This window comes from Crossiella sp. S99.2, from assembly GCF_023094165.1.
In the GTDB taxonomy this organism is placed as follows: domain Bacteria; phylum Actinomycetota; class Actinomycetes; order Mycobacteriales; family Pseudonocardiaceae; genus Crossiella.
Map to the genome: position 1 here is coordinate 115,344 of NZ_JALMDK010000012.1, position 56,103 is coordinate 171,446.

At 71.2% G+C, this 56,103-nt stretch carries 57 protein-coding genes (2 of these 57 running past the window's edge); 36 read left to right on the plus strand and 21 right to left on the minus strand.

Translation table 11 applies throughout. The features are described from left to right. Nucleotides 1-264, minus strand: the 5' end (the start) of a protein-coding gene (locus MZC64_RS35895; RefSeq protein WP_247760346.1) for a carbon-nitrogen hydrolase family protein. It extends 531 nt beyond the left edge of the window; 264 of the gene's 795 nt are visible here — the first part of the coding sequence; the start codon lies at nt 262-264; its stop codon lies off the left edge, out of view. An 84-nt stretch (nt 265-348) separates the two neighbouring features. Here MZC64_RS35895 and MZC64_RS35900 point away from each other — a divergent pair, with 84 nt between their 5' ends. Then, nucleotides 349-975: a GntR family transcriptional regulator gene (locus MZC64_RS35900; RefSeq protein ID WP_247760345.1), complete on the plus strand. Its 627-nt coding sequence runs from the start codon at nt 349-351 to the stop codon at nt 973-975. Here the strand turns inward: MZC64_RS35900 and MZC64_RS35905 are convergent. Continuing rightward, nucleotides 929-2,248 (minus strand): MFS transporter, encoded by a 1,320-nt coding sequence (locus MZC64_RS35905; protein ID WP_247760344.1) that lies wholly within the window; start codon nt 2,246-2,248, stop codon nt 929-931. The two genes, MZC64_RS35900 and MZC64_RS35905, sit on opposite strands and share 47 nt — an antisense overlap. 50 nt (nt 2,249-2,298) lie before the next feature. On the opposite strand from MZC64_RS35905, the gene MZC64_RS35910 reads away from it, so the two are divergent. The 7 genes from MZC64_RS35910 to MZC64_RS35940 are packed head-to-tail and all read left to right on the plus strand — an operon-like array spanning nt 2,299 to nt 9,290. Continuing rightward, a complete protein-coding gene (locus MZC64_RS35910; protein WP_247760343.1) occupies nt 2,299-2,985 on the plus strand; it encodes a DUF2848 domain-containing protein in 687 nt (228 codons plus the stop codon). Between the two features lie 44 nt (nt 2,986-3,029). After that, nucleotides 3,030-4,628 (plus strand): ABC transporter substrate-binding protein, encoded by a 1,599-nt coding sequence (locus MZC64_RS35915; protein ID WP_247760342.1) that lies wholly within the window; start codon nt 3,030-3,032, stop codon nt 4,626-4,628. Then, nucleotides 4,625-5,620, plus strand: a complete 996-nt coding sequence (locus tag MZC64_RS35920; protein WP_247760341.1) for an ABC transporter permease — start codon at nt 4,625-4,627, stop codon at nt 5,618-5,620. Before MZC64_RS35915 ends, MZC64_RS35920 begins: the two co-directional genes overlap by 4 nt. Next, nucleotides 5,613-6,521, plus strand: a complete 909-nt coding sequence (locus MZC64_RS35925) for an ABC transporter permease (RefSeq protein WP_247760340.1) — start codon at nt 5,613-5,615, stop codon at nt 6,519-6,521. Before MZC64_RS35920 ends, MZC64_RS35925 begins: the two co-directional genes overlap by 8 nt. Continuing rightward, entirely contained in the window at nt 6,518-7,465 is a 948-nt protein-coding gene (locus MZC64_RS35930) for an ABC transporter ATP-binding protein (RefSeq protein WP_247760339.1), read from the plus strand. The genes MZC64_RS35925 and MZC64_RS35930 overlap by 4 nt, the downstream gene beginning before the upstream one ends. Further along, the gene (locus tag MZC64_RS35935; RefSeq protein ID WP_247760338.1) at nt 7,447-8,118 is read left to right on the plus strand and encodes an ABC transporter ATP-binding protein; all 672 of its coding nucleotides are present in this window, start codon (nt 7,447-7,449) and stop codon (nt 8,116-8,118) included. The genes MZC64_RS35930 and MZC64_RS35935 overlap by 19 nt, the downstream gene beginning before the upstream one ends. After that, a complete protein-coding gene (locus MZC64_RS35940; protein ID WP_247760337.1) occupies nt 8,115-9,290 on the plus strand; it encodes an aminotransferase class V-fold PLP-dependent enzyme in 1,176 nt (391 codons plus the stop codon). The genes MZC64_RS35935 and MZC64_RS35940 overlap by 4 nt, the downstream gene beginning before the upstream one ends. Before the next feature lie 60 nt (nt 9,291-9,350). On the opposite strand, the gene MZC64_RS35945 is transcribed toward MZC64_RS35940, so the two are convergent. From MZC64_RS35945 to MZC64_RS35960, 4 genes are all read right to left on the minus strand, one after another. Beyond that, nucleotides 9,351-10,457 (minus strand): S1 family peptidase, encoded by a 1,107-nt coding sequence (locus MZC64_RS35945; RefSeq protein ID WP_247797772.1) that lies wholly within the window; start codon nt 10,455-10,457, stop codon nt 9,351-9,353. 266 nt (nt 10,458-10,723) lie between these two features. Beyond that, nucleotides 10,724-12,019 carry a M14 family metallopeptidase gene (locus MZC64_RS35950; protein ID WP_374205826.1) on the minus strand — a complete coding sequence of 432 codons (1,296 nt, stop codon included), beginning with the start codon at nt 12,017-12,019 and terminating at the stop codon, nt 10,724-10,726. A gap of 123 nt (nt 12,020-12,142) precedes the next feature. Then, the gene (locus tag MZC64_RS35955) at nt 12,143-13,156 is read right to left on the minus strand and encodes a M14 family metallopeptidase (protein WP_308301110.1); all 1,014 of its coding nucleotides are present in this window, start codon (nt 13,154-13,156) and stop codon (nt 12,143-12,145) included. Nucleotides 13,157-13,323: 167 nt separating this feature from the next. Next, the gene (locus MZC64_RS35960) at nt 13,324-14,637 is read right to left on the minus strand and encodes a M14 family zinc carboxypeptidase (protein WP_247760334.1); all 1,314 of its coding nucleotides are present in this window, start codon (nt 14,635-14,637) and stop codon (nt 13,324-13,326) included. A 294-nt stretch (nt 14,638-14,931) separates the two neighbouring features. On the opposite strand from MZC64_RS35960, the gene hisD reads away from it, so the two are divergent. From hisD to MZC64_RS35980, 4 genes are all read left to right on the plus strand, one after another. Continuing rightward, nucleotides 14,932-16,254: a histidinol dehydrogenase gene (gene hisD, locus MZC64_RS35965; protein WP_247760333.1), complete on the plus strand. Its 1,323-nt coding sequence runs from the start codon at nt 14,932-14,934 to the stop codon at nt 16,252-16,254. Continuing rightward, a complete protein-coding gene (locus MZC64_RS35970; RefSeq protein ID WP_247760332.1) occupies nt 16,251-17,369 on the plus strand; it encodes a histidinol-phosphate transaminase in 1,119 nt (372 codons plus the stop codon). Before hisD ends, MZC64_RS35970 begins: the two co-directional genes overlap by 4 nt. Further along, nucleotides 17,366-17,965, plus strand: coding sequence for an imidazoleglycerol-phosphate dehydratase HisB (gene hisB / locus MZC64_RS35975; RefSeq protein WP_185008500.1), 600 nt, complete (start codon nt 17,366-17,368; stop codon nt 17,963-17,965). The genes MZC64_RS35970 and hisB overlap by 4 nt, the downstream gene beginning before the upstream one ends. Before the next feature lie 72 nt (nt 17,966-18,037). Beyond that, on the plus strand, nt 18,038-18,196 hold the full coding sequence (locus MZC64_RS35980; protein WP_247760331.1) for a hypothetical protein: 159 nt from the start codon (nt 18,038-18,040) through the stop codon (nt 18,194-18,196). 90 nt (nt 18,197-18,286) lie between these two features. Here the strand turns inward: MZC64_RS35980 and MZC64_RS35985 are convergent, their stop codons facing one another. Together MZC64_RS35985 and soxR are read right to left on the minus strand one after the other, a co-directional pair. Next, entirely contained in the window at nt 18,287-19,117 is an 831-nt protein-coding gene (locus MZC64_RS35985; protein WP_247760330.1) for a MerR family transcriptional regulator, read from the minus strand. Between the two features lie 37 nt (nt 19,118-19,154). Next, complete coding sequence (gene soxR, locus MZC64_RS35990; protein WP_247760329.1) at nt 19,155-19,616, minus strand: redox-sensitive transcriptional activator SoxR; 462 nt, start codon at nt 19,614-19,616, stop codon at nt 19,155-19,157. Between the two features lie 44 nt (nt 19,617-19,660). On the opposite strand from soxR, the gene MZC64_RS35995 reads away from it, so the two are divergent. Genes MZC64_RS35995 through priA form a run of 4 tightly spaced genes read left to right on the plus strand, consistent with a single transcriptional unit; the run spans nt 19,661 to nt 22,659 of the window. Next, the gene (locus MZC64_RS35995) at nt 19,661-20,368 is read left to right on the plus strand and encodes a transketolase (protein WP_247760328.1); all 708 of its coding nucleotides are present in this window, start codon (nt 19,661-19,663) and stop codon (nt 20,366-20,368) included. Further along, entirely contained in the window at nt 20,365-21,276 is a 912-nt protein-coding gene (locus MZC64_RS36000; RefSeq protein WP_247760327.1) for a transketolase family protein, read from the plus strand. The genes MZC64_RS35995 and MZC64_RS36000 overlap by 4 nt, the downstream gene beginning before the upstream one ends. 9 nt (nt 21,277-21,285) lie before the next feature. Beyond that, nucleotides 21,286-21,918: an imidazole glycerol phosphate synthase subunit HisH gene (gene hisH, locus MZC64_RS36005; protein WP_247760326.1), complete on the plus strand. Its 633-nt coding sequence runs from the start codon at nt 21,286-21,288 to the stop codon at nt 21,916-21,918. A gap of 9 nt (nt 21,919-21,927) precedes the next feature. After that, the gene (priA, locus tag MZC64_RS36010; RefSeq protein WP_247760325.1) at nt 21,928-22,659 is read left to right on the plus strand and encodes a bifunctional 1-(5-phosphoribosyl)-5-((5-phosphoribosylamino)methylideneamino)imidazole-4-carboxamide isomerase/phosphoribosylanthranilate isomerase PriA; all 732 of its coding nucleotides are present in this window, start codon (nt 21,928-21,930) and stop codon (nt 22,657-22,659) included. Here the strand turns inward: priA and MZC64_RS36015 are convergent. Continuing rightward, nucleotides 22,656-23,048, minus strand: coding sequence for a PPOX class F420-dependent oxidoreductase (locus tag MZC64_RS36015; protein WP_247760324.1), 393 nt, complete (start codon nt 23,046-23,048; stop codon nt 22,656-22,658). The genes priA and MZC64_RS36015 overlap by 4 nt on opposite strands. 254 nt (nt 23,049-23,302) lie before the next feature. Between MZC64_RS36015 and hisF the strand changes: the two genes are divergently transcribed. The 5 genes from hisF to MZC64_RS36040 all read left to right on the plus strand — a co-directional run bounded on the left by hisF (nt 23,303) and on the right by MZC64_RS36040 (nt 26,969). Further along, a complete protein-coding gene (gene hisF / locus MZC64_RS36020; protein WP_247760323.1) occupies nt 23,303-24,076 on the plus strand; it encodes an imidazole glycerol phosphate synthase subunit HisF in 774 nt (257 codons plus the stop codon). Continuing rightward, on the plus strand, nt 24,073-24,426 hold the full coding sequence (gene hisI, locus MZC64_RS36025) for a phosphoribosyl-AMP cyclohydrolase (RefSeq protein WP_247760322.1): 354 nt from the start codon (nt 24,073-24,075) through the stop codon (nt 24,424-24,426). The genes hisF and hisI overlap by 4 nt, the downstream gene beginning before the upstream one ends. Nucleotides 24,427-24,488: 62 nt before the next feature. Beyond that, nucleotides 24,489-24,788, plus strand: a complete 300-nt coding sequence (locus MZC64_RS36030; RefSeq protein WP_247760321.1) for a hypothetical protein — start codon at nt 24,489-24,491, stop codon at nt 24,786-24,788. Next, nucleotides 24,785-26,458: an alpha/beta hydrolase gene (locus MZC64_RS36035; protein ID WP_247760320.1), complete on the plus strand. Its 1,674-nt coding sequence runs from the start codon at nt 24,785-24,787 to the stop codon at nt 26,456-26,458. The genes MZC64_RS36030 and MZC64_RS36035 overlap by 4 nt, the downstream gene beginning before the upstream one ends. A 16-nt stretch (nt 26,459-26,474) precedes the next feature. Continuing rightward, nucleotides 26,475-26,969: a hypothetical protein gene (locus MZC64_RS36040; protein WP_247760319.1), complete on the plus strand. Its 495-nt coding sequence runs from the start codon at nt 26,475-26,477 to the stop codon at nt 26,967-26,969. Here MZC64_RS36040 and MZC64_RS36045 read toward each other — a convergent pair. Next, on the minus strand, nt 26,966-27,580 hold the full coding sequence (locus MZC64_RS36045) for a TetR family transcriptional regulator (RefSeq protein ID WP_247760862.1): 615 nt from the start codon (nt 27,578-27,580) through the stop codon (nt 26,966-26,968). The two genes, MZC64_RS36040 and MZC64_RS36045, sit on opposite strands and share 4 nt — an antisense overlap. A gap of 33 nt (nt 27,581-27,613) precedes the next feature. Between MZC64_RS36045 and MZC64_RS36050 the strand changes: the two genes are divergently transcribed. The 8 genes from MZC64_RS36050 to MZC64_RS36085 all read left to right on the plus strand — a co-directional run bounded on the left by MZC64_RS36050 (nt 27,614) and on the right by MZC64_RS36085 (nt 36,209). Further along, nucleotides 27,614-29,170: an anthranilate synthase component I gene (locus MZC64_RS36050; protein ID WP_247760318.1), complete on the plus strand. Its 1,557-nt coding sequence runs from the start codon at nt 27,614-27,616 to the stop codon at nt 29,168-29,170. Further along, complete coding sequence (locus MZC64_RS48950; RefSeq protein WP_247760317.1) at nt 29,160-29,726, plus strand: Trp biosynthesis-associated membrane protein; 567 nt, start codon at nt 29,160-29,162, stop codon at nt 29,724-29,726. The genes MZC64_RS36050 and MZC64_RS48950 overlap by 11 nt, the downstream gene beginning before the upstream one ends. A gap of 84 nt (nt 29,727-29,810) precedes the next feature. Continuing rightward, nucleotides 29,811-30,620, plus strand: coding sequence for an indole-3-glycerol phosphate synthase TrpC (trpC, locus tag MZC64_RS36060; RefSeq protein WP_247760316.1), 810 nt, complete (start codon nt 29,811-29,813; stop codon nt 30,618-30,620). Nucleotides 30,621-30,646: 26 nt separating this feature from the next. Further along, nucleotides 30,647-31,876: a tryptophan synthase subunit beta gene (trpB, locus tag MZC64_RS36065; protein ID WP_247760315.1), complete on the plus strand. Its 1,230-nt coding sequence runs from the start codon at nt 30,647-30,649 to the stop codon at nt 31,874-31,876. Further along, a complete protein-coding gene (gene trpA, locus MZC64_RS36070) occupies nt 31,876-32,670 on the plus strand; it encodes a tryptophan synthase subunit alpha (RefSeq protein ID WP_247760314.1) in 795 nt (264 codons plus the stop codon). The genes trpB and trpA overlap by 1 nt, the downstream gene beginning before the upstream one ends. 85 nt (nt 32,671-32,755) lie before the next feature. Further along, nucleotides 32,756-33,781: a prolipoprotein diacylglyceryl transferase gene (gene lgt, locus MZC64_RS36075; RefSeq protein WP_247760861.1), complete on the plus strand. Its 1,026-nt coding sequence runs from the start codon at nt 32,756-32,758 to the stop codon at nt 33,779-33,781. A 232-nt stretch (nt 33,782-34,013) separates the two neighbouring features. After that, complete coding sequence (locus MZC64_RS36080; protein ID WP_185008462.1) at nt 34,014-34,676, plus strand: response regulator transcription factor; 663 nt, start codon at nt 34,014-34,016, stop codon at nt 34,674-34,676. A 9-nt stretch (nt 34,677-34,685) separates the two neighbouring features. Next, a complete protein-coding gene (locus MZC64_RS36085; protein WP_247760313.1) occupies nt 34,686-36,209 on the plus strand; it encodes a HAMP domain-containing sensor histidine kinase in 1,524 nt (507 codons plus the stop codon). Between the two features lie 18 nt (nt 36,210-36,227). Here the strand turns inward: MZC64_RS36085 and MZC64_RS36090 are convergent, their stop codons facing one another. Further along, the gene (locus MZC64_RS36090) at nt 36,228-37,184 is read right to left on the minus strand and encodes a TAXI family TRAP transporter solute-binding subunit (RefSeq protein ID WP_247760312.1); all 957 of its coding nucleotides are present in this window, start codon (nt 37,182-37,184) and stop codon (nt 36,228-36,230) included. Nucleotides 37,185-37,371: 187 nt separating this feature from the next. Between MZC64_RS36090 and dctA the strand changes: the two genes are divergently transcribed. Both dctA and MZC64_RS36100 read left to right on the plus strand, forming a co-directional pair. Continuing rightward, nucleotides 37,372-38,745: a C4-dicarboxylate transporter DctA gene (gene dctA / locus MZC64_RS36095; RefSeq protein ID WP_247760311.1), complete on the plus strand. Its 1,374-nt coding sequence runs from the start codon at nt 37,372-37,374 to the stop codon at nt 38,743-38,745. Nucleotides 38,746-38,918: 173 nt separating this feature from the next. Further along, a complete protein-coding gene (locus MZC64_RS36100; RefSeq protein ID WP_247760310.1) occupies nt 38,919-39,152 on the plus strand; it encodes a hypothetical protein in 234 nt (77 codons plus the stop codon). A gap of 1 nt (nt 39,153) precedes the next feature. Here MZC64_RS36100 and MZC64_RS36105 read toward each other — a convergent pair whose 3' ends face one another. Genes MZC64_RS36105 through MZC64_RS36115 form a run of 3 tightly spaced genes read right to left on the minus strand, consistent with a single transcriptional unit; the run spans nt 39,154 to nt 41,899 of the window. Next, nucleotides 39,154-39,924 (minus strand): ABC transporter ATP-binding protein, encoded by a 771-nt coding sequence (locus tag MZC64_RS36105; protein WP_247760309.1) that lies wholly within the window; start codon nt 39,922-39,924, stop codon nt 39,154-39,156. Continuing rightward, on the minus strand, nt 39,924-40,952 hold the full coding sequence (locus MZC64_RS36110; protein ID WP_247760308.1) for an iron ABC transporter permease: 1,029 nt from the start codon (nt 40,950-40,952) through the stop codon (nt 39,924-39,926). Before MZC64_RS36110 ends, MZC64_RS36105 begins: the two co-directional genes overlap by 1 nt. Continuing rightward, nucleotides 40,949-41,899, minus strand: coding sequence for an ABC transporter substrate-binding protein (locus tag MZC64_RS36115; RefSeq protein ID WP_247760307.1), 951 nt, complete (start codon nt 41,897-41,899; stop codon nt 40,949-40,951). The genes MZC64_RS36110 and MZC64_RS36115 overlap by 4 nt, the downstream gene beginning before the upstream one ends. A 309-nt stretch (nt 41,900-42,208) precedes the next feature. Between MZC64_RS36115 and gltB the strand changes: the two genes are divergently transcribed. From gltB to MZC64_RS36135, 4 genes are all read left to right on the plus strand, one after another. After that, entirely contained in the window at nt 42,209-46,777 is a 4,569-nt protein-coding gene (gene gltB, locus MZC64_RS36120) for a glutamate synthase large subunit (RefSeq protein ID WP_247760306.1), read from the plus strand. Then, the gene (locus tag MZC64_RS36125; protein WP_247760305.1) at nt 46,770-48,275 is read left to right on the plus strand and encodes a glutamate synthase subunit beta; all 1,506 of its coding nucleotides are present in this window, start codon (nt 46,770-46,772) and stop codon (nt 48,273-48,275) included. The genes gltB and MZC64_RS36125 overlap by 8 nt, the downstream gene beginning before the upstream one ends. A 122-nt stretch (nt 48,276-48,397) precedes the next feature. Next, nucleotides 48,398-49,051, plus strand: a complete 654-nt coding sequence (locus MZC64_RS36130; protein ID WP_247760304.1) for a DUF2461 domain-containing protein — start codon at nt 48,398-48,400, stop codon at nt 49,049-49,051. Continuing rightward, complete coding sequence (locus MZC64_RS36135) at nt 49,051-49,695, plus strand: DUF2461 domain-containing protein (RefSeq protein ID WP_247760859.1); 645 nt, start codon at nt 49,051-49,053, stop codon at nt 49,693-49,695. Before MZC64_RS36130 ends, MZC64_RS36135 begins: the two co-directional genes overlap by 1 nt. Before the next feature lie 130 nt (nt 49,696-49,825). On the opposite strand, the gene MZC64_RS36140 is transcribed toward MZC64_RS36135, so the two are convergent. The 7 genes from MZC64_RS36140 to MZC64_RS36170 form a co-directional block, all read right to left on the minus strand. Next, on the minus strand, nt 49,826-50,569 hold the full coding sequence (locus MZC64_RS36140; RefSeq protein ID WP_247760303.1) for an urease accessory protein UreD: 744 nt from the start codon (nt 50,567-50,569) through the stop codon (nt 49,826-49,828). Beyond that, nucleotides 50,569-51,258 (minus strand): urease accessory protein UreG, encoded by a 690-nt coding sequence (gene ureG, locus MZC64_RS36145; protein ID WP_247760302.1) that lies wholly within the window; start codon nt 51,256-51,258, stop codon nt 50,569-50,571. The genes MZC64_RS36140 and ureG overlap by 1 nt, the downstream gene beginning before the upstream one ends. Nucleotides 51,259-51,268: 10 nt before the next feature. Next, the gene (locus tag MZC64_RS36150) at nt 51,269-52,030 is read right to left on the minus strand and encodes an urease accessory protein UreF (protein WP_247760301.1); all 762 of its coding nucleotides are present in this window, start codon (nt 52,028-52,030) and stop codon (nt 51,269-51,271) included. After that, nucleotides 52,030-53,751 (minus strand): urease subunit alpha, encoded by a 1,722-nt coding sequence (locus tag MZC64_RS36155; protein WP_308301106.1) that lies wholly within the window; start codon nt 53,749-53,751, stop codon nt 52,030-52,032. Before MZC64_RS36155 ends, MZC64_RS36150 begins: the two co-directional genes overlap by 1 nt. Continuing rightward, a complete protein-coding gene (locus tag MZC64_RS36160) occupies nt 53,748-54,047 on the minus strand; it encodes an urease subunit beta (RefSeq protein WP_247760300.1) in 300 nt (99 codons plus the stop codon). The genes MZC64_RS36155 and MZC64_RS36160 overlap by 4 nt, the downstream gene beginning before the upstream one ends. After that, nucleotides 54,044-54,346, minus strand: coding sequence for an urease subunit gamma (locus MZC64_RS36165; RefSeq protein ID WP_247760299.1), 303 nt, complete (start codon nt 54,344-54,346; stop codon nt 54,044-54,046). The genes MZC64_RS36160 and MZC64_RS36165 overlap by 4 nt, the downstream gene beginning before the upstream one ends. A 63-nt stretch (nt 54,347-54,409) precedes the next feature. Next, nucleotides 54,410-54,712: a VanZ family protein gene (locus MZC64_RS36170; protein ID WP_246492698.1), complete on the minus strand. Its 303-nt coding sequence runs from the start codon at nt 54,710-54,712 to the stop codon at nt 54,410-54,412. A gap of 154 nt (nt 54,713-54,866) precedes the next feature. Between MZC64_RS36170 and pyk the strand changes: the two genes are divergently transcribed. Beyond that, nucleotides 54,867-56,103 carry the 5' portion of a pyruvate kinase gene (gene pyk / locus MZC64_RS36175; protein ID WP_247760298.1) on the plus strand. Its footprint extends 194 nt past the window's final position, so the window shows 1,237 of its 1,431 coding nt (coding positions 1-1,237); it begins with the start codon at nt 54,867-54,869; its stop codon lies beyond the right edge, outside the window.

The window sequence follows — 56,103 nt, forward strand, 5'->3', positions numbered from 1 at the left end:
GCCGTCCGGAGCGGGGGTGAACATGCCCGCGACGACCAGCACGCCGGCCTCCTTGGCCAGCAGGCCGACCGCGGTGCCCCAGGGGCCGTCCACCGGTTCGGCGATCTCGGCCAGCTTCGGGCCGCCGAAGCAGGCCATCGTGGCCTCGGGGAAGACCACCAGCTCGGCGCCCTGGTCCGCGGCCAACTGGATGCCTTCTCGGACCAGCTCCAGGTTCTTGGCGGGGTCGGCGCCTGACACGATCTGACACAGGCCGATTCGCACTCTGGGTCCTCCTAGAACTCCGCGGCAAGCTGGCACACACAGTGTGACCTACTTGTATACTTCCAGTATGCAAGGGGGTGTCTGATGGCCAGTGGCCGTGACCGTGCCTATGAGTTCCTCAAGGACACGGTGCTGGGTGATCCGGCCATGCAGGGACAGTTCATCAACGAGCAGGAACTCGCTGACCGTATCGGTGTGTCGCGCACTCCCATCCGGGAGGCGTTGCTGATGCTCGCCGCCGAGGATCTCATCCGCCTGGTGCCGAAGAAGGGCGCCTACATCCCGATCATGACCATGCGGGAGATCAAGGAGCTGATGGAACTCCGGGAGATGCTCGAACGGCACGCCGCCGCGCGCATCCTGGAGGGGGACCGGAGCGCGCTGAAGGAGATGGCGGTGGCGCTGGAGACCCAGCGCGGGCTGCTGGTCGCCGAGGATCCACGGGAGTTCATCGAGTGGGATCGGCGCTTCCACGCGGCGCTGGTGGCGGCCTCGGGGAATCAGCTGCTGGTGCGGGTCTACGACGGGTTGCGGGCCAGGCAGGTCACCGTGGGGGTGGCCGCGCTGGGCCGGGCGGCCGGGCGGCGGGAAGCCGTGCTGGCCGAGCACGAGCTGATCCTCAACGCGCTGAGCGAGGGGGACGGGCTGGCCGCGTCGCTGGCCATCACGACCCATCTGCAGGCGACGCTGAAGCTGCTGCTGGCGGGGTGAGCTGCTCTTCGGCCGGGTCGGGGTCGCGGCCCAGGGCCACCCCGATCAGGGTGATCACGCCGGTCAGGCCGAGGTAGGCGGCCAGCGCCAGCCAGTCGTGGTACTCGGCGAGCAGGTAGGTGAACAGCAGCGGGGCGATGGCGCCGCCGATCACCCCGGCCAGGGTGTAGGCCAGTGAGCTGCCGGTGTAGCGCAGCCGCGGGGTGAACTGCTCGGAGATGAAGGCCGCCTGCGGGCCGAACAGGGCCGAGTGGATCACCAGGCCGCCCAGCACGCCGAAAATGAGGGCGGGCAGCGAGCGGGTCTCGGCCAGCGGGAAGAAGACGAAGGGCCAGGCCATCGCGGCGACGGTGGCGATGGCGTACATCCGGCGGCGGCCCCACCGGTCCGACAGCGCGCCGGCCAGGGGGATCAGGAAGACCTGGACCGCGGAGCCGATCAGCACCGCGGCCAGCGCCCAGCCGCGCGGCACGCCGAGTTCCTGGGTGGCGTAGGTCAGCACGAACACCGCGAACAGGGCGTAGAGCACGTCGGGGCAGACCCGGCAGAGCACCGCGGCGATCAGCGCGCGGCGCTGGGTGGTGAAGACCTCGGTGATGGGGGCGGTGGGGCGCTCGCCGCTGTCCGCGATGGCCTGGAAGACCGGGGTCTCCTCCAGCCGGGCACGGATCCACAGGCCGAAGAGCACCAGTACCGCGGAGAGCAGGAAGGCCACCCGCCAGCCCCAGGCCAGGAAGTCCTCGGCGCTCATGGACACGCCGAGCAGCGCGATCACGCCGTTGGCCAGCAGGGTGCCCAGCGGCGGGCCGACCTGGGCGGCCGAGGCCCAGAAGCCGCGGCGGGCCGGATCGCCGAACTCGCTGGAGAGCAGTACCGCGCCGCCCCACTCGCCGCCCAGGCCGACGCCCTGGGCGAAGCGGAGCACGACCAGCAGCACCGCGGCGGTCACCCCGATGTCGTCGTGGGTGGGCAGCAGGCCGATGGCGAAGGTGGCCACGCCGGTGATCATCAGGGTGATGACCAGGACTTTCTTCCGGCCGATCACATCGCCCAGGCGGCCGAAGACGAAGCCGCCGAGTGGCCGGGACAGGTAGCCGACGGCGTAGGTGGAGAAGGCCAGCAGGGTGCCGGAGAGCGGGTCGTGGCTGGGGAAGAACAGCGCGCCGAAGACCAGGGCCGCGCTGGAGGAGTAGATCGCGAAGTCGTACCACTCAAGGGCAGTGCCACTGAGGCTCGCGGTGAACGCCCTGATCAGGGATCGCTGGTTATGCATGCCTAATACTTGCTGTATACAAGACGTATGCGCAAGAGTGGAGAGGCACGATGACCCAACTCAGCTTCGAACTGCCCGGCGGCGAGATCGTCCGGACCACGGTGAACACGCTGCTCAACGCCGGGTACGCCGGGCGCAGCCAGGCCGAGGTGGCCGCGCACGTGGCCGAGCTGGCCGAGCTGGGCGTGCCCGCGCCGAGCGTCACCCCCTGCCTCTACCCGGTCGCGCCCTACCTGGCCCAGCAGACCGGCGAGGTGCCGGTGCAGCACGAGCGGACCTCCGGCGAGGCCGAGTGGGCCCTGATCGTCACCGAGGCCGGGGTGCTGCTCACGGTGGCCTGCGACCACACCGACCGCGCCCTGGAGGTGCACGGCGTGGCCTGGAGCAAGCAGGCCGGACCGGACGTGCTGGGCAGGCAGGCCTGGCGGCTCGAGGAGGTGGCCGACCGGGTGGACCGGCTCACCCTGACCGCCTGGGTCACCGGCGCCGACGGCGTCGAGCAGCTGATCCAGCAGGGCAACATGGGCGATCTGCTGACCCCGGCCTACTGGCTGGAGCGGCTGCGCGCGGACGGGCTGGCCGAACCGGGCACCGTGCTGCTCTCCGGCACCATCCCGATGAAGCCCGGCGTGGACCAGTTCGCCGACGCCTGGCGGGTGGAGCTGGGCGATCCGGACACCGGCGCGCGTATTTCCTGTGCCTACACCGTGCGGAGACTGCCTGCTCCGGTCGGCTGAACCGGGGGTGCTGTTGCCAGAGAGTGGCAGCTAGGGTCTGCGGCGTGAAGCGCCGACAGGTTGCCCTCCTGCTGCCCACCATGATCGCATCGGTCGCGGTCGCCGCCGCCTGCACCACGCCGACGGCGGCGCCCGACCGCAAGGCGGGCACGGACCGCACCGCGATGACCCTCGCCGACGGCTACGAGCCGGAAAGCCTCAACCCGCTGCTCGGCTACGGCGAGGAAGGCGTGTCCAAGCTCTTCGACGGCCTGGTGGAGCACCAGGCGGACCGCTCGGTACGCCCGGTGCTGGCCGCGGACCTGCCCAAGCCCGGACCGGACGGAAAATCCTGGACGGTGAAGCTGCGCGCCGGGATCAAGTTCCACGACGGCACCCCGTTCACCGCCGAGGACGTGGTGGCCACCTACCGCGCGGTGCTCGACCCGGCCTACGCCTCGACCGTGAAGTCCTCCTTCGGCATGCTCACCGGTGTCGTGCAGGTCGACCCGGAGACCGTGCGGTTCGACCTCGCCTACCCCTACACCCCGTTCGCGCACAAGCTGGTGCTCGGCATCGTGCCGAACGAGGCCCTCGCCCAGCCCGGTCCGCTGGACAAGAACCCCTTCGGCGCCAAGCCGGTCGGCACCGGCCCGTACAAGCTGGAGGAGTGGCGCAAGGGCGAGAAGATGGTGCTGGCCGCCAACGACGCCTACTTCGAGCGGGTGCCCAAGGTCCGCAAGGTCACCGTGGTCTTCGCCACCGACGACAACGCGCGCGCCCAGCGGATGAAGGCCGGGGAGTTCGACGGCACCGCGCTGCCGCCCGCGCTGGCCAAGACCTTCGAGGGCAACGGCTACCGGCAGATCACCCACCGCAGCGCGGACTACCGCACGGTCACCATGCCGATGGCCAACCCGGTCACCGCGGACAAGGGCCTGCGGCTGGCGCTCAACCACGCGGTGGACCGGCAGGGCATGATCAACGCCTTCCTGGCGGGCAAGGGCGCGCCCGCGTCCACGCCGATCCCGCAGGCGCTGCCGGAGTTCGTCGAGCCCGCCGCGCAGTTCCGGTTCGACCGGCCCGAGGCCGAGCGGATCCTGGACCAGACCGGCTGGGTCAAGCGGGACAACGGAATGCGCGCCCGTGGCGACCTCGCGGCGAGCTTCACGCTGATGTACCCGGTGGGCGACGCGGTGCGCAAGGACCTCGCGCAGGCATTCGCCTCCGACGCCAAGGCGGTCGGCGTCGAGGTCAAGCTGGAGGGTCTGGGCTGGGAGGCGATCGAGCCGCGGATGGGCCGGGACGCCCTGGTGCTGGGCGGCGGCAACCCGTTCGACCCGGACCTGAAGTCCTACCCGTTGCTGCACAGCAGTTTCGGCGGCGACGGCTTCAACAACCCGGGCCGCTACTCGAATCCGGCCGTGGACCGCGCCCTGGAAGCCGGTCGCCGCGAGGCCGATCCGGCCCAGCGGGTGGCGCAGTACCGGGAGTTCCAGCGTGCCTACGCCGCCGACCCCGGCATGGTGTTCCTGGCCTTCCTGGACCACACCTACGTGGTGCGCGAGGGCTGGACCGGCTACCAGGAAGTGGTGGACCCGCACACGCACGGCCTCACCTGGGGCCCGTGGTGGAACCTCCAGGACTGGACACCACAGGGGTGAGCGCCGGCGCGCCCAGCCGGGCCCGGGCCATCGGGCTGCTCGCCCTGCGCAGGCTGGCCTTCGCGATCCCGGTGCTGCTGGTGGTCGCGGTCGCGGTGTTCCTGCTCGGCGCCGCCTCCCCGTTCGACCCGGTGTATCAGTACTACGGGGTGCAGATCTTCGGCGCCGGCGCGGAGGATGTGGCCAGGGCACGAGCCCAGCTCGGGCTCGACGATTCGGTGTTCGTCCAATTCGGACGGTGGGTCGGCACCCTGCTGAGCGGGGATCTCGGCGCCAGCCGGTCCTTCCGGCAGCCGGTGGCCGAGGTGATCGCCGAACGACTGCCCTGGACCCTGCTGCTGGTCACCGCCGGTCTGCTGCTGGCGGTGCTGATCGCGCTGGTGTTCGGGGTGCTCGCGGCCTGGCGGCAGGGTGGCTGGCTGGACCGGACGGTGACCGCGACCGGTCATGCGCTGGAAGGGATTCCGCCGTTCGTGCTGGGCCTGGTCGCGGTGGCGGTGTTCACCCTCGGCCTGGGCTGGCTGCCCGGCGGCGGGCTCACCGACGCGGGTGCGGAGGCGAGTTTTGCTCAGGTGGCCGCGCATCTGGTGCTGCCCGCGGTGGTGCTCGGGGTGTCGCAGTCACCGTGGCTGATCCTGCACATCCGGCAGTCGCTGCTGACCGTGCTGGCCGAGGACCACGTGACCGGTGCGCGGGCGCGTGGGCTGGGCGAGTCGATGGTGGTGCTGCGGCACGCGCTGCCGACCGCGTTGCTGCCGTTCGTGACCCTGCTCGGGGCGCGGGTGCCGGAACTGGTGACCGGGGCGGTGCTGGTCGAGGAGGTCTTCTCCTGGCCGGGAGTGGCCGGGGCGGTGGTGAAATCGGCGCTGGCGGTGGACTTCCCGCTGCTGGTCGCGTTGTCGTTGCTGGCCACCGCGGCGGTGCTGATCGGCTCGCTGCTGGCCGATGTGGCCGCCGCGCTGCTGGACCCGAGGGTGGCCACCGATGGCTGAACGTCCAGTGCTGGAACGGGAATGGCGGTCGGCCGCGCGCAAACGGGCCGGGACGCCGCGGGGCAAGGGTGCGGCGGGACGGGCCCGGCTGCGGCTGTGGCTGGGCCTGGGCACCATGCTGGGGCTGGTGCTGGGCGCGATCCTGTTGCCCTGGCTGGGCGGACTGGACGAGTCCGTTGTGGACTATCACTCGATCCGGCTGGGCCCCAGTGCCGAGCACCCCTTCGGCACCGACGGCGGCGGGCGGGACCTGCTGCTGCGGACCTTCGCCGGACTGCGGGTCTCGCTGCTCGTGGCGGCGCTGTGCGCGGTGCTGTCCACCGTGCTCGGGGTGCTCATCGGCGGACTGTCCGGACTGGTCGGCGGCTGGCCGGACCGGTTGCTGATGCGCCTGGTGGACACCGTCAACGCGGTGCCGCACCTGTTGCTGGGCATCGTGATCGTCGCGCTCTACCGGGGCAGCCTGACCGCCGTGGTCGCCTCGATCGCGCTCACGCACTGGACCACGGTGGCCCGGATCGTGCGCGCCGAGGTGCTTTCGTTGCGGCAGCGGCCGTTTGTGGACGCGGCGATTTCCGGCGGATCCTCGCGCTGGCGGGTGCTGCGGCGGCACCTGTTGCCCGCGGTGGTGCCGCAGGCGGCGGTGTCCGCGGTGCTGTTGCTGCCGCACGCGGTGTGGCACGAGACCGCGCTGAGCTTCCTCGGCCTCGGCCTGCCGCCGCACCTGGCCAGTATCGGCAACATCCTCACCGAGGGCAGGCAGGCCGTGCTGCTGGGCGCCTGGTGGATCGTGGCCCTGCCCTCGGTGGTGCTGGTGGTGGCCACGCTGGCGGTCTCCGGGGTGGCCGCGGTGTGGCGGGACCGACTGGTGCCGCGTCGACGATCGGAGCTGGCGCTGTGAGCCCCCTGCTGGATGTGCGTGAGCTGTCCGTGCGGTTCCGGCTCGGCCGCGGTAGGCCCGAGGTGCACGCGGTCACCGACGTCTCCTTCGCGCTGGCCCCCGGCGAATTGCTCGCGCTGGTGGGGGAGAGCGGGTGCGGCAAGTCGGTGCTGGCCTCGGCATTGCTGGGCTTGTTGCCGGGCAACGCGATCCTGCGTGGCGAGGCGGTGCTGGCGACTCCGGATCAGGAGCCGGTCGAACTGGTGAGCGCGCCGGAAAGCGTGCTGTCGCAACGGGTGCGCGGGCGACTGGTGGGGCTGGTGCCGCAGTCGGCGGCCGCGCACCTGACACCGGTGCGCACCGCCGGGTCGCAGCTGGTCGAGGCGGTGCGGGTGCTGCGGCCCGCGGAACGGGACCCGCACTGGATCGCGGAGGGCCTGGCCGAGCGGGTCGGACTGGATCCGGTGTTCCTGCAACGGTATCCGCATGAGCTGTCCGGCGGCACCGCGCAACGCGTCGCGGTCGCCCTCGCACTGGCCGGGGATCCGCCGGTGGTGCTGGCCGACGAGCCGACCGCTGGACTGGACCGCCCCCTGGTCGAGCGGACCGTGGACCTCCTGGCCGGGCTGGCCGAGGAGGGCCGGGCGGTGCTGCTGATCACGCACGACCTGGCCGCGGCCAGCCGGGTGGCCACCGACCTCGCGGTGATGTACGCGAGCAGACTGGTGGAACGCGGCCCGGCGGCCGAACTCTTCGACACGCCTTGGCATCCCTACACCGAAGGGCTGCTCGGAGCGTTGCCGACCGGCGGATTCCGGGCTATCCCCGGACATCCGCCGGAGCTGACCGCGCTGCCCGAGGGCTGCGCGTTCCGGCCGCGCTGCCCGGTCGCCGCGGACTGCGGCGGGAACCCGGAGCTGGTGCGGCACGGGGATCGCTACCTCGCGTGCGGGCAACCGTGCTGAGCGGGACCGGCCTGATCGCCGGATATCGCAGCGGGGTGCCCGTGCTGTCCGAAGTGGACATTCAGATCGCGCGGGGTGAAGTCGTCGGACTCGCCGGGCCCAGCGGGTGTGGGAAATCGACCCTGGCTCGGGTGCTGACCTTGCTGATGGCGCCGTGGGCCGGGCAGGTCAGCGTGGACGGCGAGCCGGTGCGCGGGTTCCGGCACGCCGCGCCGCGGGCCCAGCGGACCGCGATCGGGGTGGTCTTCCAGCAGCCCCGGCTCAGCGTGGACCCGCGCTTCACCCTGCATCAGATCGTGGCCGAACCCTTGCGCGCCAACGGGAAACACCCGGTGGACGAGCGGGTGGCCGAGCTGACCGACCAGGTCGGGCTCACCGCGGAACTGCTGCGCAGACGGCCGCACGAGGTCAGCGACGGGCAACTGCAACGGGCCTGCCTGGCCAGGGCGCTCGCCCTGGAACCGCGGTACCTGGTCTGCGACGAGATGACCGCGATGCTGGACGCCTCCACCACCGCCGCGCTGGTCGGCGTGGTGGCCGACCACAGCAACTCCACCGGCACCGGGGTGCTGGCGATCAGCCACGACGAACCGCTGCTGTCAGTGTGGGCGGACCGGGTGGTGCGGTGGCAGCCGACAGGGGAGGAACAGTGATCGATCTCGACCGCGTTCGCGCGGACACGCCAGGCTGTCTGGAGCAGGTTTTCCTGGACAGCGCGGGAAGTTCGCTGCCACCCGAACCGGTGCTGACCGAGGTGCTCGGCCACCTGAAACGGGAAGCGGAGGTCGGCGGCTACCGGGCGGCGGCCGAACGGGGCGCGGACCTGGACGCCGGATACCAGGTCGCCGCGGACTTCTTCGGTTGCGCGCCAACCGATATCGCCTTCACCGACAGCGCCACCCGGTCCTGGCTGCTCGGCATGTCCGCGGTGCCACTGGCCGCGGGCGACCGGATCCTGGTCAGCCAGGTCGAATACGGCAGCAACGCGATCGGGCTGATGCAGCGGGCCGAGGAGGTCGGCGCCACCGTCGAACTGGCGCCCAGCGCCGCGGACGGCTCGATCTGCCTGCGCACGCTGAAAGAACTCCTGGACGAGCGGGTCAAGCTGGTCTCGGTGGTGCACATGCCCACCAACGGCGGCCTGGTCAACCCGGCCAAGGAGATCATCGACGCCGCGCACGAGGTCGGCGCGCTCACGCTCCTCGATGCCTGCCAGACCGCAGGGCAGCGGCGGGTGCGCCTGGACGAACTGGGCGCGGACCTGATCTCGGTCACCGGCCGCAAATGGCTGCGCGGACCACGCGGCACCGGCCTGCTCATCGTCAACCCCGTTGCCGCGCACCGGCTCCGGCCGCCGCTGATCGACCAGCACTCGGCCGACTGGACCGGGCTCGGCCAGTGGACCCTGCGCCCGGACGCCCGCGTGCACGAGCTGTGGGAATACTCGGTGGCCGACCGGCTCGGCCTGATCGCGGCCCTGCGCTACGCCGAGGAGCTGGGCATCGACCACATCCAGGCCGCCGTGGTCGAACGCGCCGAACTGCTGCGCGCCGAACTGTCCGCACTGGCCGGGGTCACCGTGCACGACCTGGGCACCGAACGGGGCGGGATCGTCAGCTTCAGCCTGGCCGGGATGGACGGCATGGACGTCAAGAAAGCCTTGCTGGCCAAGAACATCACCCTGTCCGTCGGCGGACCCACCGGGGCGCTGCTGGACATGACCGCGCGCGGGCTGCGCCAGGTGATCCGGGCCTCGCCGCACTACTTCGTCAGCCACGCCCAGCTCACCCGGTTCGTGGCCGCCGTCGCCGCCCTCACCGGCTGAACGAACGCGGGGCCACCGTCCGAAGTGGACGGTGGCCCCGCGGGTTCAGGCTTGCTTACCTCAGCTGGTCACCAGGCGCAGGCTGTAGGCGCCCAGGATCTCGTTCACCGGCTGGAAGTAGATGATGCCCGCGGCCAGGTCGCCACCGGAGGTGACACCCTGGGCCTGGTTGCCGGAGATGAACGACCCACCCGAGTCACCGCGGTCGGCGCGGGCGTTGGTGCGGGTCAGACCGGTGACGGCGCCCTGCTGGTAGTTCACCGTCTGGTTCTTGGCCTGCACCGAGCCGCAGGTCCAGCTGGTGGTCGAACCCGACTTGCAGATCGAGGCGCCCACCGCGGCCTCAGTGGAGCCCGAGACCCGGACGGTGCCGCCGCTGTAGTTGTTCACCACACCCTGCGGGGTCCAGTTCGAGTTCACCGCTACCCAGGCGTAGTCGTTGCCGGGGAAGGAAGAACCGCGGAAGGTGCCCTGCGCGACCTGGTTGAAGCCCTGGGTCGCGGTGCCGGTCTGGCCGCAGTGCCCGGCGGTGACGAACCCGCCCTGCACCGAGAAGCCGACCGAGCAACGGCCGCCCATGTAGTAGGCGTCGCCACCGCGGACGTCGTAGAGCGGCTCGTTCTTCGCCGCCGCCTCGACCACGGAGACCGCGCCGCGGTCCACGCCCGTCTTGGCCACGAAGTCGGCGGCCTTGGCGGCCTGGCCGGGCTGCACGTTGACCACGACGCGGTTGTTGGCCACGTCCACGTACCAGCCGGAGACGTCCGCGGGCGCCTTGTCCTGGTTGAGCCGGGAGACGACCGAGTCCAGCTTGTTCGCGCTGTGCGCCACGAACTTCGGCTCGGCGCCCGCCGCGCGGACCTCGGCGGCCTTGGCCTCCTCCGTCACGCCGACGACGAGTTTCGCCTGGCCCGCCGCGAAGTGCGCGCCACCGAAGGAGTCGGCCAGCGCGCTGCGCAGGCTCTGCTCGACCGTGCCCGCCTTGGCTTCGGCGGCGACCCGCTGTACCGCCTGGTCAGCGGTGAGGCCGAGGTCGTGCTGCATGGCCTCCAGCATCCCCTGGTTCAGCAGGGGGGAGGACTCGGCGGCGGCCGGCAGGGTGGCCGCCACGGTCGCACCGACCGCGAGCGCGAGTGCGGAGGTCACGATTTTCGTGCGTGCGTTCATCATCAGGGTTTCTCCAGTGCAGTGGTTACAGGGGGACCACGCTGGACAACCGGCGGAGAGCTTCTTCGTTGTCCGTGAGATGAACGGTATGGAACCTGCCGCAAACGTTGGCAGGTCCGATCGTATTGGTGCCACAGCAGTATTGAAGGCGGCCATTCTGTTTAAAGGAGAACTTGCGGTCGGACGCTCCACAAAGGAAAGAACCCCCGGTCGCCGGAGAACGGTGGCGACCAGGGGTTCCGCTGGGGTTTCCGCGGTTCAGGAGATCAGCAGGTCTTGCCGATCACCCGCGGCACACAGTCCGCATAGGACAGCATGAGGTCCACCGCGCGGTCGTTGCGAGCAGTCTCACGATTGATCACGGTGTCATTCGGGTAGAAGCCGCCGATGCCGGGGCCGCCGCCGTACATCTCGAAGGTGTAGGACCAGATCTTGTGTTGCCCCCACATCCAGTCGGTGATGTCGCCGTCGGTGACGTAGAGGTCGCTGCCCTGCTCCGGTTTGTAGTTGTTGGTCGCCGCCATCTGCCTGCCCAGGGTCTGGAAGGTCCGGGCCTCGTCGGCGTTGAGACCGGGTGCGGTGTCGGCCTTGGTCCAGCCGAAGGGCCACAGCACCAGTTCGCCGTAGGTGTGGAAGTCGATGTTGGCGGTGATCTGCTGCTTGCCGCCGACCACCCGGGAGTTGACGAAGTTGCTCAGCGCCCTGGTCTCCGGCGCGGAGAACGCGGACGGGCCGCGGTAGGTCTCACTGCTCGGCGAACCGCTGGAACCGCCGCAGCAGCCCCACTTGTAGCCCCAGTTGCGGTTGGGGTCGGTGCCCTGGCCCTGCCGGTTCTTGCGCCAGCTGCGGAAGCTGCCGGAGGCGATGTCGTACTCCGCGCCATCGGGGTTGACGCTGGGGATCACCCAGATCTCCCTGGTGTCCACGAAGTTCTTGATCGTCGGGTTGCTCGCGTAGTTGTCGGTGAACCGGTTGACGATCTGCAGGCACATCTCCACGGTCAGGTGCTCGCGGGCGTGCAGGTTGCAGTTGAACAGGACCTCGGGCTCGTTCTCGTCGGTGGCCACGTTGTCGCTGATCTTGATCATCCACAGGTCGCGGCCCTCGTGCGACTTGCCGATGCTGCGCAGTTGCGCGATCGAGGGGTGATCCGTCTGCGCCTTGCGGATGTTCGCGGTCATCTCCGCGTAGTTGTGGTACCCGGCGTAGCCCGACGGGAAGTCGGCGACCCCGAGATCACCGCTGCGGCCCGGGGTGAGGGCCTTCAGCTGCTCCTCGACCGTGCCCTGCGAGGTGAGGCTGAAGCCCTTGGCGCGCAGGGCTTTGGCCTGTTCGGCGTTGGCGGCCACGGTCATCTTGCCGTGCTGCGCGGAAATCACGTCCACGCCGGTGTTCGCGACTTCGGTGCGCGCGTCGGCGGTGTGTGTGCCGCCGATCTCGTACACCACATCACCAGGGGCGGCGGCCTGCGCGGGTGGCGCGCTGACCGAGCCGAGCGGGAGGAGCAGGGCGAGACCGGCGGCCGCGACCGCGGTCGCGACTCTGCGGCGGATCCGCAACATGGTGGCTCCGTTTCTGACAACGTACGCAGGGGTGAGTCGAGAGTGGTTGCGGGGCAAGGGCTCGGCAACCCGTCGGAAGTCGGTGTCCGAGTTGTCCGAACGTCCCCGCACCGGCGGGAACGATCAGCAGGTGCCGCCGACGATGCGCGGCACGCAGTCGGCGTAGGTCAGGATCAGGTCGACGGCCTTGTCGTTGCGGGTGGTCTCCCGGCCGATCAGCTCATCCGGCGGGTAGAAGCCGTACTGGCCGCCGAACATCTCGAAGGTGAAGCTCCAGATCTTGTGCTGGCCCCACATCCAGTCCCGGACCCCGCCGTCGGTGATGTAGAGATCGCTGGCCTGCTGCGGCTTGTACCCGTTGGTGGCCGCCATCTGGGTGCCGAGTTCCTTGAACGCCTTGAGTTCGGCGGCGTTGAGGCCGGGCGCGGTGTCGTCCTTGGTGTAGCCGAACGGCCACATGATCAGCTCACCGTAGGTGTGCCAGTCGATGTGCGTGGTGATCTGCTGCCTGCCGCCGACCACCCTGGAGTTGACGAAGTTGCTGACCGCCTTGGTCTCCGGTGCGGAGAAGGCCGCGGCGCCCCGGTAGGTGTCGCTGCCGCCGGACCCGCTGGAACCGCCGCAGCAGCCCCACTTGTAGCCCCAGTTGCGGTTGAGGTCGGTGCCGAAGGTGCCGCCGGCGTTGGGCTGGCGGTTCTTCCGCCAGGACCGGTAGGAGCCGGTGGCGATGTCGTACTCGGAGCCGTCCGGGTTCACGTTGGAGGCGACCCAGATCTCCCTGGTGTCCACGAAATTCTTGATCGCCGGGTCGGTGGCGTAGCCGTCGGTGAGCCGGTTGATGATGCGCAGGCACATCTCCACCGTCAGGTGCTCCCGCGCGTGCTGGCTACAGGTGAACAGCACCTCGGGCTCGTTCTCGTCCGTGCCCACGTTGTCGCTGATCTTGGTCAGCCACAGGTCGCGGTTCTCGTGCGATTTGCCGATGCTGGTGGTGGCGGCCAGTCCGGGGTGATCGGTGCCGATCTTGCGCAGCTCGGCGCCCAGCTCGGTGAAGTTGTGGTAGCCGGAGTCCGCCGGCGGGAAGTCCATGATCCCGGCCGGGGCGGCCGGCTTGGCGGTGGCGGACAACGGGATCATCGTGCCCAGGGCGAGGGCGGCGCCCAGTGCGACGGCGAGTCCTCGGGAGAGACGTCTGCGCGACATGTGTCCTTCTTCGTTGCGGTGGCAGGGAAAGGTGTAACGGATATGCCGAATCCGGCCGCCCACCACGGTGTGGGACGGCCGGACCGGACTCGGTCAGCGGGTCAGCAGGTCTTGCCGATCACGCGCGGCACGCAGTCGGCGTAGGTCAGCATGAGGTCGACCGCCCGGTCGTTGCGGCTGGTCTCCCGGTTGATCACCTCATCGGGTGGGTAGAAGCCGCCGCCCCAGATCGAACTCGGGAACATCTCGAAGGTGTAGGACCAGATCTTGTGCCTGCCCCACATCCAGTCGATGCTGCTGCCGTCGGTGATGTAGAGGTCGCTGGACTGCTGCGGCTTGTAGTTGTTGGTCGCCGCCATCTGCCTGCCCAGGGTCTGGAAGGTGCGGGCGTCGTCGGCGGTCAGGCCGGGACCGGTGTCCGCGGTGGTGTAGCCGTAGGGCCAGAGCACCAGCTCGGAGAAGGTGTGGAAGTCGATGTTGGCGGTGATCTGCTGCTTGCCGCCGACCACCCGGGAGTTCACGAAGTCCCGCAGCCGCGCGGTCTCCGGCGCGGAGAAGGCCGACGGGCCGCGGTAGGTGTCACTGGAGGTGCTGCCGCTGGAACCGCCGCAGCAGCCCCAGTTGTAGTCCCAGTTCCGGTTGAGATCGGTGCCGGCGGGGGCCTGCCGGTTCTTCCGCCAGGAGCGGTAGGAGCCGGTGGCCACGTCGTACTCGGAGCCGTCCGGGTTGACGCTGGGGATCACCCAGATCTCCCGGCTGTCCACAAAGGACTTGATCGCCGGATCGGTGGTGTAGCCGTCGGTGAACCGGTTCACGATCCGCAGGCACATCTCCACGGTGAGGTGCTCGCGGGCGTGCTGGTTGCAGTTGAACAGGACCTCGGGCTCGTTCTCGTCGGCAGCCACGTTGTCGCTGATCTTGATCATCCACAGGTCGCGGTTCTCGTGCGACTTGCCGATGCTGCGCAGTTGCGCGATGCCCGAGTGGTCCGCCTCGGCCTTGCGCAGCTCCGCGGTGACCTCCGCGAAGTTGTGATAGGCCGCGTCGGCCGGCGGGAAGTCGGCGATCCCGAGATCACCGTGGCTGCGGTCCCCGTGCTCGCCCGCGGCCCGGAACTCCACCTCGAAGCCCTTGGCGCGCAGCACCCGCACCTCGGCCTCACTCGCCCGGACGCTCATCACGTCCCCGTCGGCGCCCATGACGTCGATGCCGGTCCGGGCCACCGCGCTGCGGAGTTCCGGGGTGCCGACCTTGTGCACGAGATAGATCGCCTTGGCCGCGTGCGCGGCCTCGGCCGCCGCGGTGCTCTCGGCGGGACTGGGCGTGGTGGCGCTGGTCGTCATCGGGGTCGCCAGCAGGAGCGCCGCGCAGGCCGCGGTTGCCGTCGCCAGCAGGGTGCGACGTCTGGTCAACATCGTGCCTCCGATCTTTGACGGAGCGTGATGAGACTTCAGCGTCAGGTAGCCGCGGGTGTGTGGACAACCCGCCCCTCGGCGGGATTGTTCACCAGTTTTGCCCCGGTGACGGGTCGCGGCCGGTCCGCGGCGGCACCGCGGCGGGCGGGATGATTTCCGTCGGGACGGGCCGCCGGCCGGAATGGATTCAGCGCGGGCCGGGCGAGCCGTGATTACGCGCACCACCGGACCAGGCCCGCGCGCGGACCGATTAGGCTGGGTACCTGCGTAAACCGTCTACCACGAGGAACCACGATGCTGCGCCGCACCGACCTCCGAGGTCGAGTCCCCTCCGCCGCCGAGCTGCGCGCCACCCTGCCGCGCGCCGAGGTCGACGTGGATGCGGTCCTGCATCAGGTCCGGCCGGTGGTGGAGGCGGTGCGCGCGAGTGGGGTGACCGCGGCGCTGGAGTACACCGAACGCTTCGACGGGGTCCGCCCCGCCGCCATCCGGGTGCCGGTCGAGAAGCTCGGCGAGTCCCTGACCGCGCTGGACCCGGCGGTGCGCGCGGCGCTGGAGGAGTCGATCCGGCGGGCCACCCTGGTGCACGCCGATCAGCGGCGGGTGGACAAGACCACCCAGGTGGTGCCCGGCGGCACCGTGACCGAGCGCTGGGTGCCGGTCGGCCGGGTCGGGCTGTACGTGCCCGGCGGGCTCGCCGTCTACCCGTCCAGCGTGATCATGAACGTGGTGCCCGCCCAGCAGGCCGGGGTGGAGTCGCTGGTGGTGTGCTCGCCGCCGCAGGCGGAGTTCGGCGGGCTGCCGCACCCGGCGATCCTGGCCGCCTGCGCGCTGCTCGGGGTCACCGAGGTGTGGGCGGTCGGCGGGGCGCAGGCGATCGCGCTGGCCGCGTACGGCGGCACCGACACCGATGGGTCCGAGCTGACGCCGGTGGACCTGATCACCGGGCCGGGCAACGTGTACGTGACCGCGGCCAAGCGGCTGCTGCGCGGGCTGGTCGGCATCGACTCCGAGGCCGGGCCGACCGAGATCGCGGTGCTGGCCGACGAGACCGCCGACCCGGCGCATGTGGCCGCGGACCTGATCAGCCAGGCCGAGCACGACACCCTGGCCGCCAGCGTGCTGGTCACCACCTCGGTGGAGCTGGCCGAGGCGGTGGACGCCGAACTCGTCCGCCAGGTGGCCGCGACCAAGCACACCGAACGGATCCGGATCGCCCTGGGCGGCCCGCAGTCCGGCTGCGTGCTGGTGTCCACTGTGGACGACGGCCTGCGGGTGGTGGACGCCTATGCGGCCGAGCACCTGGAGATCCAGACCGTGGACGCGGCGGCGGTGGCGGCCAGGGTGCGCAACGCCGGGGCGATCTTCGTCGGGGCCTACGCGCCGGTCTCCCTCGGCGACTACTGCGCCGGGTCCAACCACGTGCTGCCCACCGGCGGCTGCGCCCGGCACTCCTCCGGGCTGAGCGTGCAGACCTTCCTACGCGGCATCCACGTCATCGACTACAGCGAGCAGGCCCTGCGCGAGGTCGCCGCCGCGGTGGTCGCGCTGGCCGACGCCGAGGACCTGCCCGCGCACGGCCAGGCCGTCACCGCCCGCTTCGGCGGCGCGTCATGAGCGAGATCATCGGCGCCGGGGTGCGCCTGGACGAGCTGCCGCTGCGGGCGGATCTGCGCGGTCGCTCGCCCTACGGGGCGCCGCAGCTGGACGTGCCGGTCCGGCTCAACACCAACGAGAACCCGTACCCGCCGCCGCCCGAACTCATCGAGGACGTGGCCAGGGCGGCCCGCGCGGCGGCGGAAACCCTGCACCGCTACCCGGACCGGGACGCGGTCGAACTGCGCACCGCCCTGTCCGCCTACCTCAGCACGGCCACCGGCGTCGGCCTCGGCACCGCGAACCTGTGGGCGGCCAACGGATCCAACGAGATCCTGCAACAGATCCTGCAGGCCTTCGGCGGACCGGGCCGCACCGCGGTCGGCTTCGAGCCCTCCTACTCGATGCACCCGATCATCGCCGCGGGCACCCGCACCGACTGGCTGCCCACCCCGCGCCGGGCCGACTTCACCCTGGACCCGGACGCCGCGGCCGCGGTCATCGCCGAACGCGCGCCGGACGTGGTGTTCCTGACCAGCCCCAACAATCCCACCGGCGGCTCCATCCCGGCGGCGGACCTGCGCAGGCTGATCGAGGCCGCGCCCGGGATCGTGGTGGTGGACGAGGCCTACGCCGAGTTCTCCGCGCGGGAGAGCGCGATCGGGCTGCTGGCCGAGTTCGGCGGCAAGCTCATCGTCACCCGCACCATGAGCAAGGCATTCGCCTTCGCCGGTGGCCGCCTCGGCTACCTGGCCGCCGCGCCCGCCGTGGTGGACGCGCTGCTGCTGGTCCGGCTGCCCTACCACCTGTCCACGCTCACCCAGGCCGCCGCCACCGCCGCGCTGCGGCACGCCGAGGGCACCCTGGACTCGGTGCACAAGCTCATCGCCGAACGCGAACGCGTGGTGGAATCCTTGGCGGGCCTGGGATTCCGGGTGGTGCCCAGCGACGCCAACTTCGTCCTCTTCGGACAGTTCGCCGACGCGCCTGCGGCGTGGCGGTCCTATGTGGACCGTGGGGTGCTGATCAGGGACGTCGGCATCGCCGGGCACCTGCGGGTGACCATCGGCACGCCCGCGGAGAATGACGCCTTCCTTGCCGCGAGCAAGGAGATCTTTGTGGAGGTGACACAGTGAACCGGATCGCCAGGGTCGAGCGGACCACCAAGGAGTCCTCGATCGTGGTCGAACTCGACCTCGACGGGGCGGGCAAGGTCGACATCGAGACCGGTGTCCCCTTCTACGACCACATGCTGCACGCGCTCGGCTCGCACGCCGCCTTCGACCTGACCGTGCGCGCCACCGGCGACACCCACATCGACGCGCACCACACCGTCGAGGACACCGCGATCGTGCTCGGCCAGGCCCTGCGTCAGGCCATCGGCGACGCGGCGGGCGTGCGCCGCTTCGGCGACGCCTGGATCCCGATGGACGAGACCCTCGCGCACGCCGCGATCGACCTGTCCGGGCGGCCCTACTGCGTGCACACCGGCGAACCGGAGCTGCTGGCCGGGTTCACCATCGGCAACAACTACCCGACCGTGCTGAACCGGCACGTGTTCGAGTCGCTGGCCTTCCACGCCCGGATCGCCTTGCACGTCCGGGTGATCCACGGCCGGGACCCGCACCACATCACCGAGGCCCAGTACAAAGCCATCGCCAGGGCGCTGCGCGCGGCGGTGGAACCCGACCCGCGGATCTCCGGAATCCCGTCCACGAAGGGCGTGCTCTGAGCTACCCGGCTCGGGTTCCGCTACCCTGCTGGTCGTTTGCCCCCGCGGGGGCTGGGAACCGGAAGGTGTGTTGTGGTCCTCAAGGACTGGGTGTGGCTGATCCTGCTCGGGCTGGCTGGCTTCCTGCTGGGCGGGGTGTACGTGACCTGGAAGACCTCAAGGATGTTCGCGTTCGTGCTGCTCGCGGGCGCGATCCTGGCCGCGGCGGGCGCGGTCACCTGGATGATCTGACGGTGACCACGCCCGCCTGCCGACGAGTTGGCCAAACTGGTACGCCCGGTTGGGCCAAGTTGGCGTACGACTTGGCCCAAGTCGGCTGGGTCAGGCCGGCACGAGCGGCTGCTGCAGTTCGGTGACCCAGTCGGCCTGGTCGTGCTCCGGCCCGGCCACCAGGTAGAACTCCCTGGACGGGCCTGCCGGGCGGTAGCCGTTGGTCTCCACCCACTTGGCCAGGGCCTGGAACGGGCCGCCGATCTCCATCATCGAGCCGTGGTGCACCAGGGTGGCGGCCTGGGGCACCTCGGGCAGGTCCACGATGGCGAACTCCTGGCCGGGCGCGGCCTCGGTGTTCACCGGGACCCCGGCGTGGATGATGATCGGGCCGTCCTCGCCCTCGGGCAGCTCGTAGTAGGCGATGGTCGGGCCCACCGGGTGCGCCCCGGCCTGGTCCAGAACCGCGAACAGCCGGTCGTACAGCGGGCCGATCACCGGGCTGATGCTGCCGGGCGCGAAGTCGCTCGCGGTGCCGGTCAGCTCGGCGATGCGGACCGCGGGCAGGTTCTTGACGACGACGTCGGTGCTGGGCATGCGCCCCTCGCTCTCGATGATGCGGAGCCTCGCCTCGACCTGGTTCAGCCGCTGCCGGGCCGCCGCGATGTCCGCGGCCAGCTCGGTCCGGCGCAATCGCAGCATCCCGCGCAGCTCGGCCGCGTCCACCTGCTCGTCCAGGATCGAGCGCACCTGGTCCAGGGTGAAACCCAGGTCCTTCAACGCGATCACCCGGTTCAACCGGGACAGCTGATCGACCCGGTAGTAGCGGTAGCCGGTGCTCTGGTCCACCCGGTCGGGGGTGAGCAGGCCGAGCTGGTCGTAGTGCCGCAGCATGCGGACGGACACGTGTCCGTGCCTGGCGAAGTCTCCGATACTCAACATGACGAGAGCCGTTGTAGGACCTGACACCGTGTCAGAGTCAACGCCCGCCCTCCACCTGCGGCTTCAGCCGGGGCGAACCCGGGCCGTAGGCGGACATCGCGTCGTCGGCGTTGTGCAGGAAACAGGACCGCAGCGAGAGGCAGCCGCAGCCGATGCAGCCGGTGAGCCGGTCCCGGAGCAGTTGCAGCGCCTCGATCCGGGCGTTCAGCTCCTCCCGCCAGGTGCTGGACAGCCTGGCCCAGTCCGCCTTGGTCGGGTTGCGGCCCTCCGGCAGGGTGGCCAGGGCGCCCTGGATGTCCTCCAGGGTCAGGCCGACCCGTTGCGCGGCCCGGATGAAGGCCAGCCGCCGCAGCACCGACCGGTGGTATCGCCGCTGGTTGCCCGCGCTCCGCTCGGAGAAGACCAGCTGCTTCTCCTCGTAGAACCGCAGCGCGGTGTGGGGCACTCCGCTGCGCTCGGCGACCTCGCCGATCGACAGCCATTGGGGCAGGGCTTCCATGAACGCTTGACCTCCAGTTTGGTCGAGGTTACATGCTCGGAGCCATGACAGCGAAGGAAATAACCACCCCGCGGGCCTTCGCCGAGCTGCCCGCGCTGATCGCCAGGATGACCGGCGACGAGAAGCACAGCGCCGCCGCCAACTCGACCATGGACGTGCTGTGGGTGCTCTACGACCGCGTCCTCAACGTCTCCCCGGACCGGCTGGACGACCCGGACCGGGACCGTTTCTACCTGTCCAAGGGCCACGGCCCGATGGCCTTCTACGCGGTGCTGGCCGCCAAGGGCTTCCTGGACGAGTCCGTTGTGGACGACTGGACCGCGTTCGACTCCCCGCTGGGCCAGCACCCGGACCGGGTCCTGGTGCCCGGCGCGGAGATCAGCAGCGGCTCCCTCGGCCACGGCCTGCCCCTGGCCGTGGGCACCGTGCTCGGCCTGCGGGCCCAGGGCCGCACCGGGGTGCGGGTGGTCGTGCTGGTCGGCGACGCCGAACTGGACGAAGGCAGCAACCACGAGGCCATCGCACTGGCCGGGCGACTCGGCCTGGACCAGCTCACCGTGGTGGCGGTCAACAACTTCTCCGGCACGCACGGCTGGCCCGGCGGCATCGCCGACCGCTTCACCGTGGAGGGCTGGGCCGGTCGCACCGTGGACGGGCGCGACCACGAGGACCTGTACGCCGCGTTCACCACCCCGCACCCCGGGCGTCCGCTCGTGGTCGAGGCCCTGATCGGACTGGAGGGTTCGGAATGACCAGCACGATGACCACCACCATGCGCGAGGTGTTCGCCCAGACCGTGTCCGAGGCCATGGACACCGATCCGCGGATCGCGGTTGTGCTGGCCGAGATCTCCAGGGACGCCTTCGCGTCCACCGCCGCGCGGCACCCGGACCGGGTGATCAACGTGGGCATCCGGGAGCAGCTCATGGTCAGCGTCGGCGGCGGCCTGGCCCTGTCCGGGATGCGGCCGGTGGTGCACACCTACGGCCCGTTCCTGGTGGAGCGGCCGTTCGAGCAGATCAAACTGGACCTCGGGCACCAGGACGTGGGCGCGGTGCTGGTCAGCATCGGCGGCTCCTACGACGACCCGGTGTGGGGCCGCACCCACCAGGTGCCCGGCGACGTGGCGCTGTTCGACACCCTGCCCGGCTGGACCGTGCACACCCCCGGCCACCCCGCCGAGGTGCCCGCGCTGCTGGCACCCGCGCTGGCCGGGGACGACCTGGTCTACCTGCGCCTGTCCACCCGCACCAACGCCCGGCCCTACGCCGAGGGCCCCGGGTTCACCACCCTGCGCCGGGGACGCCGGGGCGTCGTGCTCGCCGTGGGCACCACCGCGGACGCCGTGCTCGCCGCCACCGAGGGCCAGGACGTGACCGTGCTCTACGCGGCCACCGTCCGCCCCTTCGACGGCGAGGGCCTGCGGGCCGCGATCGAGCAGGTCGACCGGCCGGATGTGGTGCTGGTCGAGCCCTACCTGCGCGGCACCTCCGCACTGCCGGTCAGCGACGCGCTGCGCCGCCAGCCGCACCGGTTGCTCTCCCTCGGCGTCAGCCGGGACAGCGAGGTCCGGGCCTACGGCACCGCCGAACAGCACGACGTGCTGCACGGACTCGACGCAGGCGGTATCGCCAAGGCTGTCCGCGAGTTCCTTGGCTAGGCTGTGCCGGTGACCAGCGTCGTTGTACTGGACTACGGATTCGGCAACATCCGCTCCGCCGAACGCGCCCTGCGCCGGGTCGGCGCCCAGGTCGAGGTGACCGCCGACCCCAGGGTGGCCCAGGCCGCCGACGGGCTCGTGGTGCCCGGCGTCGGCGCGTTCGGGGCCTGCATGGCCGGACTCCGCAAGGTCCATGGCGAGAAGGTCATCGGACAGCGGCTGGCCGGCGGCAGGCCGGTGCTGGGCATCTGCGTCGGACTGCAGATCCTGTTCGAGAAGGGCGTGGAGCACGGCACCGAGGCCGAGGGCTGCGGCGAGTGGCCGGGCACGGTCGAGCGGCTCACCGCCCCGGTGCTGCCGCACATGGGCTGGAACACCGTGCGCGCGCCCGCCGGGTCCACCCTGTTCGCCGGGCTGGACGAGCAGACCCGGTTCTACTTCGTACACTCCTACGGCGTGCGCGAGTGGACCCTGGACCCCGAACCGCCGCTGCCCAAGCCGCTGGTCACCTGGGCGCACCACGGCGAGGACTTCGTGGCCGCGGTGGAGAACGGGCCGCTGTGCGCCACCCAGTTCCACCCGGAGAAGTCCGGCGACGCCGGGGCGCACCTGCTGGAGAACTGGCTCAAGTCCGTCGTTTAGGGTTGTGGAGTGACGTTTACGCTGCTCCCGGCCGTTGATGTGGCCGAAGGCAAGGCTGTCCGCCTGGTCCAGGGCGAGGCAGGCACCGAGACCTCCTACGGCGAGCCGTGGCAGGCCGCGCTGGCCTGGCAGGACGGCGGCGCCGAGTGGATCCACCTGGTCGACCTGGACGCCGCCTTCGGCCGGGGCAGCAACCGCGAACTGGTCGCGGACGTGGTCGGGCGCCTGGACGTCAAGGTCGAACTCTCCGGCGGCATCCGCGACGACGCCTCGCTCAAGGCCGCGCTGGCCACCGGCTGCGCCCGGGTCAACCTGGGCACCGCCGCGCTGGAGGACCCGGTCTGGTGCGCCAAGGCCATCGCCGAGTACGGCGAGAAGATCGCGGTCGGTCTGGATGTGCGGATCACCGCCGCAGGGCACCGGGTGGCCGGCCGCGGCTGGACCACCGACGGCGGCGACCTGTGGGAGGTCCTGGCCCGCCTGGACCGCGACGGCTGCCCGCGCTACGTGGTCACCGACGTCAGCAAGGACGGCACCCTGCAGGGCCCCAACGTGGACCTGCTGCGCGAGGTCTGCGCCCGCACCGACGCCCCGGTGATCGCTTCTGGCGGCATCTCCAGCGTCGCCGACCTGGTCACCCTGGCCGAACTGGCCCCGCTGGGCCTGGAGGGCTCGATCATCGGCAAGGCGCTCTACGCCGGCGCGTTCACCCTGCCCGAGGCCATCGCCGCGGTCGGCTAATCCAGTTCGTCCGGTGTGGTCCGCGGGTCCAGCTCGATCCGGATCCCGATCGTCCGGCCCGCCGCCGGCTTGGCGCGCAGCGTGGTCAGGCGACCGAGCAGCCCGTACTTCTTGTTGATCATCCGCACCACCTTCGCGGTGCCCTCGGCGTCGACCAGCGTCGCCGTCGCGGGCACCGCGGGCCCGGTCTGGCTGCCACGCACCGTGCACGGCGCCACCCGCACGGTGCCGTCCCGCCGCAGCCGCTTGACCTTGCCCGCCTCCGCGTTCGACCAGGCGTAGAGCAGCTCGCCCTCGGCGACCACCCAGACCGGGGTGTCCACCGCGGTGCCGTCCCGGCGGAAAGTGGTCAACAGCAGGTACTTGGCCGACCTCAGATCGCTGGTCACAGCCGCAGCCTAGGCTTCACCACCGCAGGCCGCCCACACGGCGCGCACTTCGACCAGGCGACCCCTTGTTGCGAAACAGGCGTGGCGCGCAGCGACACGGCGGGCTCTTCACCGGCGGCGGGGTACCGATTTTTCGCGTTGCCTTGTCGTGGTCTCGACGTATCCGAAGCTTGCTTCGCGTGCGGCGAGGCCACGACGAGGCGACTTAGAGGCGAAAAATCCAGCGCGCGGAGCGCGCCAATAAGATACTGCCCATGTCCGTCGCTGTTCGTGTCATCCCCTGCCTGGACGTTGATCGGGGCCGGGTCGTCAAGGGCGTCAACTTCACCAACCTGGTCGACGCGGGCGACCCGGTGGCGCTGGCCACCGCCTATGACGCCGAACATGCCGACGAACTGACCTTCCTGGACGTCACCGCCTCCTCGGGCAACCGCGAGACCACCTACGACGTGGTCCGGCGCACCGCCGAGCAGGTGTTCATCCCGCTCACCGTCGGCGGCGGCGTGCGCAGTGTCGAGGACGTGGACAAGCTGCTGCGGGCCGGCGCGGACAAGGTCAGCTTCAACACCGCCGCCATCGCCCGCCCCGCACTGCTGCGCGAGGCCGCCGAACGCTTCGGCGCCCAGTGCGTGGTGCTGTCCGTGGACGCCCGCCGGGTGCCCGAAGGCGGCAAACCCACGCCGTCCGGCTTCGAGGTCACCACGCACGGTGGCCGCACCGGCACCGGCATCGACGCCATCGAGTGGTCCGCCCGCGGCCAGGAACTCGGCGTCGGCGAGGTCCTGCTCAACTCGATGGACGCCGACGGCACCAAGGCAGGCTTCGACCTGGAACTGATCCGCGCGGTCCGCAAGGTCATCGACGTGCCGCTGATCGCCAGCGGCGGCGCGGGCGCGGTCGAGCACTTCCCGCCCGCGGTGCAAGCCGGCGCCGACGCGGTGCTCGCCGCCAGCGTCTTCCACTTCGGCCAGCTGCGGATCAGCGAGGTCAAGGACGCCCTGCGCGCCGCGGGGGTGACCGTCCGATGACCAGCCCCCTGGACCCGGCCCTGGCCGCCCGCCTCAAGCGCAACCCCGACGGCCTGGTCTGCGCGGTCGCCCAGCAACGCGGCACCGGCGAGGTGCTCATGGTCGCCTGGATGGACGACGAGGCCCTGCACCGCACGCTGACCACCCGCAAGGCCACCTACTACTCGCGGAGTCGGCAGTCGTACTGGGTGAAGGGGGAGACCTCGGGGCACACCCAGCACGTGCACGAGGTCCGGCTGGACTGCGACGGGGACACCTTGTTGCTGGTGGTGGACCAGGTCGGCGCGGCCTGCCACACGGGGGAGCGGACCTGCTTCGACGCGGATGTGCTCCGCCAAATGGAGGACTGAGCTGGGCCTGTTCAGGGGAGTCGCTGCTACGGTCGCTGGGAGGAGCGATCAAGGGGGGAACCTTGACGGGGAAGCTCGCGGTCAGCGCCGACCAGCTCACCGGAGCCGGCCGGGACCTGCTGGCCTTGGCCGATCAGGCACATCGGGACATCCGCGTCAACAGTGGCGCGCAGGACGGCGATGCGGCCGCGAACACGTCGTTCGCGCTGGCCCAGGCCCTGGCCCAGTGCGAGGACACCTGGTCGCTGGCGCTCACCGGGGTCGCGACCAAGGTCGCCGTGGCAGGGGACAACCTGGAGTTGAACGCGCGGACCTACGCCGAGGCCGAGGCCACCGCGCGCGGTGGGCTGACGCCGCGATGACCACGGTCGAGGAGCTGCGCGAGGCCGAGCCCACGGTGTTCACCCGCGCCGCGCAGCGCTGGCAGGACCTGGCCAAGTCGATGACCACCCGCGCCGAGGAGGCCACCCGGGCGCTGGGCGCGCTGGGGCAGTGGCGCGGGGCGGCGGCGGAGCAGGCCAAGCAGCAGATCAGCGGCCAGCGCACCCGGCTGAGTGACCTCGCGCGGGGCCTCACCGGCATCCCGCCGGTGCTGCGTGACGCGGGCGAGCGCCTGACCCGGCTGCAGGAGATCCTGCGCACCGCGCTGCACACGGCGCACCTGCACCGCCTGCGGGTGTCCAGCGACGGCTACGTCGCCGACGACGCGGTGGTCGTGGCCACCCCGTCCCAGGCGGGCCACCCGAACCGGGCACAACTGTGCGCCGAACTGACCACCACCCTGCGGGACGCCCTCCGGCAGGCCGCCACCGTGGACGCCGAGGCCGCCGCCGCGCTGCGCCGGATCACCCAGGAAGCCACCGGCATGGCGCCGGGCGGCATCCAGGTGTGCACCCCGGTGAGTGGCACCGTCCCGGCCGCGGGCACCTCGCCCGCCGAGGTGAAGAGGTGGTGGGACGGCCTGAGCATCGCCGACCGCGAGTCCCTGCTGGCCACCGACGGAGCCCGGATCGGCGCCCTGGACGGCATTCCGGCCGTGGCGCGGGACCGGGCGAACCGGGTGGTGCTGGCGGGGCTGCAGGCGAGCCTGGGGGAGGAGCGCACGCGGCTGGAGGCCAAGGCGTATCGGACGCCGGATGATGTGAAGCGGTTGGACGAGTTGCGGGGGAAACTCCAGGGCCTGGACGCCATCTCCCAGCGGCTGGCCGCACCGCCCAGCGACCGCCAGCAGCAGCCGTTCCTGCTGCGGGTCAGCGCCGACGGCCAGGGGCGGGCGGTGGTGGCGATGGGCGATCCGGACCGGTCGGCGAACGTGGCCACGCTGGTGCCCGGCACCTTCTCCGGCCTCGCCGGGGGCGGCACCTACCTCAAGCATGCCGATGCCATGGCCAACGCGGCAGCGCGGGCAGGGTCGCCGTCGACCTCGGTGATCAGCTGGATCGGCTATGACGCCCCGCAGAGCCTGGTGCCGGGCGCGGCCCAGGACAGCTACGCCGACAACGCCCGAGCCGACCTGGCCCGGTTCCAGGACGGCCTGCGCGTCACCCACGAGGGCTCGCCATCGCACAACACCGTCGTCGGGCACAGTTACGGCTCCACCGTGGTCGGGCACACTGCCAGGGACCTGGGGATCAAGGCCGATGAGCTGGTCTTCATCGGCAGCCCCGGAGTCGGTGTCGAGCGGGCCGACCAACTGAACATGCCGCCGGACCGGGTGCACGCCAGTGTCGCCGAGCACGACATCATCAAGACCACCAACACCCCGATCCCGGCCGCGGGGCTGCCGCCCAGTGCGCCGGACCCGATGGTGCCGGGGCCGGGGCAGCCGGGGCCGAGGTTGGAGATCGATCCGCATGGCCCCGACCCGGCCAGTCCTGGATTCGGGGGCAAGGTGTTCACGTCCGACCCGGGCACTCGCGGTCCGGACTACCTGGCTGGGCTCAGCCAAGCCGCCCACGGCGAGTACTGGGAAGAGCGCAGCAGCTCACTGCGGAACATGGGGAGGATCATTGCCGGGAAGCCGACGAACTAGGCGCTGGTTCCTCGGCGTGGCCATCGCCGTGGTGGCGGTGCTGGTGGCCGGGGTGGCCGGGTACGTCTACCAGTGGAGCAGGAGAGGGATGCAGCCGACCATCACCGCCGCGGAGGGCGCCCGCCGGGTTGAGGAGTATGTGCGGCAGGCCGCCGCCCACCTGCCTGCCCACGCCCGCCTGGTGAACTCCGGGGGCGAGCAGAAGTTCGACACCGCCCCGTGCGACCCGCCGTCCGACAACGGTCCATCCGGGCGGGTCCAAGTATCGGTCAGCTACCAGATCCACGATCTGGACCCGGCGAAGTTCACCGAGTACTTCGACGCGCTCAAGGCTTTTTGGGGCAGCAACGGCTACACCGTGCTGACTGACTCCCGCCCGAAGGACTGGTACCTGTGGGTGCAACAGGAACCTGATGAATTCCGGTTCAGCCTCGAAGGCAACGACCTCGGCAAGCTCTACCTCGGCGGCGTCTCGCCCTGCCTGTGGCCCAACGGCACCCCGCCGTCCTAACCCGCCCCCAGTTCCCCCGTCAGATACCGCTGCAACGTCGGCGCCACCGCCGCCACCACCGCGTCATGATCCGCCGAGGCCAGCGGCTCCACCTTGATCACGTACCGCATCATCCCCAGCCCAGCGACCTGCGAGCCCACCAGCGCCGCGCGGAACTCCGGCCGGTCCGCCTCGATCGCCCGCGCGATCCGGCCGAACAGGGCGTGCGTGATGAACTCGCGCAGCATGGCCGCGGCGTCGTCGTGGCTGGAGGCGCTGCGCATCAGGGCCACGAACGGGCCGCCGCCGGTCTCATCCCAGACCGTGACGAAACGGCGGACGATGCGGGCGCCGAGTTCCTCCTTGGGGCCGGGGATGACCGTTTCCAGGATTTGTTCCGGGGTGATCGGCATCTGCACGGCGGCGGCGAAGAGGCTTTCCTTGCCGCCGAACCAGTGGTTGACCATCGCCGGGTCGACCTGGGCCCTGGCCGCGATCATCCGCACGGTGGCGCCGTCGTAGCCCTGTTCGGTGAACACCGCCCGTGCGGCGCTCAGCAGCGCCCCCTTGGTGTCCTCGCCCGCGGGGCGGCGCCCGCGTCGTCTGGGTGCAGTGCTCTCGGCCACCGGCACATCATCTACCACCGACCCGGCACAATGTCCCCCATGGTCAGCGCGGTCAGCCCCACAGTCACCAGCACCCGCCCCGGCGGCACGCCGATGGGCGAGATCAGCCCCAGCCGGGAGGAGTTCCGCGAACTCGCCCGCGGCCGCAGGGTGATCCCGGTGGTGCGCCGACTGCTCGCCGACGGCGAGACCCCGCTCGGGGTGTACCGCAAACTCGCCGCCAGCAGGCCCGGCACCTTCCTGTTCGAGTCCGCCGAGAACGGGCGCTCCTGGTCCCGCTGGTCCTTCGTGGGCGTGCGCAGCCCGGCCGCGCTCACCGTGGCCGACGGCGAGGCGGTGTGGACCGGCACGCCGCCGGTGGGCATGCCCAGTGGCGGCGACCCCCTGGTGGCGCTGCGGGAGACCGTCGAGGCGCTGCACACCGATCCGCTGCCCGGACTGCCGCCGCTGACCGGCGGCATGGTCGGCTACCTCGGCTACGACACGGTGCGCCGGCTGGAACGGCTGCCCAGCCTGGCCGCGGCCGACCTGGACATCCCCGAACTGGTCATGCTGCTGGCCACCGACCTGGCCGCGCTGGACCACCACGAGGGCGTCATCACCCTCATCGCCAACGCGGTGAACTGGGACGACACCGACGAGCGGGTGGACGCCGCCTACGACGACGCGGTGGCCCGGCTGGAGGAGATGACCGCGAACCTGTGCACCGCGGCCGCGCCCACCGCCGCGGTCTTCCAGCGCCCGCAGCCGCGGTTCGACCGGCAGCGCACCAGCACCGACTACCGGGCCGCGGTGGAGACCGCCAAGGAGGCCATCCGGGCTGGCGAGGCGTTCCAGATCGTGATCTCGCAACGGTTCGAAGTGGACACTGACGCGGACGCGCTGGACGTCTACCGGGTGCTGCGCACCACCAACCCCAGCCCGTACATGTACCTGCTGCGGCTGGACGGGTTCGACATCGTGGGATCCAGTCCCGAGGCGTTGGTCACAGTCCGGGACGGCAAGGTGACCACCCACCCCATCGCGGGCACCCGCTGGCGCGGCGCCGACGACGAGGAGGACGCGCTGCTGGCCAAGGACCTGCTCTCGGACGAGAAGGAACGCGCCGAGCACCTGATGCTGGTCGACCTGGCCCGCAACGACCTCGGCCGGGTCTGCACGCCCGGCTCGGTGCACGTGGTCGATTTCTTCAGCGTGGAGCGGTACAGCCACGTCATGCACATCGTCTCCGCGGTCACCGGTGAACTGGCCCCCGGCCGCACCGCCTTCGACGCGGTCACCGCCTGCTTCCCGGCAGGCACCCTCTCCGGCGCGCCCAAGCCGAGGGCGATGGAGCTGATCGAGGAACTGGAGCCCAGCCGCCGGGCCCTCTACGGCGGCGTGGTCGGCTACCTCGACTTCGCCGGGGACGCCGACACCGCGATCGCCATCCGCACCGCGCTGATGAAGCAGGGCCGGGCCTACGTGCAGGCCGGCGCGGGCGTGGTGGCCGATTCCGACCCGGTCGCCGAGGACACCGAATGCCTCAACAAGGCCCGCGCGGTGCTGGCCGCGATCGCCACCGCGGAGACCCTGGAGCTGGCCAGTGAGCGCTGAACCAGAGCCCGTCGTCGAGCCCTCCGCGCCGCGGCGGCCGGGTGGCGGTCCACTGTGGACTGTCGTGCTGCTGCTCGCGGTCACCGCCGGTCTGCTCTGGGGCGCCAGTGGACTGGCCGCCGGACTGGCCGCGGCGGCCGGACTGGCCGCCTTCGCGGTGGCCGCGATCGCCGGCGTGCTGGCCGCGGGCGGCTGGTTCCGGCGGGTGCTCGGCGGGATCGTCGCGGTGGTCGCCTGCGGCGGCGCGGTGTTGTTGTGGGACGGCTTCTCCTCGCACTCCGTGGCTGGTTCAGCACTCGCGGTGCTTGGCCTGCTGACCCTGCTGGGCAGTGGGATCCTGGTGCTGGCCAAGGGGCACCGGATGCCGCGGATGGGTGGAAAATATGCCGCGTCAAGCCAGGTCCGCCGATCGGTTGACGCTGATCGTCGCCTGTGGGACAGCCTGGACTCGGGGGCGGATCCCACCCTGCGCGACACCGCCGAAACGACGAACGACCTTGCTACCCAGGGCGGATCTGCCGACCCGATGCCAGAAGCCGACCGGCGGCGGGGTTAGCATCCTTTCGGCGCTTCGGCGCGGCGGGAAGGGGTTTCAAGTGCGGGAGCTTGCGAGCGAGCTGAGGCAAAACGGGGAGTGCGCGTGAGCATCCTGGAGGAGATTGTCGAGGGTGCGCGCGCGGATCTGGCCGTCCGGGAGGCGGAGGTCCCCTTCGAGTTGATCAAGGAACGCGCCCAGTTGGCGCCTGCGGCCAAGGACGTTCTCGCGGCGCTGCGCGCGCCAGGGGTCGGCGTGATCGCGGAGGTCAAGCGGCGCAGTCCGTCCAAGGGCGACCTGGCCGACATCCCGGAGCCGGCCGAGCTGGCCAAGGATTACGCGGCCGGTGGCGCCCGGGTGATCAGCGTGCTGACCGAGGGCCGTCGCTTCGGCGGCTCGCTGGCCGATCTGGCCGCGGTGCGCGCGGTGGTCGATGTTCCGTTGCTGCGCAAGGACTTCATCGTCACCCCGTACCAGGTGCACGAGGCGCGGGCCTACGGCGCGGACATGGTGCTGCTGATCGTGGCGGCGCTGGAGCAGTTCGCGCTGGAGTCGTTGCTGGACCGGGTCGAGTCGCTCGGGATGACCGCGCTGGTCGAGGTGCACACCGCGGAGGAGGCCGACCGCGCGCTGGAGGCCGGGGCCAAGGTGATCGGGATCAACGCCCGCAACCTGCACACCCTGGAAGTCGACCGGGACGTGTTCGGGCGGATCGCGCCCGGCCTGCCCTGGGAGGTCATCAAGATCGCCGAGTCCGGTGTGCGCGGTCCCGGCGACCTGATGGCCTTCGCCGGGGTCGGCGCGGACGCGGTGCTGGTCGGCGAGGGCCTGGTGACCAGTGGCGACCCCAGGGCCGCGGTGACCCAGTTGGTGACCGCGGGATCGCACCCCGCGTGCCCGCGACCCAGTCGCTGAACTCGCTCTAGGAGAGCAAGCACAACATGAGTGTCAACCAGTCCGAACAGCTCGTCGAACACGGCCCGGACGACCGCGGCCACTTCGGCCCCTACGGCGGCCGGTTCATGCCGGAGGCCCTGGTCGCCGCGCTGGACGAGCTGTCAGCGGCCTACGAGTCGGCCAGGGTGGACCCGGAGTTCACCGGCGAGCTGGACCGGTTGCTCAAGGACTACGCGGGCCGCCCGTCCCCGCTCACCGACGCCCCGCGCTTCGGCGAGCACGCGGGCGGCGCGCGGATCCTGCTCAAGCGCGAGGACCTCAACCACACCGGCTCGCACAAGATCAACAATGTGCTGGGCCAGGCGTTGCTGACCAAGCGGATGGGCAAGACCCGGGTGATCGCGGAGACCGGGGCCGGGCAGCATGGGGTGGCCACGGCCACCGCCTGCGCGCTGCTCGGACTGGAATGCCTGGTCTACATGGGCGAGGTCGACACCGAGCGGCAGGCGCTCAACGTGGCCCGGATGCGGCTGCTGGGCGCCGAGGTCATCCCGGTCAAGACGGGGTCGCGCACGCTCAAGGACGCGATCAACGAGGCGCTGCGGGACTGGGTGGCCAACGTCGACCGCACGCACTACCTGCTCGGCACCGCGGCCGGTCCGCACCCGTTCCCGGTGATCGTGCGCAACCTGCACAAGGTCATCGGGCAGGAGTCCAGGGCACAGGTCCTGGAACGCACCGGGAAGCTGCCGGACGTGGTGGCGGCCTGCGTGGGCGGCGGATCCAACGCGATCGGCATCTTCCACGGCTTCATCGACGACCCGGCCGTGCGGCTGGTCGGCCTGGAGCCCGGTGGCGAGGGCCTGGACAGCGGTCGGCACGGCGCCACGCTGTCCGCGGGCAGCCCCGGCGTGCTGCACGGCACCCGGTCCTACCTGCTGCAGGACGAGGACGGGCAGATCACCGAGGCGCACTCGATCTCCGCCGGGCTGGACTACCCGGGGGTCGGGCCGGAGCACTCCTGGCTCAAGGACATCGGGCGGGCCGAGTACCGGCCGGTCACCGACGCCGAGGCGATGGCGGCCTTCCAGCTGCTCTGCCGCACCGAGGGCATCATCCCGGCCATCGAGTCCGCGCACGCGCTGGCCGGCGCGCTCAAGCTCGGCCGGGAACTCGGACCCGAGGGCACCATCCTGGTGTGCCTGTCCGGGCGCGGGGACAAGGACGTGCACACCGCGTCGAAGTGGTTCGGCCTGGTCGGAGAGGACGCCTGATGTCGCGGCTCGCCCCGCTGTTCGAGACCTGCCGCGGTGAAGGTCGCGCGGCCCTGGTCGGCTACCTGCCCGCGGGCTACCCCACGGTCGCCGAGGGCACCGCGCTGCTCTCGGCGATGATCGACGGCGGCTGCGACCTGGTCGAGGTCGGCCTGCCGCACTCCGACCCGGTGATGGACGGCCCCACCGTCGAGGCCGCCGCGCACCAGGCGCTGCGCAACGGCTTCCGGGTCCGGGACCTGTTCCCCACGGTCGAAGCGCTGGCCGCCAAGGGTGGTCGCGCGGTGGTCATGACCTACTGGAACCCGGTGCACCGCTACGGCGTGGACGCCTTCGCCCGCGACCTGGCCGCCGCCGGTGGCCTGGGCGTGATCACCCCCGACCTGATCCCGGACGAGGCCGAGGACTGGCTGGCCGCCGCCGAGACACACGACCTGGACCGGATCTTCCTGGTCGCCCCGGCCTCCACCGACGAACGCCTGGTCCGTGCGGCCAAGGCCAGCCGGGGATTCCTCTACGCCGCCTCCACCATGGGCGTCACCGGCGCCAGGGAGACGGTCAGCAGCATGGCCCCGGCCCTGGTCGGCCGCCTCCGGCAGCACACCGACATCCCGGTCGGCGTCGGCCTGGGCGTGCGCTCCGGCGCGCAGGCGGCCGAGGTGGCGGCGTTCGCGGACGCGGTCATCGTCGGCTCGGCCTTCGTCTCGGCGACGGCTCGTGGCGAACAGGGCGTGCGTGACCTGGCCGGGGAACTCGCCGCGGGAGTGCGGTCGGCGGTCGTGACCGGCGCGTGATCGGCAGTTCCCCTCCCAGCACACCGTGAGCTGACGCCGGGGGGCTACGGTGTGGCCTGTGACTGGCGCGACGCTGACCGCACTGATGGCCGATTCCTCGGCCTTCCTGGCGACCATCCCCAGCCCTGACCGCGGCGTGTGGCAGCTCGGGCCGTTCCCGTTGCGTGCCTACGCCCTGTGCATCATCGCGGGCATCGTCATCGCGATCTGGTGGGGCGAACGCCGCCTCATCGCCCGCGGCGGCGAGTCCGGCACGGTGGTGGACGTCGCGGTGTACGCGGTGCCCTTCGGGCTCGTCGGCGGCAGGCTGTACCACGTGGCCACGGACTGGCCCAAGTACTTCGGCCCCGACGGCAACCCGATCGAGGCCCTCTACATCTGGAACGGCGGCCTGGGCATCTGGGGCGCCATCGCCCTGGGTGCGGTCGGCGCGCTGATCGGCTGCCGCCGCCGAGGCGTCCCGCTGGCGGTCTTCGCCGACGCGGTCGCCCCCGGCATCGTGGTCGCCCAGGCGGTAGGCCGCCTCGGCAACTGGTTCAACCAGGAACTCTTCGGCGGCCCCACCGACCTGCCCTGGGGCCTGGAGATCTACCGCCGCATCGACCCGGAAACCGGCCTGCCCGACGCGCTGGGCGGCGTCGCCGTCGACCACACCCCCATCGCGGTCGTGCACCCCACGTTCCTCTACGAACTGATCTGGAACCTGGGCGTGGCCCTGCTGCTGGTCTGGGCCGACCGCAAGTTCCGGCTCGGCCACGGCCGCGTCTTCGCCCTCTACGTCGCGGGCTACACCCTGGGCCGCTTCTGGATCGAGATCATGCGCACCGACACCGCCACCCTGGTGTTCGGCGTCCGGATCAACGTCATCGTCAGCGCCGTGGTCTTCCTGGGCGCCCTCGCCTATCTGCTCCTGGTCCGCGGCAAACGCGAAGACCCAGCCGACTGGCGCCAGGACCCCGCCCCGGACGAGGACGACCCCACCAAGCCCACCCCCGAAGGCGAAGAACCCCCCGCAGGCCTGGGCCCCAAGCCCGAGGAAGCCAAGGTCCCCGCGGAGCAAGCCCCCGCGGACCCGGCACCCCGCAAGGAAGACCCCAAACCCGAAGCCTGACCCGCCCACAACGGCCAACCAGGCGTACGACAACGGCCAACACTCCGGCAGGGCTTGAAACCCCGCCGGCGTGTTGGCCGTTCTGGTACGCCTCGTTGGCCGTTGTCGTCACCGAGGACGGCGGGATTCGGGCCGCGCGCACTGCCCGTGATTCGAAATCCGCCAGGTCCGAGTCGATCTCGGCGGCGTAGTGGACATCAGTGCCCGCCGCCGCGGCCTAGTATCGATCCTCATGCGGATCCTCGTAGTGGAGGACGACGACCGGGTGGCGCGCGGGCTGGTGACCGCGTTGCAGCACGCCGGCTACGAAGTCCTCCGCGCCGCCACCGCGGCCGCCGCGCTGCAGGCGGCCCCGGCTGATGTGGTGCTGCTCGACCTCGGCCTGCCCGACGCCGACGGGCTGGACGTGCTGCGCAAACTCCGGCAACGCGAAGGCACCGCGGTCATCGCGGTCACCGCGCGCAGCGAGGAACGCGAACGCGTGCTCGGCCTGCGCAGCGGCGCCGACGACTACGTGGTCAAACCCTTCGGCACCGCCGAGCTGCTGGCCCGGATCGAGGCCGTGCTGCGCCGCACCAGGGCCGCCCGCGCGGACAGCGAGGAGCACGAGGTGATGGAGGTCGGCCCGCTGCGGCTGGACCTCGGCTCGCGCACTGCCACCGTCTCCGGCGAGCAGATCACGCTCACCCGCAAGGAGTTCGACGTGCTCGCCCTGCTCGCCGCCCGGCCGGGCAGCGTGGTCAGCCGGGACCGCATCCTGGACCAGGTCTGGCACGCCAGCTGGGAGGCCCGCTCCCGCAGCCTGGACACCCACATCGCCACCCTGCGCGGCAAGCTCGGCCCGTTCGTGCGCATCGAGACCGTGCGCGGCGTCGGCTACCGCATGGCCCGGTAGGGGGCCGGGGTGCTCCGCCGACTGCTCGCGGTGCTGGTGCCGTTGCTGGTGGCGATGGCCGCCGCCTTCGGGGTGCCACTGGCCGCCGCGATCGGCCAGCAGGAGACCCAGTCGGTCTACCTGGACCGGCTCAGCGACGCCAGCCGGTTCGCCGCGCTCGCCGAGAACGTGCTCGCGCTGGACCGCACCGCCCCGCTGCAGGATGAACTGACCCGCTACCACCGGCTCTACAACATCCCCGCCGTGCTGGTCGACCCCGGCGGCAACGTGATGCTGCCCGCCGACACCCCCATCGACCTCAACACCCCCGGCGTGCGCGAGGGCCTGAGCGTGGCCTTCGCCGGCTACCGCCCCAACCCGCCGGGCGTGGTCTGGCCCTGGCAGACCACCCCGCTGGTCGTGGTCGAACCGGTCGGCCGGGACAGCCAGGTGGTGGCCGCCGTGGTCACCGTGTCCCCCTCGGACAGCCTGCGCCACCAGATCGTCAACACCTGGCTGCTGCTCGCGCTCAACGGCCTGGTCCCGCTGCTCGCCCTGATCGGCGCCGCCTGGCCGGTCTCGCGCTGGATCCTGCGCCCCATCCGCCGCCTGGACGAGGTCACCGCCCGGGTCGCCAGCGGCCGCCTGGACGCCCGCGCCGACGTGCACGGACCACCCGAACTGCGCACCCTGGCCAGCTCCTTCAACACCATGGTCGACGTGGTCGGCCGGGCCCTGCGCAGGCAACGGGACTTCGTCGCCGACGCCTCCCACCAGCTACGCAACCCCCTGGCCAGCCTGCGCCTGGCGGTGGAGAACCTGGAACCGCACCTGCCCGACGAACCCGCCCGCCAGGCCCACCAGCTCGCGGTGGAGGAGGCCGAGGAGATGGGCCGGGTGCTGGACGCCCTGCTCGCCGCCACCCGGCTGGACAGCGCCGCCGCGGCCGAACCGGTCGAGCTGGACGAACTCGTCGCCGCGCACGAACCGGCCTGGCAGGCCAACGCGCAACGCGCCGCGATCCGGCTGCGCCTGGACATCCCCGAGGGCCTGCGCGTGCTCGAACCACCCGGCGGGCTGGGCAGTGTGCTGGACGAACTGGTCGGCAACGCGATCCGGCTCTCCGGCGGCACCAGGGTCCGGGTCTGGGCCCGGCACGACGACCCGGCCGAGCGCACCGAGGACGGCCACGTGGAACTGCACGTCATCGACGACGGCGTCGGCCTGGACGAAGCCGAGCTTTCCGTCGCGCTGCACCGGTTCTGGCGCTCGCCCAAGCACCAGAACATCTCCGGCACCGGCCTCGGCCTGGCCATCTGCAGCGAACTGGTCACCTCGGCCGGTGGCGAGTTCCGGCTGCACCAGGCGCACCCGCACGGCCTGGACGTGGCCATCCGGCTGCCGGTCGCGCCGGCCGAACAGCTCTTCGACCCCACCGACCCGGCCGACGGCCGCCCCGACGGCGAGCGCAAGCACCTGTCCCGCCCGCCGGTGGCCCGGCCCGACGACGAGGACGACCCGCCGCCGCCCAACAGCCTGCCCGCGGGCATCTGACCCGGCCCGCGACCGGCCTCAGACCAGGCGCTTGTACTCCCGGAACCAGGCCGCCGCGCCCGGGTGCAGCGGCACCGGCCCGGTGGCGATCCCGGTGCTGCGGTTGATCCGCCGCGCCTCCGGATGGTTGATCGCGATCGAGTCGGCCTGGGAGAACACCGTGTTGGCCACGATCTTCACCACCTCCGCGGGCAGATCCTCCCTGGCCACCAGCAGGTTGGGCACCGACACGGTGCGGGCAGGCTGGACGTAGGAGCCGTAGGTGGTCTTCGGGATGGTCGCCGGCACGTAGGCCGAGGAGTCGCCGCTGGCCAGCACCTCCGCCTGCTCGGCCAGCGGCACCAGCCGGATCGCCACCTGCCGCCGGATCATCTCGCTGATCGCCGGGGTCGGGATGCCGGTGAGGGTGAAGAAGGCGTCGATCGTGCCCTCCTCCAGCTGCTTGGCCGCCTCGGACTGGGTCAGCCGCACCTCGTTGAAGTTCAGCCCGGCGATCCGGCGCAACTTCTCCACCGTGTACTCGGTGCCCGAGCCCGCCGCGCCGATCGCCACCCGCAGTCCCGGCAGGTCCTTCGCGGTGCGCACCTTGGAGTTGTTGAGCACCACCAGGTGCAGGAAGCTGTCGTAGAGCCGCCCGACCGCGCTCACCCCGAGCACCGGGCTGGTCTGCCTGGCCAGCATGGCATCCAGCGAGACGAAGCCGAGCTGGGCCTGGTTGGTGCTGAGCAGCGTCAGGTTCTCCACCGACGCGCCGCTGGCCCGGGTGCGCACCGCGGTGCGCTGGAGGTACTTCTGCAGCTCGTCGGCCAGCGCGCCGCCGATCTCCCGGTACACCGCGCCCGGCGGCCCGGTGGCCAGCACCAATTCGGGCAGATCGGGCAGGGTGTTGGGCGTGCAACCGCCCACGGTGGCGGTCACCAGCGCGCCGGCTCCGCCGAGCAACAGCGCGCGGCGGGTCAGCGCTGGATGCGGCATCCTCACAGGCTAGTCCGTCAGGATGAACCGGGCACGCATACTACGGGCCGGCGCTGTTCTGGTAACGGCCTTATCACCGCGCCCGGAAATTTGTCAGGACAGTCTCAAGTTTCGCCCGGGTCGCTTGCCGGTGAACTTCTCCGGTCACGAGCATTCGGCGCGGACAAGGACCAATGTCGAGGAGGACATGTTGGCAACGACCGCTGCCGGGGGGCGAACGCGGAAGCCGATCTATCGGCACCTCTACTTCTGGGTGCTGGTCTCGATCGCGGCGGGGATCCTGGTCGGGATCCTGTTCCCCGCGCAGGCAGCCGGGCTGAAGTGGCTCGCGGACCTGTTCATCAACCTGGTGAAGATGGTCATCGCGCCCACGATCTTCTGCACGATCGTCGTCGGCATCGCGGGGCTGGGCAACCTCGCCAAGGCGGGCGGCCTGGCACTGCGCACCATCATGTACTTCATCGTGATGACGCTGATCGCGCTGGTGATCGGCATGATCGTGGTGAACATCCTGCAGCCGGGCGTCGGCCTGGACATGCAGCCCAGCGCCGCCGACCTCAAGGCGGGCGCGGACGCACAGAAGAAGGCGGCCGGCACCGAGGGCTTCACCGGGTTCATCCTGCACCTGGTCCCGGAGTCCTTCGTCGGCGCGTTCACCGGCGGCCAGCTGATCCAGGTGCTGGTGCTCGCGGTGCTGGTCGCGGTCGCGATCGGCATGATGGGCGAACGCGGCGCCAAGGCCCTGCAGGCGCTGGACACCATCGCCAAGATCATGTTCGGCGTCATCAAGATCGTCATGTACGCGGCGCCGATCGGCGCCTTCGGCGGCATGGCCTACACGATCGGCACCAACGGCGCGAAGGTGCTGACCTCGCTGGCGTTCCTGATGATCGCCTTCTACCTGACCTGTGTGCTGTTCATCATCCTGGTGCTCGGCGGCGTGGCGAAACTGGCCGGGTTCAACATCTTCCGGTTCATCCGCTTCATCAAGGACGAGCTGCTGATCGTGCTGGGCACCTCCTCCAGTGAGGCGGTGCTGCCCCGGATGCTGGTCAAACTGGAGGCCGCGGGCGCGCAGAAGTCGGTGGTCGGCCTGACTATCCCGACCGGCTACTCGTTCAACCTGGACGGCACCTGCATCTACCTGACCATGGGCGCCCTGTTCATCGCCCAGGCCACCGGGGCGCACCTGCCACTGTGGACCCAGATCGGCCTGCTGCTGTTCATGCTGCTCTCCAGCAAGGGCGCGGCAGGCGTCACCGGAGCCGGCCTGGTCACCCTGGCCGCCTCCCTGGTCGCCTTCCAGAACGTCATCCCCGAGGCCAGCATCGGTATCGCCCTGATCGCCGGCATCGACCGCTTCATGTCCGAAGCGAGAGCCCTCACCAACCTGATCGGCAACGGCGTGGGCACCCTGGTGGTCGCCAGGTGGCAGAACGCGCTGGACCGGGAACAGCTGGACCGGGTGCTCCGCGATCCGTCCCTGGTGGACATGGACGAGCTGATGAAGATCGAGAACGGCGTGGGCGAGAAGAAGGACAAGGCGGAGAGTTCTTCTTAGCGCCTGCTTCCGCTGGTAATCGCACTGAGGCCGTGGGCCGGGTTCGCGTTTCGCGAGTCCGGCCCACGGCGCTTTTGTGTCGGAGCGTGATCGGTTGTGTGGGTGCGGTGACGGTATATCGGGTAAGTTGCCCTTGCTGACTTCATTCCAGAGGGGGGAATGCGGGTGGGCTCGTGATCTTCTTCCAGGGTCAGCAAGTGCCGCCGCGCCAAGTGTGGATCTGGGCACCGCTGGCCCGCCGGTCACGCTGGCGCAGTTTCCAGCTCAGCGTGCCGTTCTTCGTCGCCGCGGTTGTGTTGGGCAGCGCGATCCCGGTGCTGGGCGAGCAGGTCTTCGTCGGCAAAGCCGGGCTCGACTTCGTCACGTTCTTCCTCGGCCGGCGCCTGTACCCCCGCCCCGACCTCTGACTCACCCCGCCCGCACCGGCGTCACCACCCGGCTGCCATCCGGCGCCGTCAGCACCTCCGCCCGCGCGCCGTAATGCCGCGAAACCCGTTCCGCCGTCAGCACTTCCGCCGGTGTCCCGGCCGCGACCACCCGCCCGCCGTCCAGCATCAGCAGCTGATCCGCGTACTGCCCGGCCAGCGTCAGATCGTGCAGGGTGCTCACCACCGTCGTGCCGTCCGCCAGCCGCAGCCGGTCCACCAGGTCCAGTAGCGACTGCGCGTGCCCGATGTCCAGCCCGGTCGTCGGCTCGTCCAGCAACAGCAACCCGGCCTGCTGCGCCAGCACCCTGGCCAGCACCGCGCGCTGGCGCTCGCCGCCGGAGAGTGTCGGGAGTGGACGGTCGGCCAGGTGGGTGAGGTCAAGGCGGGCAAGGACATCCGCGACCAGGGTCAGGTCCGCAGGGCCTTCGCGGGCCAGGAAGCCCAGGTGCGGAGTTCGGCCGAGCAGGGCGTAGTCGGTGACGGTGAGGCCCTCGGGCAGGGTCGGGGTTTGGGGGGCGTAACCGATCCGGCGGGCCCGGGCGCGGTTGGTCAGCGCGGTCACGGGGGTGCCGGCCAGGGTGATGGCGCCGGTGTGCGGGACGGCGTTGGCGACCGCCTTGAGCAGAGTGGATTTGCCCGCGCCGTTGGGGCCGATCACCGCCAGCCAACTGCCCTGGGGAACCGCGACCGTGACGTCGGCTACCGCGATCCGCCCGTGGTAACCCGCGGACACCTGGTTGATCTCCAGCATCAGACCCTCCGGGAGCGGCGCAGCACGACGGCGAAGAACGGGGCGCCGGTGAAGGCCGTGATGACGCCGATGGGCAGCTCGCCCGGTGCGATCACGGTGCGGGCCACCATGTCGGCCAGCACCACGAAGCTCGCGCCGCCCAGCAACGACAACGGCACCAGCACCCGGTAGCTGCCCGCGACCAGCAACCTGACCACGTGCGGCACCACGATCCCGACGAAGCCGATCAGTCCGCTCACCGACACCGCCGCGGCGGTGGCCAGGGACGCGGCGCCCAGCACGATCAGCCGGACCCGGCGCGGGTGCAGGCCCAGCGCGGCCGCCTCCTCATCACCCACGCCCAGCACGTCCAGCAGCCTGCCGCTGACGCACAGCACGAAGCTGGACAGGGCGATGTAGGGCAGCACCACCAGGACCTGGGACCAGCCGGCGCCGCCCAGGCCGCCGAGCATCCAGGTGTAGATGGTGCGCAGGCTGTCCACGTCCAGGGTTTGCACGAAGGTCTGCAGCGCGGTGAGGAACGCGGCCACCGCCACCCCGGCCAGCACCAGGGTCGCGGTGCCCGGACCGGCCGAGCGGCCCAGTGCCCAGGTCAGGCCGACGCCGAGCACCGCGCCGGCGAAGGCGGCGATGGGCAGTGCGCCCAGGCCGGTGCTGAAGGTGGGCACCGCGAACACGGCCAGGGTGGCGCCCAGGCCCGCGCCGGCCGCCGCGCCCAGCAGGTACGGGTCGGCCAGGGGGTTGCGGAAGACGCCCTGGAAGGCGGCGCCGGAGGAGGCCAGGGCAGCGCCGACCAGGCAGGCCAGCACCACCCTTGGCACCCGCAGCTCCCACAGGATCGCGGCCTCGCGCGCGGACAGCGGTGACACCCCGCCGGTGAGCTGGGCGAGGATCTCGCCCAGCACCCGTTGCCAGCCCAGGTCGATCGCGCCGAGCAGCACCGCGAGGGTCACCACCGCCAGCAACAGCAGCAGGGTGAGCGCCAGGTGGGTGAACCGGAGCCGGGTGGGGACAGCGGCGGCGGTCACTTCTTCCCGGCTGCGGTCACGGCCTGGGACACGGTGCGCACCAGGTCGACTACCCGCGGTCCCCAGCGGGAGGCGATGTCGTCGTCCAGGGCCACCACGCCGCCCTCGCGCACCGCGGGCACCGTCGACCAGCCCGGCCGTCCGCCCACCGCGGCCGCGTTCTGGCCGCAGCAGCGCACATCGGCCAGGAAGATCAGCCGCGGTGCGGCGTTGACCACCTGCTCGGCGGAGAGCTGCGGGTAGCCGCTGCCCGTCTTGTCCGCCGCGTCGGCGATGTTGGCCAGGCCGAACTGGGCGTAGATCTGACCGATGAAGGTCTTGGAGGTCACGGTGTAGAAGGTCGGATCCAGCTCGTGGTAGTACTTCAGCCCCTCGGCCGGCCGCGGCGTTTCCCGGACCAGCTTGCTGATCTCGCCCTTCATCTTGTTCACCACGTCGTTGGCCGGGGTGCCCTGCCCGGTGGCCTGACCCAGGATGCTGATCTGCCCGTACGCCTCGTCCAGGGTCTTGGCCGCGGGCAGCAGCAGCACCGGGATCTTCAGCTTCTCCAGCCCGGCCACCACGCCCTCGACGTCGTTGGAGGCGATCACCAGGTCCGGCTGGTGCCCGGCGATGGCCTCCACATTGGGCTTGAAGCCGGACAGCGTGGTCTTGGGCGCCTCGGCCGGGAAGTTGGACTGGTCGTCCACGGCCACCACCTGCTTGCCCGCCCCGATCGCGAACAGGCTCTCGGTGCTGGTCGGGTTCAGCGAGACGATCCGCTCCGGCCGCTTGGTCAGGGTGAGCGGTTTGCCGCCCGGCGCGGCCACTTCCACCGGGAACGGCGCCTCCGCCGCGCCCGAAGTTTGGCTGGGGGCGGGATCGGGAACCCGGCTCGCGCACCCGCCAACGAGGGCGATGGCGCTGACGGCGATGAGTGCTGCGCGGAAACCACGGGGAAGTCGCATCGAGTCCTCTGCGGTCGATCGGGTGAAAACTGCCCGGGACGTTACCGCTGTGTTCCGCTCCGTACCCAGGGAAGCACCAGGACACGCGTACTGTTGGGTCTGCGGCTATGTCGCACGGAGCAGGTAAATCGTTACGGCGCAATGACGGACATCACCCTAGGAGGGGTGTTTCCAGGTTTCCTGCCTGTTACAGTCCGGATTACCTGTCGCTACCGGCGCGTACGCCCCGGTGCGGCCTCGCGGGCCACCGTCGTCCCGTGCCCAGCATTCCACCACCTGAGCACGGAACACGACGAGGGAGGTCTCAGCGTGATCTTCTCCGCCATCCCCGCCCAGCAGGGCTTGTACGACCCGGCCGACGAACGAGACGCCTGCGGTGTCGCCATGGTCGCCGACATCCAGGGCCGCCGTTCGCACGGGATCGTGATCGACGCCCTGACGGCGCTGGCGAACCTCGAACACCGCGGCGCCGCCGGCGCCGAGCCCACGAGCGGGGACGGGGCAGGCATTCTGTTGCAGCTACCCGATGAGCTGCTGCGCGCCGAGTGCGCGAACCTGCCGGAACCGGCCCCCTCCGGCGATCACACCTACGCCGCGGGCATCGCGTTCCTGCCTGCCGAGGACGACCTGCGGGTCAAGGCGGTCGCGCTGATCGAACGGATCGCGGCCGAGGAGGGCCTGCGGGTGCTCGGCTGGCGCGAGGTGCCGGTCAGCCCGGAGGCGGCAGGCGTCGGACCGACCGCGCTGTCGGTGATGCCGCACTTCTCGATGCTGCTGGTGACCGCGGCCGAACCGGGCGCCGACGGCCGATGTCGGGCCGGCGTGGAGCTGGACCGCCTCGCCTTCGCGCTGCGCAAGCGCGCCGAGCACGAGAGCGAGCAGGAGGGCTGCGGTGTGTACTTCCCGTCGCTGTCCGCCCGCACGCTGGTGTACAAGGGAATGCTCACCACCGCGCAGCTTCCCGCGTTCTTCCTCGACCTGACCGACACCCGGCTGGCCAGCGCGATCGCGTTGGTGCACAGCAGGTTCTCCACCAACACCTTCCCCTCGTGGCCGCTGGCGCACCCGTTCCGGTTCGTCGCGCACAACGGTGAGATCAACACCATCCGCGGCAACCGCAACCGCATGCGCGCCCGCGAGGCCCTGCTGGAAAGCGACCTCATCCCCGGCGACCTGAGCAGGCTCTACCCGATCTGCACCGGCGACGGCTCGGACTCCGCCTCCTTCGACGAGGTCCTCGAACTGCTGCACCTGGGCGGCCGCACCCTGCCGCACGCGGTGCTGATGATGGTCCCCGAGGCGTGGGAGAACCACGCCACCATGGACCCGGCCCGCCGCTCCTTCTACCAGTTCCACGCCAGCCTGATGGAACCCTGGGACGGCCCGGCCTGCGTCACCTTCACCGACGGCACCCTGGTCGGCGCGGTGCTCGACCGCAACGGCCTGCGCCCGGCCCGCTGGTGGCAGACCGCCGACGGCCGGGTGGTGCTGGCCTCCGAGACCGGTGTGCTCGACGTGCCGGCCGATCAGGTGGTGGCCAAGGGCCGGCTGCGGCCGGGCCGGATGTTCCTGGTGGACACCGCGGCCGGGCGGATCGTGGACGACAACGAGGTGAAGTCCGACCTCGCCGCCGGCCTGCCCTATGACGAATGGCTGCACGCCGGCCTGCTCAACCTGGCCGACCTGCCCGACCGCGAACACGTGGTGCAGAGCCACGAATCCGTGGTGCGCCGCCAGCTCACCTTCGGCTACACCGAGGAAGAGCTGCGCGTGCTGCTCACCCCGATGGCGGTCAGCGGGCTGGAACCGTTGGGCTCCATGGGATCGGACACCCCGATCGCAGCGATGTCGCAGCGTTCCCGGATGCTCTACGACTACTTCGCCCAGCACTTCGCGCAGGTCACCAACCCGCCCCTGGACGCCATCCGGGAGGAGATCGTCACCTCGGTCGCCCGGGTGATGGGCCCCGAGCGCAACCTGCTCGACCCCGGCCCCTCCTCCTGCCGGCACATCCAGCTGCCGTACCCGGTCATCGACAACGACGAGCTGGCCAAGCTCATCCACGTCAACGACGACGGCGACCTGCCCGGCTTCGCCTGCGCAGTCCTCAGTGGACTGTACGAAGTGGACGGTGGCGCGGACGCGCTGGCCGCCGCGGTCGAACGGGTCCGCAGGGAAGCCTCGGAGGCCATCGCCAACGGCGCGCGCATCCTGGTGCTCTCCGACCGGGACTCCGACCACCGGCTGGCCCCGATCCCGTCCCTGCTGCTGGTCTCCGCGGTGCACCACCACCTGGTGCGCACCAAGGAGCGGCTGCGGGTGGCGCTGGTGGTCGAGTCCGGCGACGCCCGCGAGGTGCACCACATCGCGCTGCTGCTGGGCTACGGCGCGGCCGCGGTCAACCCGTACCTGGCCTTCGAGACCATCGAGGACATGGTCAACCGCGGCGCGGTGACCGGCATCGAGGGCCGCAAGGCGGTGCGCAACTACGTGAGCGCGCTGGTCAAGGGCGTGCTCAAGGTGATGTCCAAGATGGGCATCTCCACCGTGGGCGCCTACACCGCCGCACAGGTCTTCGAGGCGGTCGGCCTGGCCACCGACGTGGTCGCCGAGTACTTCGTGGGCACCGCCTCCAAGCTCGGCGGCGTCGGCCTGGACGTGCTCGCCGCCGAAGTGGCGCAACGACATCGGCTGGCCTACCCGGACAATCCGACCGACCGCGCGCACCGCGGCCTGCCGGTGGGCGGCGAGTACTTCTACCGCCGCGAGGGCGAGCTGCACCTGTTCAACCCGGAGACGGTGTTCCTGCTCCAGCACGCCACCAAGACCCGGCAGTACGACGTCTATCGGCGCTACACCGCCGAATGCGACCGCCTGGCGGCCGAGGGCGGCGCGCTGCGCGGCCTGTTCGAGGTGCGCGACCAGGACCGCAAACCGGTGCCGATCGAGGAGGTCGAACCGGCCAGCGCGATCGTCAAGCGGTTCAACACCGGCGCGATGTCCTACGGCTCGATCTCGGCCGAGGCGCACGAAACCCTCGCGGTGGCGATGAACCGGCTCGGCGGACGCTCCAACAGCGGTGAGGGCGGCGAGGACCCCGAGCGCCTCTACGACCCGGCGCGGCGCTCCGCGGTCAAGCAGGTCGCCAGCGGCCGGTTCGGTGTCACCAGCGAATATCTGGTCAACAGCACCGACATCCAGATCAAGATGGCCCAGGGCGCCAAGCCCGGCGAGGGCGGTCAGCTGCCCGGGTACAAGGTGTACCCGTGGATCGCGCGCACCCGGCACTCCACGCCGGGGGTCTCGCTGATCTCGCCGCCGCCGCACCACGACATCTACTCCATCGAGGACCTGGCCCAGCTCATCCACGACCTGAAGAACGCCAACGAGCAGGCGCGGGTGCACGTCAAGCTGGTCAGCGAGGTCGGCATCGGCACCGTGGCCGCGGGTGTGGCCAAGGCGCACGCGGACGTCATCCTGGTCTCCGGCCACGACGGCGGCACCGGCGCCTCCCCGCTCACCTCGCTCAAGCACTGCGGCACGCCCTGGGAGATCGGGCTGGCCGAGGCGCAGCAGACGTTGGTGCTCAACGGTTTGCGCGACCGGATCACCCTGCAGGTGGACGGCGCGATGAAGACCGGGCGGGACGTGCTGGTCGCCGCGCTGCTCGGCGCGGAGGAGTTCGGCTTCGCCACCGCGCCGCTGATCGTGGCCGGTTGCGTGATGATGCGGGTCTGCCATCTGGACACCTGTCCGGTCGGTGTGGCCACGCAGAACCCGGAGCTGCGCAAGCGGTACACCGGCAAGGCCGAGTTCGTGGAGAACTTCTTCTACTTCGTCGCCGAAGAGGTCCGCGAATACCTTGCCGCCCTTGGCTTCCGTACTCTGGACGAGGCCATCGGGCACGCCGAGCTGCTCGGCCGGGACCAGGCCATCGAGCACTGGAAGGCCGCCGGCCTGGACCTGTCGCCGATCTTCGAGGTCGTCGAGGGCCCGCAGGGCAGCGCCAAGCGCCGGGTCCGCGATCAGGACCACGGCCTGGACAAAGCACTGGACCGCACCCTGATCCAGCTCGCCGAGGCGGCACTGGAGGACGCGCACCCGGTGCGGCTGGAACTGCCGGTGCGCAACGTCAACCGCACCGTGGGCACCCTGCTCGGCTCCGAGGTCACCCGCCGCTTCGGCGGCTCCGGCCTGCCGGACGGGACCATCCACATCAGACTGGACGGCTCCGCCGGTCAGTCCCTCGGCGCGTTCCTGCCCGCCGGGATCACCATCGAGATGGTCGGCGACACCAACGACTACGTCGGCAAGGGCCTCTCCGGCGGCCGGATCATCGTGCGCCCGCACGACGACGCGCCGTTCCGGGCCGAGCTGCAGGTGATCGCGGGCAACGTGATCGGCTACGGCGCCACCGGCGGCGAGATCTTCCTGCGCGGCCAGGTCGGCGAACGCTTCTGCGTGCGCAACTCCGGGGCCACCGCGGTGGCCGAGGGCGCGGGCGACCACGCCTTCGAGTACATGACCGGCGGCCGGGCCGTGGTGCTCGGGCCGACCGGCCGCAACGTGGCCGCCGGCATGTCCGGTGGCATCGCCTTCGTGCTGGACCTGGATCCAGTGAAGGTCAACACCGCGATGGTGGAACTCCAGCGGCCCAACGCGGATGACCTCCGCTGGCTGCGGGAGACCGTCGCGAAGCACCACCAGCTCACCGGATCCACGGTGGCGGCGTCGCTGCTCGGGGACTGGCCGCGCCGCTCGGCGGCGTTCACCAAGGTCATGCCCAGCGACTACCAGCGAGTCCTCGAAGCGGTGCGGATCGCGCGCGCCGAGGGTCGCGATGTGGACGAGGCGATCATGGAGGCTTCCCGTGGCTGACCCGAACGGATTCCTGAAGCACGCCCGCACCGAACCGGCCAAGCGCCCCGCCGGCGAGCGGACCGCGGACTGGCACGAGGTGTACGCCGAGGTGGAGCCGAAGGTCCGCGAGGACCAGGTGCGCACCCAGGCGACCCGCTGCATGGACTGCGGGATCCCCTTCTGCCACAGCGGTTCCGCCGGTTGCCCGCTGGGCAACCTGATCCCGGAGTGGAACGACCTGGTGCGTCGAGGCGACTGGGCCCAGGCCGGGGATCGCTTGCACGGCACCAACAACTTCCCCGAGTTCACCGGCAGGCTCTGCCCCGCCCCCTGCGAGTCCGCCTGCGTGCTCGCCATCTCGCCGCTCTCCGGCGGCGCGGTGGCGATCAAGCGGGTGGAACAGGCCATCGCGGACCAGGTGTGGGAGATGGGCACGGTCGGCCCGAACCCGCCGTCGGTGCACTCCGGCAAGAAGGTCGCCGTGGTCGGCTCCGGCCCCGCCGGCCTGGCCGCCGCCCAGCAACTCACCAGGGCGGGCCACGAGGTCACCGTGTACGAGCGGGACGACCGCCTCGGCGGCCTGCTCCGCTACGGCATCCCCGAGTTCAAGATGGAAAAGCGGGTCCTGGACCGCCGCCTGTCCCAGTTGCGTGCCGAGGGCACCAAGTTCATCACCAACTGCGAGGTCGGCGTAGACCTGACCATCGAGCAACTCCGCGCCGAGTTCGACGCCGTGGTGCTCGCCGTCGGCGCCCTGCGCGGCCGCGACGCCCCGGACATCCCCGGCCGGAACCTGGCCGGCGTCCACCTGGCGATGGAACACCTGGTGCCGGCCAACAAGTTCTGCGAAGGCGACGGCCCCACGCACATCGACGCCGCCGGCAAGCACGTGGTCATCATCGGTGGCGGCGACACCGCAGCGGACTGCCTGGGCACGGCACACCGCCAGGGCGCCGCGGGCGTGCTCCAACTCGACCAGTACCCCATGCCGCCCACCACCCGCGACGAGGACCGCTCCCCGTGGCCGGTCTGGCCCGTGGTTCTGCACACCTACCCAGCCCACGACGAGGGCGGCGAACGCAAGTTCGCGGTGGCCGTGGAGGCATTCGTGGACAACGGCGAAGGCCAGGTCCGCGCGGTCCGCCTGCGCAAGGTCCGGGTGGAGAAGGACGCCGAAGGCCGCCGCGCGGTCATCCCCGTCTCCGACGAGGTCGAAGAACTCCCCTGCGACCTGGCCCTGCTGGCCATCGGCTTCGAGGGCGTGGAACACATGCCCCTGCTGCCCGGCCTGGGCATCGAGCTGAACAAACGCGGCTCGATCTCCTGCGGCTCCGACTGGCAGACCGACGCCCCCGGCGTCTTCGTCTGCGGCGACGCCCACCGCGGCGCGTCCCTGGTGGTCTGGGCAATCGCCGAGGGCCGTTCAGCCGCCCACGCGGTGGACAGCTTCCTCACCGGCGCCAGCACCCTCCCGTCCCCAGTCCGCCCCAACCTGGTCCCCCTCGCGGTCCGCTGACCCGCCGTTGTCGTACGCCGAGTTGGCCAAACTCGTACGGGTAGTTGGCCATACTGGGCGTACGACTTGGGCCAAGTCGACCGGATCGGGTCGTGTCGGGGGTCGGTCGTAGGCTGCCAGGCATGGAGTTCTCGGGTTTCGGCGAGTACGCGGTCGACTTCTTCGACGGTCTGGTGGCCGATAACTCCAAGTCCTACTGGACCGACAACAAGCCCACCTACGACCGCGACATCCGCGCCCCCATGGAACGCCTGCTCACCGAACTCGAACCCGAGTTCGGCGCGGGCAAGGTGTTCCGCCCCTACCGCGATGTCCGGTTCAGCAAGGACAAGCGGCCGTACAAGGACCACTGCGGCGGCGTCGTCGAGCAGGGGCGCGGCGGCGGGGCCTGGTATGTGGAGGTCGGCGCCGAGGGGTTGATGATCGGCGGCGGCTCCTTCGCGATGGCGCCGGACCAGCTCGCCCGCTACCGCACCGCCGTGGACGACGAGCGGCGCGGACAGCGGTTCCGCGTCATCCTGGCCAAGCTGGTCAAAGCGGGCTGGGAGGTGTGCGGAGACGTCATGAAGACCAAGCCCCGTGGCGTCGACCCCGAACATCCTCGCCTGGACTTGTTGCGGCACCGCTCCCTCTACGTCGCCCGGCGCTGGCCGCCAGACGACGATCTGCACGGCCCGGAATGCCTGGAGCGGGTCCGGCTGGGCTGGCGGGAACTGAACGCGATCAACGAATGGTGTGCCGACCACGTCGGCCTCAGCGACCAGTGGCGGCGATGATGGGATTCACCGGGTTTGGCGAGCACGCCGTGGACTTCTACGACGGCCTGGAGGCGGACAACTCCAAGGCCTACTGGACCGATCACAAGGACACCTACGACCAGGACGTCCGGCTGCCGATGACCGCGCTGCTGGCCGAGCTGGAAGAGGAGTTCGGGCCGGGCAAGGTGTTCCGGCCGTACCGGGATGTCCGGTTCAGCAACGACAAGACCCCGTACAAGACCGCCTGCGGCGCGCTCGCGGGGGGCAAGCTGGGGGAGTCCACCTACTACGTGCAGCTCTCCGCCAACGGGCTGATGCTGGCCGGCGGCTGCTACCGGGTGGCCGCCGACCAGCTCGCCCGCTTCCGCACCGCGGTCGCCGAGGACCGGCGCGGCGGCGAACTGGTCAAGATCCTGGCCAAGCTGACCAAGGCCGGCTGGGACGTGCAGGGCGATGTGATGAAGACCCGCCCGCGCGGCGTCGAACCGGATCATCCCCGGGTCGAGCTGCTGCGGCACCGCTCGCTGTACGCGAGCCGCGCCTGGGAACCCGGCGACTACCTGCATGAACGCGAGTGCCTGACCCGGGTGCGCAAGCACTGGCGGGCACTGGCCCCGCTGACCGCCTGGCTCGCCGACCACGTCGGTCCCCCCAGCGCCTGACGCGGCCGGCGAGCCACCACCCGGTGCAGTCCCCCTGACCACTCCGGGCGGCACCACGTTTCTACGTCGACCGCGTTGTCCGGCGCCGGACCCGATCGCCGGACAACCCAACCACCGGACAACCGCCACCTCACCCGGACAGCTTGTCCAGCCAGCCCTCGGCCAGCTCGGCCAGCCCGGCCGCCGCCGCCACCGTGTCCGCGGCCAGCACGCTGACCAGCGCCGCCTCCGGCAGCACGTGCACCGCGCCCCGGCCACCGGAGAGCACCCGCTCCGGCGGCGTCAGTCCGGGCGCGGCCACCAGCACGGTGGTCAGCACCCGGGCCTCGCCGAGTAACGCGGGGGACCGGTAGCCGGCCGGGTCCAGCAGCGTGGTCGTGTTGCGCAGCAACGGCCGCCCGGCCCGGCGCACCCGCCAGCGCTGCACCGCCCGGCCTGCCGGTTCCGCGTGCCTGCCGAGCACGGTGGTCTCCCGCCAGCACAGCGTCGCGTCCGCGGCCAGCTCGACCTCGGTGCTCGCGTGCAGCAGGCAGCCGGCGGCGAGCACCGTCGGCTCCAGCCCGACCGTCAGCACCGCGCCCGCGCCGACCGTGGCACACATCCGCACACTAGCCGCCTGTCCGTCCAGGTCCGGCTGCACCAGCTGCGCGCTGGTCGAGCGCAGCCGCAGCGCCGCCCCCGGCCCGACCGCCAGGGTCAGGGTCAGTTCGTCGCCGCCGAGCGGACCGGCGGCCGAGCCGACCAGGCAGACCTCGGCGCCCGGTCCGGCGGCGCGGATCCGGCGCAGGGTCAGCGGCGGGCGGGAGCGCTGCACCGTCACCACGGACCGGCCGTCCGGGGCGGCCAGCACGGTCAGCGCCGCGTCCGCGCGCATCAGTGCTGGTGCGCGGGTGTCAGCTCGGCCAGCATCTGGCGCACCCAGGCAGTGACGCCGCTGGCCGCCGGGTCCGCGGTCAGCGAGCTGAACAGCACCGGCAACTCACCCCGGATCGCCGCCGCGTCCCTGGCCATCACGTCCAGGTCCGCGCCGACCAGCGGGGCCAGATCGGTCTTGTTGATCACCAGCAGGTCGGCCAGGGTCACCCCCGGCCCGCCCTTGCGCGGGACCTTGTCGCCACCGGCCACGTCCACCACGAAGATCTGCCGGTCCACCAGGCCCTTGCTGAAGGTCGCGGTCAGGTTGTCCCCGCCGCTTTCCACCAGGACCAGGTCGAAGGCCCCGTGCCGGGCTTCCAGGTCCTCGATGGCGTCCAGGTTCGCGGTGATGTCGTCCCGGATCGCGGTGTGCGGACAGCACCCGGTCTTGACCGCGCTGATCCGGTCATCGGGCAGGATCGCGTTGCGGCGCAGGAACTCCGCGTCCTCGGTGGTGTAGATGTCGTTGGTCACCACGCCGAGCCGCAGTTCCGTGCGCAGGGTCCGGCAGAGCGCGGCGACCAGCGCGGTCTTGCCGGAGCCGACCGGACCGCCGATGCCGATCCGCGGGCTCGCGCCGAGCCGGTGCAGGTGCGCGTGCGGGTCCGGGCCGTCGTCGTGCGGGCCGTCGCCGTGGTAGGCGCCCATGGAACTCCTTTCAGGACACGAAAAGCGTGTCGGTGAGCGTGGGATGGGTGTCGGCGAGGACGTCCAGCGCGGGCGCGCCCTCAGCCGGGAGTTCGTTCCAGGGCACGGGAATCGCCGCGGCAGCCGCCACACTGTCCACTGTGGACGACAACGAGTTCAGGACGGACTGGACCGCGAACGGGTCGAAGGCGAGCAGCCGGATCGCGGCCGAGGCCGGGCCGGTCACCGCGGCCAGCGCGATGGCCACGGCGGCGTCCTCCGCGCTGGCACCGAGCATCGCCGCGCCCGCGCCGAACGCGAGCGGATGATGGGCTCCGGCCGGACATCCGGCCCGCAACGCGGCCAGCACCGCCGCCGCATCGACCTCCTCCGCGCTGGGTCCGGCAGCCCCGCCGATGCTGCCCGCCCCACCGGGTCCGGCCGCCGCGCCGCCCGCCGGGTGCCGGGGCAAGGCGCGCAACAACCCCCGCCCCTGCTGCCGCGAGGCCAGCCGCTGCCCGGCCGCCGGAGTCCGCGCGTCCAGTTCCGCGTCCAGCTCAGCCCAGCAGGCCGCGTCCCCACCGTCGAGGGACTCCGCCAGCCGGGTCGCCGCCGCCGCGAACGCCGCCGCCACCAGCCCGGCCGAGACCAGCCGACCGCGCAGGAATCCGTGCAGCGACGGCACATCCGTCACCGCACCGGCCCGCACCGCCGCCTCCACGCTGCCCGAGTGCACGTGTCCGCCCGCGGGCAGCCGGGCGTCCGCGAGCAGCAGCAGTCCCGCCGCGACCATCAGAACAGGAAGTACCGCTGCGCCATCGGCAGCGATTCGGCAGGCTGGGGCTCCACCACATCGCCGTCGACGCGCACGGTGAAGGTGTCCGGATCCACCTCGATCCGGGGCAGCGCCGTGTTGTTCGGCAGGTCCGCCTTGCCGCGCGAACGCATGTTCGCCACCGGCACCAGCTTCCGCCGCACGTCCAGGCGTTCCGCGAGTCCGTCCGCCAGGGCCGCCGGGGCCACGAAGTGCACCGAGGAATGGGCTGCCGCAACGGGTTCCGCGCCCCACATCGGCCGGGCGAACACCGGTTGCGGGGTCGGGATGGACGCGCCGGGGTCACCCATCGCGGCCCAGGCGATCAGCCCGCCCTTGACCACCACGTGCGGGCGCACGCCGAAGAACGCGGGCTCCCACAGCACCAGGTCGGCCAGCTTGCCCGGTTCCACCGAGCCGACCTCGTCGTCCAGGCCGTGTGCCACCGCGGGGCAGATCGTGTACTTGGCGACGTACCGCCGCGCGCGCAGGTTGTCCGAGCCGCCGTCGCCGGGCAGCGCGCCCCGGCGGAGTTTGTTGACGTGCGCGGTCTGCCAGGTGCGCACGATGGTCTCGCCGATCCGGCCCATCGCCTGGGAGTCCGAGCTGATGATGGAGATGGCGCCCAGGTCGTGCAGCACGTCCTCGGCGGCCATGGTGCTCGGGCGCATCCGGGACTCGGCGAAGGCCAGGTCCTCCGGCAGTGTCGGGTCCAGGTGGTGGCACACCATCAGCATGTCCAGGTGCTCGTCCAGGGTGTTCACCGTGAACGGCCGGGTCGGGTTGGTCGAGGAGGGCAGCACGAACGCCTCCCCGGCCATCTTGATCACGTCCGGCGCGTGCCCGCCGCCGGCGCCCTCGGTGTGGTAGGCGTGGATCGAGCGGCCGGCGATGGCGTCCACTGTGGACTCCAGGAACCCGGCCTCGTTCAACGTGTCGGTGTGGATGGCCACCTGCACCCCGGAGGCGTCCGCGACCCGCAGGCAGGCGTCGATCGCGGCGGGCGTGGTGCCCCAGTCCTCGTGCAGTTTGAACCCGCTCGCCCCGGCCCGCAGCTGCTCCCACAGCGCTTCCTCGCGGACGGTGTTCCCCTTGCCCAGCAAGGCCACGTTGACTGGATAGCCGTCCAGCGCGACCAGCATCCGCTCCAGGTGCCAGGACCCGGGGGTGACCGTGGTGGCCCTGGTCCCGTCGGCCGGGCCGGTGCCGCCGCCGACCACCGTGGTGACCCCGGCGGCCAGTGCCTCGGGCAGCTGCTGCGGGCAGATCAGGTGCACGTGCGCGTCCACCGCGCCCGCGGTCAGGATCATCCCGTTGCCCGCGAGCACTTCGGTGGACGGCCCGATCACCAGTTGCGGGTGCACCCCGTCCATGGTGTCCGGGTTGCCCGCCTTGCCCAGTGCGACGATCCGCCCGTCCCGCACGCCCACATCGGCCTTGATCACGCCCCAGTGGTCCAGCACCACCGCGCCGGTGATCACCAGATCGGGGGCGCCCTCGGCCCTGGTGGCCGCGGACTGGCCCATCGACTCGCGGATCACCTTGCCGCCGCCGAAGACCACCTCCTCACCGGCCCGACCGGGTCCGCCGCAGCGGTCCTCGGTCACCTCGATCAGCAGGTTGGTGTCGGCCAGCCGCACCCGGTCGCCCGTGGTCGGGCCGTACCTGGCCGCGTACCCGGCCCGGTCCATCGAACTCACTCCGGCCTCCGCAGGCTCAGTCCCGGCACTACACCCCGGCCGGCCAGGGGCACCAGGTCCACCTCGCGCACCACGCCCGGCTCGAACCGCACCGAGGTGCCCGCCGGGATGTCCAGCCGGTGTCCTTCGGCGGCCGCGCGGTCGAATTCCAGCGCGACGTTGACCTCGGCGAAGTGGTAGTGCGAACCGACCTGGGCCGGCCGGTCGCCGGTGTTGGCCACCCGCAGCTGCCGCCGCGGCGCGCCCGCGTTCAGCTCGATCCGGCCGGCCGCCGGGATGATCTCGCCGGGGATCACGGGATCGGCTCGTGGATGGTGACCAGCTTGGTCCCGTCCGGGAAGGTCGCCTCGACCTGCACCGAGTGCAGCATCTCCGGCACGCCGTCCATGACGTCCTCCCGGCTCAGCACATTCCGGCCGGACTCCATCAGCTCGGCCACCGTGGTCCCGTCCCGCGCGCCCTCCATGACGAAGGAGCTGAGCAGGGCGACCGCCTCGGGGTAGTTCAGCCGCAACCCGCGGGCGCGGCGCCGGGCCGCCAGGTCGGCGGCCACGTGGACGAGCAGTTTCTCCTGCTCGCGGGGCGACAGACGCATCCTTCAGAACCTAGGCGTTGATCGTCGCCGTTCCAACGCCCAGGCGGCTCACCCGGACGGAGTTCACCCGTCGGAAACATTCCCCCGATCGCGTGACCGCCGCCAGGACCGCACCAGCAGCCACACTGCCAGCGCGACCGCGGCCCCGAGCAGGTCGGCGAGCGCGTCCGGCAGCCCGCCGGTCCGGCCGATCGGCAGCACCGCCTGCAGGAACTCCGACAGCCCCGCCCACACCACCAGCCCGGCCACCAGGAAGGGCAGCCGGAAGCCGGCGATCATGCCGGTCACCGCCAGTAGCGCGAACAGGCTGAAGTGGATCACCTTGTCCGTGCCGGGCGGCGCCGATGGCACACCTGACGCGGGCATGAACAAAACCACAACGCTCAGTAGCGAGGCGACGACAAAAGGGACCACCCGAACGTTCGCTTGACGCACAGTTCTTCATCTTGCCGGAACAAGGTGGACAAGTTCCCGTATCGGTACCGTGATCGGTACAGCCGGGCAGCTAAGCTGCTGGACCGTGAGCCGACGAGCGAAGATCGTCTGTACGATGGGGCCCGCGACGGGGACCCCGGAGAAGGTGCGCGACCTGGTTGCCGCTGGCATGGACGTCGCCCGGCTGAACTTCAGTCACGGCACCCATGCCGACCACAAGCAGATCTATGACATCGTGCGCCAGGCCAGTGACGAGGCCGGCAAGGCGGTCGGCATCATGGCCGACCTGCAAGGACCCAAGATCCGGCTGGGGCGTTTCGCCAACGGGCCGGTCGAATGGCGCACCGGCGACCGGGTGCGGATCACGGTCGAGGACATCGCGGGCACCCATGACCGGGTGTCCACCACCTACAAGGGTCTGGCCGAGGACGCCAAGCCGGGCGACCGCATGCTGGTCGACGACGGCAAGGTCGGCCTGGTCGTGGTCGGCGTCGAGGGCCAGGACGTGGTCTGCGACGTGACCGAGGGCGGCACGGTCAGCGACAACAAGGGCATCTCCCTGCCCGGCATGGACGTGTCCGTGCCGGCGCTGAGCGAGAAGGACATCGAGGACCTGGAGTTCGCGCTCGGTCTGCGGGTGGACTTCATCGCGCTGTCCTTCGTGCGCTCGCCAGCCGACATCGACCTGGTGCACCAGGTGATGGACCGGGTCGGCAACGGCCGCCTGCCGGTGATCGCCAAGCTGGAGAAGCCGGAGGCGGTCGACAACCTGGAGGCCGTCGTGCTGGCCTTCGACGGCATCATGGTGGCCCGCGGCGACCTGGGCGTCGAGCTGCCCCTGGAGCACGTGCCGGTGGTGCAGAAGCGGGCGGTGCAGATCGCGCGCGAGAACGCCAAGCCGGTCATCGTGGCCACCCAGATGCTGGACTCGATGATCCAGAACTCCCGCCCCACCAGGGCGGAGGCATCCGACGTGGCCAACGCGGTGCTCGACGGCGCGGACGCGGTCATGCTCTCCGGCGAGACCAGTGTCGGGCGCTACCCGATCGAGACCGTCGAGACCATGGCGCGGATCGTCCGGTACGTGGAGACCGAGACCACCACGGACACGGTGCCGCCGCTGACCCACGTGCCGCGCACCAAGCGGGGCGTGATCTCCTACGCCGCCCGCGACATCGGCGAGCGGCTCAACGCCAAGGCCCTGGTCGCCTTCACCCAGTCCGGCGACACCGTGCGGCGGCTGGCCCGCCTGCACACCACGCTGCCGCTGCTGGCCTTCACCCCGGAGGCCGAGGTGCGCAGCCAGCTGTCGCTGAGCTGGG

Bases quoted from the DNA above. Each gene is read 5' to 3' on its own strand.
- MZC64_RS36115 (WP_247760307.1), bottom strand. From the start codon at position 41,899: ATGCGACTTCCCCGTGGTTTCCGCGCAGCACTCATCGCCGTCAGCGCC.
- MZC64_RS36090 (WP_247760312.1), bottom strand. From the start codon at position 37,184: ATGCCGCATCCAGCGCTGACCCGCCGCGCGCTGTTGCTCGGCGGAGCC.
- MZC64_RS35925 (WP_247760340.1), top strand. From the start codon at position 5,613: ATGGCTGAACGTCCAGTGCTGGAACGGGAATGGCGGTCGGCCGCGCGC.
- MZC64_RS36135 (WP_247760859.1), top strand. From the start codon at position 49,051: ATGGGATTCACCGGGTTTGGCGAGCACGCCGTGGACTTCTACGACGGC.
- MZC64_RS36035 (WP_247760320.1), top strand. From the start codon at position 24,785: ATGACCACGGTCGAGGAGCTGCGCGAGGCCGAGCCCACGGTGTTCACC.
- trpA (WP_247760314.1), top strand. From the start codon at position 31,876: ATGTCGCGGCTCGCCCCGCTGTTCGAGACCTGCCGCGGTGAAGGTCGC.
- MZC64_RS36165 (WP_247760299.1), bottom strand. From the start codon at position 54,346: ATGCGTCTGTCGCCCCGCGAGCAGGAGAAACTGCTCGTCCACGTGGCC.
- MZC64_RS36080 (WP_185008462.1), top strand. From the start codon at position 34,014: ATGCGGATCCTCGTAGTGGAGGACGACGACCGGGTGGCGCGCGGGCTG.
- MZC64_RS35910 (WP_247760343.1), top strand. From the start codon at position 2,299: ATGACCCAACTCAGCTTCGAACTGCCCGGCGGCGAGATCGTCCGGACC.
- hisF (WP_247760323.1), top strand. From the start codon at position 23,303: ATGTCCGTCGCTGTTCGTGTCATCCCCTGCCTGGACGTTGATCGGGGC.
- MZC64_RS35900 (WP_247760345.1), top strand. From the start codon at position 349: ATGGCCAGTGGCCGTGACCGTGCCTATGAGTTCCTCAAGGACACGGTG.
- MZC64_RS35905 (WP_247760344.1), bottom strand. From the start codon at position 2,248: ATGCATAACCAGCGATCCCTGATCAGGGCGTTCACCGCGAGCCTCAGT.
- MZC64_RS35945 (WP_247797772.1), bottom strand. From the start codon at position 10,457: ATGAACGCACGCACGAAAATCGTGACCTCCGCACTCGCGCTCGCGGTC.
- ureG (WP_247760302.1), bottom strand. From the start codon at position 51,258: ATGGGCGCCTACCACGGCGACGGCCCGCACGACGACGGCCCGGACCCG.
- MZC64_RS36000 (WP_247760327.1), top strand. From the start codon at position 20,365: ATGACCAGCACGATGACCACCACCATGCGCGAGGTGTTCGCCCAGACC.
- MZC64_RS35985 (WP_247760330.1), bottom strand. From the start codon at position 19,117: ATGTTGAGTATCGGAGACTTCGCCAGGCACGGACACGTGTCCGTCCGC.
- dctA (WP_247760311.1), top strand. From the start codon at position 37,372: ATGTTGGCAACGACCGCTGCCGGGGGGCGAACGCGGAAGCCGATCTAT.
- MZC64_RS36170 (WP_246492698.1), bottom strand. From the start codon at position 54,712: ATGCCCGCGTCAGGTGTGCCATCGGCGCCGCCCGGCACGGACAAGGTG.
- hisI (WP_247760322.1), top strand. From the start codon at position 24,073: ATGACCAGCCCCCTGGACCCGGCCCTGGCCGCCCGCCTCAAGCGCAAC.
- MZC64_RS36140 (WP_247760303.1), bottom strand. From the start codon at position 50,569: ATGCGCGCGGACGCGGCGCTGACCGTGCTGGCCGCCCCGGACGGCCGG.
- MZC64_RS35970 (WP_247760332.1), top strand. From the start codon at position 16,251: ATGAGCGAGATCATCGGCGCCGGGGTGCGCCTGGACGAGCTGCCGCTG.
- MZC64_RS35995 (WP_247760328.1), top strand. From the start codon at position 19,661: ATGACAGCGAAGGAAATAACCACCCCGCGGGCCTTCGCCGAGCTGCCC.
- MZC64_RS35950 (WP_374205826.1), bottom strand. From the start codon at position 12,019: ATGTTGCGGATCCGCCGCAGAGTCGCGACCGCGGTCGCGGCCGCCGGT.
- MZC64_RS36050 (WP_247760318.1), top strand. From the start codon at position 27,614: ATGGTCAGCGCGGTCAGCCCCACAGTCACCAGCACCCGCCCCGGCGGC.
- hisD (WP_247760333.1), top strand. From the start codon at position 14,932: ATGCTGCGCCGCACCGACCTCCGAGGTCGAGTCCCCTCCGCCGCCGAG.
- soxR (WP_247760329.1), bottom strand. From the start codon at position 19,616: ATGGAAGCCCTGCCCCAATGGCTGTCGATCGGCGAGGTCGCCGAGCGC.
- trpB (WP_247760315.1), top strand. From the start codon at position 30,647: ATGAGTGTCAACCAGTCCGAACAGCTCGTCGAACACGGCCCGGACGAC.
- MZC64_RS36130 (WP_247760304.1), top strand. From the start codon at position 48,398: ATGGAGTTCTCGGGTTTCGGCGAGTACGCGGTCGACTTCTTCGACGGT.
- MZC64_RS36150 (WP_247760301.1), bottom strand. From the start codon at position 52,030: ATGGTCGCGGCGGGACTGCTGCTGCTCGCGGACGCCCGGCTGCCCGCG.
- MZC64_RS35960 (WP_247760334.1), bottom strand. From the start codon at position 14,637: ATGTTGACCAGACGTCGCACCCTGCTGGCGACGGCAACCGCGGCCTGC.
- MZC64_RS36105 (WP_247760309.1), bottom strand. From the start codon at position 39,924: ATGCTGGAGATCAACCAGGTGTCCGCGGGTTACCACGGGCGGATCGCG.
- MZC64_RS35955 (WP_308301110.1), bottom strand. From the start codon at position 13,156: ATGATCCCGTTGTCCGCCACCGCCAAGCCGGCCGCCCCGGCCGGGATC.
- lgt (WP_247760861.1), top strand. From the start codon at position 32,756: ATGGCCGATTCCTCGGCCTTCCTGGCGACCATCCCCAGCCCTGACCGC.